49 protein-coding genes and 1 pseudogene (1 of these 50 running past the window's edge) are annotated in these 57,278 nt (G+C 71.4%); 20 read left to right on the top strand and 30 right to left on the bottom strand.

What is annotated here, in order from left to right; all coding sequences use genetic code 11:
* Positions 1-394, top strand: the 3' portion of a protein-coding gene (locus IG74_RS0112250; RefSeq protein ID WP_030674298.1) for a 3-keto-5-aminohexanoate cleavage protein. The gene continues 335 nt to the left of window position 1, outside the view; 394 of the gene's 729 nt are visible here — the last part of the coding sequence; its start codon lies beyond the left edge, outside the window; the stop codon is at positions 392-394.
* A 58-nt stretch (positions 395-452) separates the two neighbouring features.
* Positions 453-2,207: an ankyrin repeat domain-containing protein gene (locus IG74_RS0112245; protein ID WP_030674295.1), complete on the top strand. Its 1,755-nt coding sequence runs from the start codon at positions 453-455 to the stop codon at positions 2,205-2,207.
* A 9-nt stretch (positions 2,208-2,216) separates the two neighbouring features.
* Here IG74_RS0112245 and IG74_RS0112240 read toward each other — a convergent pair whose 3' ends face one another.
* Complete coding sequence (locus tag IG74_RS0112240) at positions 2,217-2,630, bottom strand: GNAT family N-acetyltransferase (RefSeq protein ID WP_078868750.1); 414 nt, start codon at positions 2,628-2,630, stop codon at positions 2,217-2,219.
* Positions 2,576-3,292 carry an NAD(P)-dependent oxidoreductase gene (locus IG74_RS0112235; RefSeq protein ID WP_030674292.1) on the bottom strand — a complete coding sequence of 239 codons (717 nt, stop codon included), beginning with the start codon at positions 3,290-3,292 and terminating at the stop codon, positions 2,576-2,578. The genes IG74_RS0112240 and IG74_RS0112235 overlap by 55 nt, the downstream gene beginning before the upstream one ends.
* Positions 3,293-3,396: 104 nt before the next feature.
* Here IG74_RS0112235 and IG74_RS0112230 point away from each other — a divergent pair, with 104 nt between their 5' ends.
* The gene (locus IG74_RS0112230) at positions 3,397-4,080 is read left to right on the top strand and encodes a TetR/AcrR family transcriptional regulator (protein WP_030674290.1); all 684 of its coding nucleotides are present in this window, start codon (positions 3,397-3,399) and stop codon (positions 4,078-4,080) included.
* Between the two features lie 65 nt (positions 4,081-4,145).
* Here the strand turns inward: IG74_RS0112230 and IG74_RS49340 are convergent.
* Positions 4,146-4,527 (bottom strand): annotated as a pseudogene (locus tag IG74_RS49340) (VOC family protein).
* Between the two features lie 401 nt (positions 4,528-4,928).
* Here IG74_RS49340 and IG74_RS0112220 point away from each other — a divergent pair.
* The 4 genes from IG74_RS0112220 (at position 4,929) to IG74_RS0112205 (ending at position 14,363) form a co-directional block, all read left to right on the top strand.
* A complete protein-coding gene (locus IG74_RS0112220) occupies positions 4,929-6,185 on the top strand; it encodes a serine hydrolase domain-containing protein (RefSeq protein WP_199818820.1) in 1,257 nt (418 codons plus the stop codon).
* A gap of 310 nt (positions 6,186-6,495) precedes the next feature.
* Positions 6,496-12,573: a non-ribosomal peptide synthetase gene (locus IG74_RS49335; protein ID WP_158857587.1), complete on the top strand. Its 6,078-nt coding sequence runs from the start codon at positions 6,496-6,498 to the stop codon at positions 12,571-12,573.
* Positions 12,574-12,723: 150 nt separating this feature from the next.
* Complete coding sequence (locus IG74_RS0112210; RefSeq protein WP_030674283.1) at positions 12,724-13,503, top strand: SDR family NAD(P)-dependent oxidoreductase; 780 nt, start codon at positions 12,724-12,726, stop codon at positions 13,501-13,503.
* Between the two features lie 287 nt (positions 13,504-13,790).
* Complete coding sequence (locus tag IG74_RS0112205) at positions 13,791-14,363, top strand: hypothetical protein (protein WP_051854819.1); 573 nt, start codon at positions 13,791-13,793, stop codon at positions 14,361-14,363.
* A 124-nt stretch (positions 14,364-14,487) separates the two neighbouring features.
* On the opposite strand, the gene IG74_RS0112200 is transcribed toward IG74_RS0112205, so the two are convergent.
* The gene (locus IG74_RS0112200) at positions 14,488-15,438 is read right to left on the bottom strand and encodes a MerR family transcriptional regulator (protein WP_030674279.1); all 951 of its coding nucleotides are present in this window, start codon (positions 15,436-15,438) and stop codon (positions 14,488-14,490) included.
* A gap of 220 nt (positions 15,439-15,658) precedes the next feature.
* Between IG74_RS0112200 and IG74_RS0112195 the strand changes: the two genes are divergently transcribed.
* From IG74_RS0112195 to IG74_RS47890, 4 genes are all read left to right on the top strand, one after another.
* Positions 15,659-16,165, top strand: a complete 507-nt coding sequence (locus IG74_RS0112195; protein ID WP_030674277.1) for a carboxymuconolactone decarboxylase family protein — start codon at positions 15,659-15,661, stop codon at positions 16,163-16,165.
* Between the two features lie 182 nt (positions 16,166-16,347).
* Positions 16,348-16,980, top strand: coding sequence for a TetR/AcrR family transcriptional regulator (locus IG74_RS0112190; RefSeq protein ID WP_030674275.1), 633 nt, complete (start codon positions 16,348-16,350; stop codon positions 16,978-16,980).
* Complete coding sequence (locus tag IG74_RS0112185) at positions 16,977-17,444, top strand: Dabb family protein (RefSeq protein WP_051854818.1); 468 nt, start codon at positions 16,977-16,979, stop codon at positions 17,442-17,444. Before IG74_RS0112190 ends, IG74_RS0112185 begins: the two co-directional genes overlap by 4 nt.
* A gap of 148 nt (positions 17,445-17,592) precedes the next feature.
* Entirely contained in the window at positions 17,593-18,306 is a 714-nt protein-coding gene (locus tag IG74_RS47890) for a hypothetical protein (protein WP_051854817.1), read from the top strand.
* Positions 18,307-18,332: 26 nt separating this feature from the next.
* Here IG74_RS47890 and IG74_RS0112175 read toward each other — a convergent pair whose 3' ends face one another.
* Positions 18,333-19,520: an MFS transporter gene (locus IG74_RS0112175; RefSeq protein ID WP_030674272.1), complete on the bottom strand. Its 1,188-nt coding sequence runs from the start codon at positions 19,518-19,520 to the stop codon at positions 18,333-18,335.
* 130 nt (positions 19,521-19,650) lie between these two features.
* Between IG74_RS0112175 and IG74_RS0112170 the strand changes: the two genes are divergently transcribed.
* Positions 19,651-19,983 carry an ArsR/SmtB family transcription factor gene (locus IG74_RS0112170; RefSeq protein ID WP_030674271.1) on the top strand — a complete coding sequence of 111 codons (333 nt, stop codon included), beginning with the start codon at positions 19,651-19,653 and terminating at the stop codon, positions 19,981-19,983.
* 88 nt (positions 19,984-20,071) lie between these two features.
* Here the strand turns inward: IG74_RS0112170 and IG74_RS0112165 are convergent, their stop codons facing one another.
* Both IG74_RS0112165 and IG74_RS0112160 read right to left on the bottom strand, forming a co-directional pair.
* Positions 20,072-21,379 carry a lanthionine synthetase C family protein gene (locus tag IG74_RS0112165; protein WP_051854816.1) on the bottom strand — a complete coding sequence of 436 codons (1,308 nt, stop codon included), beginning with the start codon at positions 21,377-21,379 and terminating at the stop codon, positions 20,072-20,074.
* On the bottom strand, positions 21,376-24,519 hold the full coding sequence (locus tag IG74_RS0112160; protein ID WP_078868733.1) for a lantibiotic dehydratase: 3,144 nt from the start codon (positions 24,517-24,519) through the stop codon (positions 21,376-21,378). The genes IG74_RS0112165 and IG74_RS0112160 overlap by 4 nt, the downstream gene beginning before the upstream one ends.
* A gap of 197 nt (positions 24,520-24,716) precedes the next feature.
* Between IG74_RS0112160 and IG74_RS52055 the strand changes: the two genes are divergently transcribed.
* Positions 24,717-24,860 (top strand): hypothetical protein, encoded by a 144-nt coding sequence (locus IG74_RS52055; RefSeq protein ID WP_158857585.1) that lies wholly within the window; start codon positions 24,717-24,719, stop codon positions 24,858-24,860.
* Between the two features lie 456 nt (positions 24,861-25,316).
* Here IG74_RS52055 and IG74_RS0112150 read toward each other — a convergent pair whose 3' ends face one another.
* Together IG74_RS0112150 and IG74_RS0112145 are read right to left on the bottom strand one after the other, a co-directional pair.
* Positions 25,317-25,979: an NAD(P)H-binding protein gene (locus IG74_RS0112150; RefSeq protein ID WP_037825147.1), complete on the bottom strand. Its 663-nt coding sequence runs from the start codon at positions 25,977-25,979 to the stop codon at positions 25,317-25,319.
* Positions 25,980-26,005: 26 nt separating this feature from the next.
* Entirely contained in the window at positions 26,006-26,383 is a 378-nt protein-coding gene (locus IG74_RS0112145) for a hypothetical protein (protein WP_051854815.1), read from the bottom strand.
* On the opposite strand from IG74_RS0112145, the gene IG74_RS0112140 reads away from it, so the two are divergent.
* Entirely contained in the window at positions 26,351-27,133 is a 783-nt protein-coding gene (locus tag IG74_RS0112140; RefSeq protein ID WP_051854814.1) for an SDR family oxidoreductase, read from the top strand. The genes IG74_RS0112145 and IG74_RS0112140 overlap by 33 nt on opposite strands.
* A gap of 52 nt (positions 27,134-27,185) precedes the next feature.
* Here the strand turns inward: IG74_RS0112140 and IG74_RS0112135 are convergent, their stop codons facing one another.
* Positions 27,186-27,746, bottom strand: coding sequence for a GNAT family N-acetyltransferase (locus IG74_RS0112135; protein ID WP_030674264.1), 561 nt, complete (start codon positions 27,744-27,746; stop codon positions 27,186-27,188).
* Positions 27,747-28,343: 597 nt separating this feature from the next.
* Here IG74_RS0112135 and IG74_RS0112130 point away from each other — a divergent pair.
* Positions 28,344-28,544 carry a hypothetical protein gene (locus tag IG74_RS0112130; protein ID WP_158857583.1) on the top strand — a complete coding sequence of 67 codons (201 nt, stop codon included), beginning with the start codon at positions 28,344-28,346 and terminating at the stop codon, positions 28,542-28,544.
* A 494-nt stretch (positions 28,545-29,038) separates the two neighbouring features.
* On the opposite strand, the gene IG74_RS0112125 is transcribed toward IG74_RS0112130, so the two are convergent.
* Positions 29,039-29,497 carry an Lrp/AsnC family transcriptional regulator gene (locus IG74_RS0112125; protein ID WP_030674261.1) on the bottom strand — a complete coding sequence of 153 codons (459 nt, stop codon included), beginning with the start codon at positions 29,495-29,497 and terminating at the stop codon, positions 29,039-29,041.
* Positions 29,498-29,609: 112 nt separating this feature from the next.
* Here IG74_RS0112125 and IG74_RS0112120 point away from each other — a divergent pair, with 112 nt between their 5' ends.
* From IG74_RS0112120 to IG74_RS0112110, 3 genes are all read left to right on the top strand, one after another.
* Positions 29,610-30,254: a LysE family translocator gene (locus IG74_RS0112120; protein ID WP_063761237.1), complete on the top strand. Its 645-nt coding sequence runs from the start codon at positions 29,610-29,612 to the stop codon at positions 30,252-30,254.
* Between the two features lie 168 nt (positions 30,255-30,422).
* The gene (locus tag IG74_RS0112115) at positions 30,423-31,307 is read left to right on the top strand and encodes an LLM class flavin-dependent oxidoreductase (RefSeq protein WP_030674256.1); all 885 of its coding nucleotides are present in this window, start codon (positions 30,423-30,425) and stop codon (positions 31,305-31,307) included.
* Entirely contained in the window at positions 31,304-32,470 is a 1,167-nt protein-coding gene (locus IG74_RS0112110; protein WP_234334318.1) for an acyl-CoA dehydrogenase family protein, read from the top strand. Before IG74_RS0112115 ends, IG74_RS0112110 begins: the two co-directional genes overlap by 4 nt.
* Before the next feature lie 58 nt (positions 32,471-32,528).
* Here IG74_RS0112110 and asnB read toward each other — a convergent pair whose 3' ends face one another.
* The 11 genes from asnB to IG74_RS52040 all read right to left on the bottom strand — a co-directional run bounded on the left by asnB (position 32,529) and on the right by IG74_RS52040 (position 46,502).
* The gene (gene asnB, locus IG74_RS0112105) at positions 32,529-34,388 is read right to left on the bottom strand and encodes an asparagine synthase (glutamine-hydrolyzing) (RefSeq protein ID WP_030674251.1); all 1,860 of its coding nucleotides are present in this window, start codon (positions 34,386-34,388) and stop codon (positions 32,529-32,531) included.
* Positions 34,389-35,570: a GNAT family N-acetyltransferase gene (locus IG74_RS47885; RefSeq protein ID WP_051854811.1), complete on the bottom strand. Its 1,182-nt coding sequence runs from the start codon at positions 35,568-35,570 to the stop codon at positions 34,389-34,391. It lies immediately after the preceding gene.
* Positions 35,567-36,865 carry an MFS transporter gene (locus tag IG74_RS52050; protein WP_158857581.1) on the bottom strand — a complete coding sequence of 433 codons (1,299 nt, stop codon included), beginning with the start codon at positions 36,863-36,865 and terminating at the stop codon, positions 35,567-35,569. Before IG74_RS52050 ends, IG74_RS47885 begins: the two co-directional genes overlap by 4 nt.
* Positions 36,862-38,232, bottom strand: coding sequence for a DUF6002 family protein (locus IG74_RS52045; protein ID WP_030674243.1), 1,371 nt, complete (start codon positions 38,230-38,232; stop codon positions 36,862-36,864). Before IG74_RS52045 ends, IG74_RS52050 begins: the two co-directional genes overlap by 4 nt.
* 53 nt (positions 38,233-38,285) lie before the next feature.
* Positions 38,286-38,702 (bottom strand): aspartate 1-decarboxylase, encoded by a 417-nt coding sequence (panD, locus tag IG74_RS0112085; protein ID WP_030674240.1) that lies wholly within the window; start codon positions 38,700-38,702, stop codon positions 38,286-38,288.
* An 83-nt stretch (positions 38,703-38,785) separates the two neighbouring features.
* The gene (locus IG74_RS0112080; RefSeq protein ID WP_063761241.1) at positions 38,786-39,670 is read right to left on the bottom strand and encodes a thioesterase family protein; all 885 of its coding nucleotides are present in this window, start codon (positions 39,668-39,670) and stop codon (positions 38,786-38,788) included.
* 271 nt (positions 39,671-39,941) lie between these two features.
* Positions 39,942-40,748 carry a hypothetical protein gene (locus IG74_RS0112075; protein ID WP_030674237.1) on the bottom strand — a complete coding sequence of 269 codons (807 nt, stop codon included), beginning with the start codon at positions 40,746-40,748 and terminating at the stop codon, positions 39,942-39,944.
* A 166-nt stretch (positions 40,749-40,914) separates the two neighbouring features.
* A complete protein-coding gene (locus tag IG74_RS0112070) occupies positions 40,915-41,499 on the bottom strand; it encodes a nitroreductase family protein (protein WP_051854808.1) in 585 nt (194 codons plus the stop codon).
* Positions 41,500-41,575: 76 nt separating this feature from the next.
* The gene (locus tag IG74_RS47880) at positions 41,576-42,535 is read right to left on the bottom strand and encodes a LysR family transcriptional regulator (RefSeq protein WP_078868729.1); all 960 of its coding nucleotides are present in this window, start codon (positions 42,533-42,535) and stop codon (positions 41,576-41,578) included.
* Positions 42,528-44,081: a phytoene desaturase family protein gene (locus tag IG74_RS0112060; RefSeq protein WP_158857579.1), complete on the bottom strand. Its 1,554-nt coding sequence runs from the start codon at positions 44,079-44,081 to the stop codon at positions 42,528-42,530. Before IG74_RS0112060 ends, IG74_RS47880 begins: the two co-directional genes overlap by 8 nt.
* Before the next feature lie 828 nt (positions 44,082-44,909).
* Complete coding sequence (locus tag IG74_RS52040) at positions 44,910-46,502, bottom strand: serine/threonine-protein kinase (protein WP_158857577.1); 1,593 nt, start codon at positions 46,500-46,502, stop codon at positions 44,910-44,912.
* Positions 46,503-46,873: 371 nt separating this feature from the next.
* Between IG74_RS52040 and IG74_RS0112050 the strand changes: the two genes are divergently transcribed.
* Positions 46,874-48,031: an agmatine deiminase family protein gene (locus IG74_RS0112050; protein WP_030674230.1), complete on the top strand. Its 1,158-nt coding sequence runs from the start codon at positions 46,874-46,876 to the stop codon at positions 48,029-48,031.
* A 34-nt stretch (positions 48,032-48,065) separates the two neighbouring features.
* Positions 48,066-48,938 (top strand): DUF4436 family protein, encoded by an 873-nt coding sequence (locus IG74_RS0112045; protein WP_051854832.1) that lies wholly within the window; start codon positions 48,066-48,068, stop codon positions 48,936-48,938.
* A gap of 21 nt (positions 48,939-48,959) precedes the next feature.
* On the opposite strand, the gene IG74_RS0112040 is transcribed toward IG74_RS0112045, so the two are convergent.
* The 8 genes from IG74_RS0112040 to IG74_RS0112005 form a co-directional block, all read right to left on the bottom strand.
* On the bottom strand, positions 48,960-50,105 hold the full coding sequence (locus IG74_RS0112040; RefSeq protein WP_030674223.1) for an agmatine deiminase family protein: 1,146 nt from the start codon (positions 50,103-50,105) through the stop codon (positions 48,960-48,962).
* Between the two features lie 127 nt (positions 50,106-50,232).
* Positions 50,233-51,030, bottom strand: coding sequence for an ABC transporter ATP-binding protein (locus tag IG74_RS0112035; RefSeq protein WP_030674221.1), 798 nt, complete (start codon positions 51,028-51,030; stop codon positions 50,233-50,235).
* The gene (locus tag IG74_RS0112030) at positions 51,023-52,027 is read right to left on the bottom strand and encodes an ABC transporter ATP-binding protein (RefSeq protein ID WP_030674218.1); all 1,005 of its coding nucleotides are present in this window, start codon (positions 52,025-52,027) and stop codon (positions 51,023-51,025) included. Before IG74_RS0112030 ends, IG74_RS0112035 begins: the two co-directional genes overlap by 8 nt.
* Positions 52,024-52,878 carry an ABC transporter permease gene (locus tag IG74_RS0112025; protein ID WP_030674216.1) on the bottom strand — a complete coding sequence of 285 codons (855 nt, stop codon included), beginning with the start codon at positions 52,876-52,878 and terminating at the stop codon, positions 52,024-52,026. Before IG74_RS0112025 ends, IG74_RS0112030 begins: the two co-directional genes overlap by 4 nt.
* Positions 52,875-53,834 (bottom strand): ABC transporter permease, encoded by a 960-nt coding sequence (locus IG74_RS0112020; RefSeq protein ID WP_078868728.1) that lies wholly within the window; start codon positions 53,832-53,834, stop codon positions 52,875-52,877. The genes IG74_RS0112025 and IG74_RS0112020 overlap by 4 nt, the downstream gene beginning before the upstream one ends.
* On the bottom strand, positions 53,831-55,429 hold the full coding sequence (locus IG74_RS0112015) for an ABC transporter substrate-binding protein (protein WP_063761236.1): 1,599 nt from the start codon (positions 55,427-55,429) through the stop codon (positions 53,831-53,833). Before IG74_RS0112015 ends, IG74_RS0112020 begins: the two co-directional genes overlap by 4 nt.
* A 129-nt stretch (positions 55,430-55,558) precedes the next feature.
* Positions 55,559-56,572 carry an agmatine deiminase family protein gene (locus IG74_RS0112010; RefSeq protein WP_030674210.1) on the bottom strand — a complete coding sequence of 338 codons (1,014 nt, stop codon included), beginning with the start codon at positions 56,570-56,572 and terminating at the stop codon, positions 55,559-55,561.
* A gap of 204 nt (positions 56,573-56,776) precedes the next feature.
* On the bottom strand, positions 56,777-57,278 hold a 502-nt coding region (locus tag IG74_RS0112005; protein ID WP_030674209.1), incomplete at its 5' end, for an amidohydrolase family protein.

Here is a 57,278-nt window from a genome sequence, read left to right as displayed (position 1 = left end):
AGCCGAGCAGGTGGCCGAGGCACTGCTCGACCGCGGCGTCGGCGTGGAGGCAGGCATCTACTCGGGCACGGACGCCGCGCGCCGGTTCTCCGCATCGCCGTTTCCGGACCGGGTCCTGCGCGTGCTCGCCGAAGTCACCGATGTCAACGCGGCCACGGCCGGGGAAACCGCGCTGACTCTGGTGGAGGAACTGGGTCCTGCCCTGCCGGCCCCGGTGCTGCTGCACGGGGAAGACGGCGGGGCCTGGCCGGTGCTGCGCGTGGCAGCCCGGCTGGGACTGGACGCGAGATTCGGCCTTGAGGACGTCCTGGTCCTCCCGGACGGCTCCGCCGCACCTGACAACGCCGCCCTCGTCCGGGCGGCCCTGACACTTTTGGCTGCCGAGGGGAGGTAGCTGTTGCGCGACGCCTCGGCCCACCGGCGATGTCAGACCCCTCTGCCACGATCGGCGTATGGGATTCTTCGACGATCTGGTGTTACCGGAAGAACCACCCGCCGAGCGAGCCGCGTTGGTCCGGCTGGGGCCACCGGGAGAGGACGTCGCGCGGTACGCGCCGCCGGTCGACTGGTTCGCGCCGGTGTCGCAGTCGCAGTTGGAGATGGTCGGCATCGGTCCGCAGGTCCGGGTGGTCCTGACGGGATGGACCGTGTGGCCGCGCTCCGCCACCCTGCACCTGTCGGTGTTCCGCAGGACCCGCTGGCGCAGCAGCGACACCACCCGGCAGTCCGGGCTCAGGGTCGGCCTGCTGTTCCAGGACGGCCGTCGCGTGACGTCACTGGACCCCACGGTGGATCGATTCATGTCGTGGACAGCGTCGGACGGAAAGGCCCGCTCCACCGTCACACCCCAGCACGTCGGGCTGATTCCGCTGGATCCCGGACTGCACCACTCCCGCCGTACGACGTTCAAGACCGACGTCGAGCTGTATCTGGCCGAACTCCCTCCGCCCGACGAGGCTCAGCTGATCATCGAGTGGCCGGACGAGGGCATTGGCGAGACGCGCACCACCCTCGGCACCGCGGCACTGCATGCCGCGTCGGCACAGGTCATCGAGGTATGGCCGGGCATCGACGCACCGGACCCCGCGGAGCAGCCGAGCTCCTTCGCAAGGCTGGAAGTCAGCGGACCGCCCAGCTTCCTCGCCCCGCCCCTGACGGGACGTCAATTGGAGACGCTGCGCCGACAGGAAGAAGAGCGGCAGCGGTACGTCCCCCGGGCCGACTGGGAGCGGATGGGCCACCGGGACTGGCAGGACGCGGCACTGGTCCGGGTCCGGCTCGGCGCGGGCGCGCCGCCCGACGCGCGCGTCGGCTGGCCGGGCACCGTCCCGCTGCATCTGGCGGCGGAGTTCGGGGCGGCGGAAGCGGTCGGCGCGCTCCTGGAGCACGGCGCGGAGGCAGACGTGGCCGACGAGGACGGCCTCACGCCCCTGTGGTACGCCGCCTGCAGCGTGGACGAGGGTTGTGTCCGCGCGCTGATCACCGCCGGAGCCGATGTGTGGACTCCGCAGACAGGGCCCTGGTCGCCGGGGCGGCTACTGCTGACCACGCCCCTCGCACCGCTCGTCGCCGACCTGCCTGGGGCCGTGGAACTGCCGATCGGGGAAGCCGCCGCCTTCCGCGCGGCGGACGCCCTCATCGCGGCGTTCGGTGAGCAGGAGCTCTGGACGGAGGGGCTCGGCATCTGCTTCGTACGGGACCTGACCGAGGACGAAGTGATCCGGCGTTTGGGTGCCGACCCCGCGCAGTGCCCCACGGCGGACCTGGACCACGCGCCCTTCAGCCTGACGGACAGCGACGCCTCCCTCCGCCATGTGGGCGTGAGGAACGTGCCCGGCGCTCCGGGCGGCTGCGTGCTCACGCAGGAGGGGTACATGCCGAGCGACGCCGCCGTACTGCGGGCCATATCGGCGGGCACCGCCGCGTACGGGATCTACTTCAACGCCAAGGGCGGCACCTTCGGCACCCTGGCCCGCGACGGTGAGATCGTCGCCGACGAGGAGATCGGCCTTCCCCCGGACGAGTCGGACCCGCCGGCCTATTGGCACTTCCGGTTCTGGCAGCGGCAGCACGCGTTCCCTCACGACGCGGACACCTTCGCCTACGCCTGCGCCGCGGTCGGCCTGCGCGTCAGCGACGGCCGACCGGCGGTCGATCGTCGTGCCGCGCGCCGCTGGGTGGAGCTGCCCGCGTCGCTCAGGCGCTGAGCACCCTCTTCAAGGTGCCGCCGCGTAACACCGGACGGCTACCGTCTGGCCCGGGCCGCACTGCTGCTCGACCTTGGCAAGGAGCTGCCAGCCGAGCCTCTCGCACCAGGGCGCCGCCGCAGTGTCGGAAGCGACCACGTCGAGAACCGGATGCAGGCCGCGATCCCGCGCTTCCGCGACGGCCCGCGCCACCAGCAGCGCACCGATCCCCTTGCCGCGGGCCGACGGGGCGACGAACAGGCGGCTGACCACGGCGGTCGCATCGAGGCCCACACCCGCGCGAGCGCTCCACAGACCGGGCGCCACGCCTCCCGCTCCACTTCGGGACAAGCCGGCAAGCCTCACGACTCGGCGGTCCGCGTCCGGCTCTAGGCCTGGCCGTGCAGGCCCTGCGTATGGGTGAGAGCGCTGGCCGTGAGGCAGCCGACGATCGCCGGGGCCTCCTGGACGAGCGTGTCGTCGGTGAGTGCCGCCACCATGAACAGCGCGAAGTCCACCCGGCGCGTGAGGTTGCTGGCCAGTATCGGGTCGCCCACGTGCCGGCTCCACACGGGCAGGCCCTGGCTTTCGCCCTCCTCCAGGGAGCTGCCGCGCACCACGGTCCACCGCGTGTCGCTGGCGAACACCCGTCGGCACGCCTCCACTTGGTCATCGATCTCGACGGCCCGCAGGAGCTTGCCCACCACGGCAGCGGTCCGGACGCCCAGCCTGAACATCCGAGAGTAGGTGTCCTTGCCGTCGCGGGTGATGTGCCAGCCGCAGGAGAAGACCAGGCGCGCGTCCGGCCGCGCGTGGTCGAGCACCGCCTGTGCCGTGCCCGACGCGTACTGCCGTACGCCCCAGGGCACGAGCACCGTCAGCACGCCGTCGCATCCGGCGACCGCCCGCCGGATCACCTCGGGGTCGTCCGTGGGGCCGGGCACGACGGTCATCCGGCCGTCGAAGGCGGCGAGCTTCGGCACGCTGCGCTCCCGGCACACACCGACCACTTCGTAGCCGCGGTCCAGGGCGTGCCGGACCATGTACTGCCCGAGCTTCCCCGAAGCCCCGACGACACAGACCTTCTTCACCCGCTCCGTGCCCATGGCGCAGCCCCTTCGCCAGGATGACTACCTTATGGCGTAAGGCAAGCTAGCCTTATGCCGTAAGGCGGTCAAGAGAGGTGCAGGAACAGCGAGTTGGAGGGCAGATGCGCGAGACGGGCAAGGGCCGGCGCGGGCCGTCGGCACGTACCCCGCTCAGTCGCGAGCGCGTGATCCGTACGGCGGTGGCGGTGGCGGACGAGAAGGGTTCGGCCGCGCTCACGATGCGGGCCATCGCCGCGCCGCTGGGAGTCGAGGCGATGTCGCTCTACCACCACGTCTCGGGCCGGGAGGACATCCTCGACGGCATGGTGGACGCGGTGTTCGGCGAGATCGACCTGCCGCCGCGCGACACGGACTGGAAGACGGCCATGCGTCACCGCGCGGTCTCCGCCCGCGCCGCCCTCCGGCGCCACCCATGGGCCATCGGCCTCATGGACTCCCGCTCCCGGCCCGGCCCGGCGACGCTGCGCCACCACGACGCCGTCATCGGGGCGCTGCGCGCCGGCGGATTCTCCGTCCCGATGGCCGCGCACGCCATCTCACTGATCGACAGCTATCTGTACGGCTTCGCGCTCCAGGAGCTGAGCCTGCCCTTCACCGGCGCGGAGCAGCTCGACGAGGTCGCGGACGCCATCCTGCGCGAGATGCCCGCCGACACCTACCCGCACCTCACGGAGCTGGCCGTCGAGCACGTCCTCAAGCCCGGCTACGACTACACCGACGAGTTCGCCTTCGGCCTCGGCCTCATCCTCGACGCCCTCCACCCGGACGAGCCCGCGAGCGGCTAGGGGCAAACCGCTGGACCGAGCCGCCTCGTCACCGTCAGGAGGGTGCCGAGACGGCTCGATGAGCGTTACAGCGGGCTGAGGAGGGCCTTGAGCAGGCAGAACTCATTGCCCTCGGGGTCCATCAGGACGTGCCACTGCTCCTGCCCCGTCTGGCCGTTGTCCGCCGGGCGCGCGCCGAGCTCCAGCAGGCGTTCGAGCTCGGCCTCCTGGTCGCGGTCGGTGGCGTTTGACGTCGATGTGCAGCCGGGACTTGCCCCGCTCCGGCTCGTCCCTGCGGCTGAGGAAGATGGTCGGCTGCGGACCGCCGAACCCCTCGCGCGGCCCGATCTCCACCGAGCTGTCGTCCTCGCGGTCGAGCACGACGAAGTCCAGGACCTCGCACCAGCACCGCGCGAGCACCTCGGGTTCGCGGCAACCGAGCACGAGCTCATCGATACGACACGCCATGACGAAACCTGGCTCAGCCTCGGGAACGCCAGGGAGACCGCAGACCGACCGCACGGGCTCCCAGCAGCGCAAACAATCCCGCGACCGTACCGGACGAGGCGAGCACGCGCGAAGCGAATGCGGAGGCTGCCCGTCCACACGGCCGGGCCGTCCACACGGCCGGGCAGGGCGGTTCGGCCCGACAGCGAGGGGGGCTGGCGTCGCTGCACACCCCAGCTCCGCACGGGGGCAATCCCCACCCTCACATAGGTGGCGTACTCCAGTGACCAGCACGACGTCCGTGCGCGAAGGTGAGCGGCATGACGACCAGGTCGCACCCTCTCCATGCGCGCACGCACGCCCGAACCCACTCTGCTCACCGCATCGTTCACCGTCGAAGCCGTCTGCGTCTGGTGGCGGCGGTGTCCGCCCTGACCGTCGTCTGCTTAGGCGTCGGGTTCGGGCAGCCCGGGCAGGCGGTCGCGCAGTCACCCGCCGGAGCGGTCACGGCGCCGGTTCACGACGGCAGCGGCACCAGGGCACAGCAGCGCGACCAACTGGTGCAATTGGCGCGGAAGCTGGTGGCCGCCGGAGCGCCCGGGGTGATGGTGCGCGTGGACGACGGCCGCGGCAAGCCGGTCGAAGTCGCCGAGCAGGCACCGTGGGCCCGCTCGGAGCACCCGCTGCGGCTGAGCGATGAGTTCCGGATGGGCTCCAACACCAAGACCATGATGGCCACCCTCGTCCTGCAACTGACCGCCGAGGGCAAGCTCGCGCTGAACGACCCGGTGGACAAGTGGCTGCCGGGCCAGGTGCCGGACGGCCACGCGATCACACTGCGCATGCTCCTCAACCACACCAGCGGCCTGCACGACTACACCGAGGACCCCGTGCTCCTGCCCTCCATCCTGGGCACGGACCAGCGGCGGTGGACCTCGGAGGAACTCCTCGCCGTGGGCGTGCGGCACGATCCGCTCTTCGCCCCGGGCACCAAGTGGTCGTACAGCAACACGAACTACGCCGCGGTCGGTGCCGTCCTGGAGAAGGTCACCGGCAAGACCCTGGCCGAGCTGGTCCGCGACCGGATCGCCCGGCCGCTCGGCCTGAAGCACACGTACTACGCCGAGGACTCCGCCTGGCGCGGACCGCATGCCCGCGGCTACGAACCCGATGCGGTACACATGCCCCCAGGCGTGCCGGCCGAGTTCCGGCACTACGCCGGGGCGCCCCGCGCGGGGCATGTGGACGTCTCCGCCAACAGTCCCTCGTGGGGCGGGGCGGCCGGGGCGGTGGTGTCCACCGCCCGCGACTGGGACCGCTTCTACACCGCGCTGATGACCGGCAAGCTGCTGCCCGCCGCGCAGCTGGCACAACTGCGCACCACCGTGCCGGTCTCCCCCGACGAGCCGAAGGGGCCCGGCTACGGCCTCGGCATCCAGACCGTCACCACCGGGTGCGGCACGGTGTGGTTCCACGACGGCGGCATCCCCGGCTACCTCAGCACCCACTTCACCGACCCCACAGGCAAGCGCACCGCGAGCGTCCTCATCTCCACAGAGGCGTTCGCCGAGTTCCCGGACGCCTTCCCCGACCTCACCCAGGCGGCCAAGCCGCTGCAGTCCGCGACGCTGTGCGCCATGTTCGGCAAGCCCGCGCCGGAAGCGGCTCGTACGGACTGATCACCACGTGTTCACCCCGTGTCTCGGCGCCAGGACACCCCCTGGCGCCTCCCCCAGGAGCGGGTTAAGTGGCCATGACAGACGCGCTCGCGGCGCCTCTGCCTGACGTGGTGCCCCGCCCGCGTGCCGTTCCCGGCCCGCCCGGCTGTGAGCGGTCCGTTCCGCCTGGACACCGTTCGGTCGCCTTCCCTTAACTGCTCGGCGGGCGCGCTCGGAGACGGCTGTGGGCCGGAGCGGCCCTCCGTCGGCCCCGTACTCACGTGGGCCTCCACAGGTGACCAGGGGGATGGTCTCGTTGGGTTCATTAGGTGTGTCAGCTGCTCAAGAAGGAATCTGGCGGGCGCAGAAGCTGGCCCCGGACATACCGAGCAACAGCGGGTCGCGCTGGCTCCTCGACGGCGTGATCGACGACAAGGCGCTGATCGTGGCGATGCGCCAGACGTACCGGGCGTACACGGCCGCCCAGGTCGGCTTCCGCACTGTCGACGGCGAGCTGCGGCAGGTGCCCCGAGAGGAGGGCGCGGACACCTGGCAGCCGGTCGTGCTCGACGTGAGCGACGCGGACGACCCGCAGACGGCGGCCGACGTCCTCGCCGCCGAGCACGAGCGGCGGCCCTTCGACCCGGAGCACGGGGAGCTCTTCCGAGCAGGCGTCATCAAGCTGTCGGACGTTCGGCGGGTGCTGTTCCTGAGCGCCCACCGTCTGGTGGCCGACGACCACACCCTTCTGCGGCTGCTGCCCGAGCGCGTCGCCGCGTGCTACCGAGCACTGGTGGACGGGGCTCCGCCGCCGGACACACCCGTGGGCGGCCCGGAGCTGATCGTCCGTGAGGACGTGCGGCACCGTCGGTCGGCGCGGTTCGCCGAAGGTTCGGCCTTCTGGCGCGACCACCTCGCCGGGGCGCCCGACCCGCTGCGCCTGCCGGGCAAGCGCGGTACGGCCGGGCCGTCCCTCATCCACCACGTGGCATCGGTGCCGCACACGGAGGTCGACGCCTGGCGGGAGACCACGGGCACCATCGGGGTGTCCCTGGCAACGCTCTTGACGGCGGCGACGGGAGTCTGCCTCCGACACCTCGGCGGGCGCCGGGAGTTCACCGTCTCCCTGGCGGCCTCCGGCCGCACGGACGCCACGAAGGACTTATGCAGCTCCCAGGCGAGCATCGTGCCGCTGCGCTTCGACATACCGCTCTCCGCCACGTTCGCCGACCTCGCACGCTCGGTGTCCGAGGAAACGAGGAGCGTGTTACGGCACAGCGCTCACCAGGTGACCGACATCCTCCGTGCCGCGCAGGACGCACGGGAGGCCGACGGCGGGACACCGGAGGCCGACGGCGGAGCACCGGACGCCGACGGCGGAGCACTGGGCGCGGCGGGTCCGGGCTCGCTGTTCAGCCCTTTCGGCACCACCCTCAACATCCTCACTTTCGTCCGCGAACTGGACTTCGCGGGCACCAGGGCACATATGCTGCCCGGTTCGCCGATGGGTGCCGTCGACGAGCTGCGGTGCACCCTGCACTTCGACGGGCGGACCACCAGTGACCTGTACGTGCGCGTCGACGCCAATGCCGCGCTGTACACCGCGGGCGACATCCGGAGCGTGTCCGACCTGCTGATCGCCTCCCTGCGTGCTTTGGCCGCCTGTCCTGACGAGCCGCTCGGGCGGATCGACGTCGTACCGATCGCCGCGCGAGCCGCGCGCGAGGCACGCGGCCCGCGCGTCCAGGTCGGGGCGGGCACCGCGCCGCGCCCCCCACAGGACCCGGCCTGGACGATCGCGGCGGACATGGAGTGGCTGACCCCCGAGCTGGACGCGGACATGCCGGCCATGGCCCCGATCGAGATCAACTCCTACGTCCTGGACGGCGCGCGGGGCCCGCAGCTCATCGCCAAGCTCGACTACCCGGCGGGCCTTTTCCCCCGCGAGCAGGCCCAGGACCTTACGGACCTGTGGGCGACCGCCCTGAAGGGCCTGGCCCGCCACTCCGTCCGGCCCGGCGCGGGTGGCCTCACCCCCTCGGACGTGCCCCTCGTGACAGTCAGCCAGCGCGATCTGGAGGCCTGGGAGGAGAGCTACCCCGGCCTGGTCGACGTATGGCCGCTCACCCCGACGCAGTCCGGCATCCTCTTCCACAGCGCCATGGCCGAGTCGTCCTACGACGCCTACCAGGTCCAGTTCGTCCTGCACCTGTCCGGCGCCGCGGTCCCCGAGCGCATGCGCGTCGCGGGCCAGGCCCTCCTCGGCCGCTACCCGAACCTGACGACCGCCTTCGTCACCGACAGCGCGGGCGAGCAGGTGCAGCTCGTCCTGGACCGGGTGGAACTGCCCTGGCAGGTCGTCGACCTGCGCGGCCTCGGCGAACAACAGCGCACCGATCGCCTGGAGGCGCTGCTGGCGGCCGACCACGCCGCGCACTTCGACCCCACCCGTCCGCCGATGCTGCGCATGACGCTCGTCCGGCTGGACACCGACCACAGCGAGCTGGTCCTGACCGTCAACCACGTCCTGTTCGACGGCTGGTCGCTGTCGCACCTGATGCGTGATCTGATCCTGCTGTACCAGGCCGAGGGCGACACCTCGGGGCTGCCGCGCGTCCGCCCTTACCGCGACTTCCTGGCGTGGCTCGCCCAGCAGGATCACGAGGCGGCCGCGGTGGCCTGGGCCCGTGAGCTGGCGGGCGTCACGGAGCCGACGAGGCTCGCCGCCACCGAGGCGAAGGAACAGAGCGGCCGATTGGGCGGGTTGGAGGTCCCTCTCGCCGCGGCGACCTCCCACGCTCTCCACCGCCGCGCCACCGAGCTGGGCATCACGCTCAACACCCTGCTCCAGGGCGTCTGGGGTGTGGTGCTCGGCCATCTGACCGGACGCGAGGACGTGGTCTTCGGCACCACGGTGGTCGGTCGGCCGCCTCAGCTCTTCGGCTCGGAGAGCATGGTCGGGCTCTTCATCAACGGCCTGCCGGTACGCGTGCGTTACTCCGCGAAGGAGACCCTCGCGCAGGTGCTGAGGCGGCTGCAGGAGCACCAGACCGTCCTGATGGACCACCACCATCACGGCCTCGGCGAGATCCACGAGGCCGTCGGCCTGGGCACCCTGTACGACTCGATGGTGATGCTGGAGTCCTTCCCCGTCGACCGCGAGGGCCTCGCCGAAGCCCACACCTCGGCGGGCGTCGCCGTCACCGGCATGCGTGTGGTCAGCGGCACCCACTACCCCCTGGCGCTCGCCGGTTCCATCGACGCGAAGACGCGCGTCGGCCTGGGGTTGCAGTACCAGGACGACGTGTTCACCGCCGAGGAGATCGAGCGGATCGGGGCCCGGCTCGGGCGCGTCCTCCGGCAGTTCGCCGAGGACCCGCACACGCCGGTCGCGGCGCTGGAGATCCTGGACGCGGACGAGCGCGACCTCGTCCTCAACCGGTTCAACGACACCGCGACCGAGGTGCGCGGACAGACCGTGACCGCTCTCTTCCAGGAACAGGTGGCTCGTACGCCGGACGCCGTCGCGGTGCTCCACGACGGCGAGCGGCTGACCTACGCGCAGGTCAACGAGCGCGCCAACCAGCTCGCCCGTGCCCTCGTGGGCCGGGGCGTCGGCCCTGACGACACCGTGGCGGTGGTCCTGCCGCGCACGCCGGAGCTCGTGGTCGCGCTGCTCGCCGTCCTCAAGTCCGGCGCCGCCTACGTGCCGGTCGACCCGAGCCACCCGAGCGCGCGCCTCGCGCACATCCTGGACTCCGCCGGGCCGCGGCTGACCGTGACCGACACCGTGACGGCCGGTGTGCTCCCCGGGCGGGACGCGCCGCTGCTGCACATCGACCGCGCCGACGTCTCCGCACACCCCGGCACCGACCTCGGCGACGGCGACCGCATCCGCCCCCTCCGCCCGGAGCATCTCGCCTACCAGGTGTACACCTCCGGCTCGACGGGGCTGCCGAAGGGCGTGGGCATCACCCACGCCAACCTCGTCAACGCCCTGGACGACCTGGTCCGGCACATGGGTGTGGCGCCGGGCTGGCGGATGCTCACCAGCACCTCGATCGGTTTCGACGTCGCCGCGTTCGAGCTGTTCTCCACCCTCACCACCGGCGGCAGGGTGGAGATCGTCCGGGACGTGCTCGCGCTGACCGAGCGCGAAGCGTGGGATGTGGACGTGATCAGCTCGGTGCCGTCCGCGTTCACGGAGTTGGTGGACCGTCTCGGTGACCGGATGCAGCCGAAGGTGTTGATGCTCGCCGGTGAGGTGTTGACGTCGACCCTGGTGGAACGGATCCGCGCGCACTGGCCCCGGGCTCGCGTCGTCAACTGCTACGGCCCCAGTGAGACCTTCTACGCGACGGCTCACTCCCTGGACTCCGGGCGTGACTACGCCGGGGGTGTGCCGATCGGCCGTCCGCTGGGGAACCTGCGGGCGTACGTCCTCGGCCCGGGGCTCTCCCCCATGGCCCTGGGCGCGGTGGGTGAGCTGTACATCGGCGGTGCGGGCGTGGGACGCGGCTACCACGACCGTCCCACCTTGACCGCGGAGCGGTTCGTGGCCGACCCCTACGGCCCGGCAGGCGCGCGCATGTACCGCACAGGGGACCTGGCCCGCTGGGACGAGGCCGGAGACCTGGAGTACGCGGGCCGCGCCGACGCGCAGGTCAAGATCCGCGGCTTCCGGATCGAGCCGGGCGAAGTCGAGGCGGCGGTGACCGCTCACCCGGGCGTGGCCCGGGCCGCGGTGATCGCCCGTACCAGCGCACGCGGCGAGCAGTTGATCGCCTACGCCGTGCCCGCCTCGGCCACTGGTGACCTCACCACTGCGGACCTAAGGGAGTTCGTGGTGCGGAGGCTGCCGGAGTACATGGTTCCGGCGGCGTTCGTCCTGCTGCCGCGGCTGCCCCTGTCACCCAACGGCAAGCTCGACGTCGCGGCACTGCCCGAGGTCGACTTCACCTCCGCGACGCCCTACCGGGCTCCGGACACACCTCGCGAAGAGAGGCTGTGCGCGCTGTTCGCGCAGGTCCTGGAAGCCGCTCGGATCGGGCTCGACGACAACTTCTTCGACCTCGGCGGCCATTCGCTCCTGACGGTACGGCTGCTGGCCCGGGTGGAGAACGAGTCGGGAGTGCGGGTGCCGGTGCGGGACTTCCTGGCCGCGCCCACGCCAGGCGGGCTCGCCGCTCTCCTGGCGACGCTGGAGACGGGCGGCGCGGCGCCGGCCGACGCCCCGGTGCCCGAGAGCGAGGCACGGCTGACGCCTGCCCTCCGCTTCCCGGCCGGGGTACGGTTCGGGGCCCGGCCCCGCCACGTCCTGCTCACCGGCGCCACCGGATTCGTGGGCGCCTTCCTGCTCCGGGAACTGCTGGAGCGGACCGACGCCGACATCCACTGCCTGGTGCGCGCGCCGTCACGGGAGGCCGGACGGGCCCGCCTGGACGACGTGCTGCGGTCGTACGGCATCTCCGCCGGCACCGGCGGGCGGCGCCTGCACGTGGTGCCCGGTGACCTGGCCGAGGACGGACTCGGACTCGGCACAGCGGCGTGGCGGCTGCTGCGGGACGGCATCGACACGATCATCCACTCGGGCGCGTACGTCCACCACCTCTCGCCGTACGAACGCCTCAAGCCCGCGAACGTCGGGGGCACCGAGTGCCTCCTGCGGCTCATGGCCGAGGGGGCGCCCAAGCGTCTCCACCACGTCTCGACGCTCGGGGTCTTCGGGCGTGCCGAGGCAGCGCGGCGGCTCACCGAGGACTCCCCCACCACGGGTCTGCGGCACGCGTCGGCCGACGGCTACACGGCGAGCAAGTGGGTGGCCGACCGGATGGTGCAGCACGCCGCCGACCGCGGGGCCGCGGCCCGCGTCTACCGGCTCGGCCGGGTGTGGGCGGACGCCGATCGGGGTGCCGTGAACCAGGACGACATGTTCTGCCGCCTCCTCGTCACCTGCGCCGCGCTGGGGTGCTACCCGCAGGACGCGGTGGTCGGCGCCGACCTGCTGCCCGTGGACGTCACGGCCCGCGCTCTGGTCGCGCTCGCCTTCGACGACTCCGCCGGTGCCGTGCACCACCTGCACCACGCCCGGACGACACATCCGGGCGCGTTCATGGAGGTGCACGACGACCTGTACGGCACGCGGTCCGAACCGGTGTCCCTCGACGCGTTCCTGCACCGGCTGCGCGAGGCGGGCGAGGCCGGGCGGGAACTGCCGTTCCTCCCCTATCTGAGCGTGTTCCGGCAGTTCCTCGACCAGGACGCCGCCGTCGTACGTTCAGGCCGTACGGTTCCGGCCGACACGAGCGACAACGGCCGGACCCTGCGCGACCTGGAGCGGCTCGGCGTGCGACTCCCCACGGTGAACCGGCCCATGATGGCGGCGTTCTGGCGCGGCCTCGCCCACTGAGCGAGTTTGTCGACGGTGAGTGCTGGTCCTTTCAGCCGCCAAGGCACTGACCTGGGCGGGTGCGCAAGGATCAGCACCACACCGAACGGGCGCCGCTTAGGCTGAGTCGTTCCCGGATCAGGCCGGGGCGGCACGCGGAGAGAGGCGTTCATGGAGCAACTGAACGGCAGGACCGCACTGGTGACGGGCGGCTCGCGCGGGATCGGGCGCGCGGTCGCCCTGCGGCTCGCCGCCGAGGGGGCACTGGTCGCGGTCCACTACGGCGGCAACGACGCGGCCGCGGCCCGGACCGTGGCGGAGATAGCCGAGTCCGGCGGCCGGGCGTTCGCGGTGCGGGCCCGGTTCGGCGAAACCGGTGCGGTGGACCGGCTGTTCGAAGGGCTCACCACCGGCCTTGCCGACCACGGCGCGGACGGCCTGGACATCCTGGTCAACAACGCGGGCATCCACTCGGCGACTCCGATCGGGCAGCTCACCGAGGAGGAGTTCGAGCGGCTGCTGGCGATCAACGTGAGCACGCCCGTCTTCGTGATCCAGCGAGCGCTGCCCCTGCTGCGGGACGGCGGACGGATCGTCAACATGGGCTCGGCGGCCACCCGGATCGCGAACCCCCTCCAGATCGGCTACACCGTCACCAAGGCGGCCCTCGCCGCCCTCAGCCCCTCGCTCGCCAACGAGCTCGGCCGACGCGGGATCACCGTGAACACGGTCGAACCCGGGGTGGTGCTGACCGACATGATCGCCCACTACGCCACGGTTCCCGAGGCGGTGGCCGGACTCGAATCGATCACCGCGCTCGGACGCATCGGCGAGCCGGAGGACGTCGCAGACGTGGTGGGCTTCCTCGCGGGCCCGCAGGGGCGCTGGGTCACCGGCCAGACCATCGACGTCTCCGGCGGCACGTACCTCGGACCGATCGCGGCCGGGTGAGCTGCCGGGGCACGTACCAGGGGTGTTGACGTCGGCCTCGGTGGCCTCAGTGGTCACGCTCTTTTGTCCCGTAGCGCGAAAACGGGCTGCCGGACAATCCGGTGGCCGCTGGAATCCGTGGTGCACGGCCTCAGTCTCCGTGTCCCGGCAAGGGGGGCGGCAGTGCCCCTTACGCGGATCATCGCGAGCCTCCTCCTTGCTTCCGTACGCCCTGCCGCAGCGCAGCGGCAGGGCGTGCCTGGGGCGCGGCATCACAAGACCGAAGCATCCACACAGGAAGCCAGCAGATGAATCTTCGCAAGAGCCTTACGCTCGTGACCGTCTCGATCGCCCTCGGCGGCGGCGTGGCCCTGGCCGCCCCGGCGGCCCAGGCCGATCAGCCCGCCTTCCAGAGCCAGGCCGTGGACTCCGGCCTCAGCGCCTCCGAAGCCGACAAGCTGCAGCGCACGATCGACACCCTCCTGGCGAAGGACGGCGGGAAGCAGACGGCCGCCAACGAGATCAGCTACGCGGACGGCAGGCTGCTCGTGCCGCTGCCCGGCGAGAAGTACGTACGGGAGCTGAACGGCAGCCGAGCCGAAGGCACCGTTGACACCGCCCGCCACACCTGCACCTCCAAGCGTCTCTGCGGCTACTCGGGCAGGAACTACACCGGCCAGGAACGCGAGTGGTACCGGTGCAACGTGCTCTACAAGAAGCCGAGCCACTGGCGCAGCGGCGGGTCCTGGTACAACAACCAGACCCCGGGCCGACAGGGCAGCTGGTACGACTACAACAAGCGGTTCCTCTCCCACACCAGGCCCGCGCCCTACGGAGCCAACGGCAACTGGGCCCCCGTGGGCTACGCCAAGGCCTGCTAGCAACTAGTACCTGTACGCGACCACAAGCCCCCCAGGCATCCCCAGCGGGCCGCCTCCACACCTGGAGGCGGCCCGCGTCGGCGCCGGCGCGTGCGTCATCGGCGATCCCGGAGTGGCACCCGGCTCAGGACGTCGCCGCCACGGCGGACGCCTCCGGCAGGGCGGTGATGAACCAGGTGTAGACGGGGGCCAGCGTCGGTGAGGCGGGCCATCCGTTGACCGTCGCCAGGAGTTGCCAGTACCGCTCGACGTGCGGGTCGGTGGTCAGGTGCAGGCGGGCGAGGAGCCAGCGTCGCAGGTCGCCGCCGCCCGCGCTCTCGAACGCGTACGCGTAGAGGTCGCTCAGCGAGTCGGCGAGCGGTGCGGCCGAGACGGATGCCGGGAGGACGCCGCTGGTCGCGGCCTCCTCGATGCGTTCGCGTATGGCCTGGTTGAGCCTGCCGTGCAGGGCGCTCACCGTGTCCCGGGAAGGCTCTCGGGCCTGGTCCTCCGCGACGCGTCGTACCGCGGAACGGAATTCCGTGCTCTGACACAGCTCGGCGAGTTCCACCCATGCTCCGACCTGGTCGGGAGTGGGGTCGTCGGGCAGCTCGGGCATGACGGACCGCATCAGGGTCGCGAATTCGGGGTTGGGCTCGCCGTCCGCGAAGACGGCGTCGACGAAGTCGGCCACCAGGCGGTGCTGTTCGGCCCGGGAAAGCGTGGCGATTCGGTGCATGAGTTCCATCTCCATGGGGGTGTGGCCGCGGCGGGCGATGGCCCGCAGGACTGCCCTGCGCAGGTGCAGGGACCGGATCTGTACGTCCAGGGCGTCGGCGTACGCCTCGGCGACTTCGGGCAGGGACTCCTCCCGTTCCAGCACCTTGCGTACGGTCGCCAGGTCGAGCCCGAGCTCGCGCAGCGTCCGTACCAGGAGCAGACGGGCGAGCGCGGCGGGGCCGTACTGGCGGTAGCCCAAAGAGCTGCGGCAGGTGGGCGGGACGATGCCCTTGTCGGAGTAGAACCGGATCGTCTTCACCGTCAGGCCGGTGCGGCGCGCCAGCTCTCCGATGGAGTAGAAGGTGTCGCTGTGCATGTCCCCAGCTTGGGGCCTCCCCTGAGGGGAGACTCAAGCGACGCGTCCCCGTAGGAGCGGCGGGCCGGCTGCGGAACCGCACACGAAAAGAGTCGTCTCCCCCGGTCACATTCCTCCGTCGCCATCCGTCATGGCAGTGACCGCACGATGCGGGGTCCCAAGAGGGCCACTGTCACTCACCAGGGCCGACCAAGGCCTGCGCAGACCTCAGGAGATGGCGATGGAAGCACGATCGATCACGGCGGAGATCCCGATGACGCCGCGGATGGCCGATGACCCCGCGGAACTCGTTCCGGAGCTGGCGGCGGTGTCGGCCGCGCTGTTCAAGGTGACCGGCAACGGTTCGGTGCCGCGTTCCACGATCAGCCTCGTGCAGCTGCGCGCGGGTCAGATCGTGGGCAGCACCTACCTGACCGTGCTGCACACCGGATTCCTGCGCAAGGCCGGGGAGTCGGATGAGCGGATCACATCGGTGACCTCCTGGCAGGACTCGCCGTACTTCACCGCTGCCGAGCGGGCGGCGCTGGCCCTCACGGAGGCGGTGCTCCAGCCGTCCGCGCACGGTGAGCGGGTCTCCGACGAGCTGTACGCCGAGGCGGCCGAGCACTACGCGCCCAAGGCGCTCGCCACCTTGATGTTCGCGATCGGCCAGGTCAACTTCTTCATCCCGGTGGCACTCATCGCGAAGCCCGTGCCCGGCCGCTCGTTCAGCGACCCGTGGAAGTAACCGGAAGCATCGGCCTTTAGCTCCGCTGGTTCCGCACCCGCCGGTGCCGGATCAAGCAACGTTCGCCCTGTCGACGACGGCGCCTAGACGCTGGTCGTCGACAGGGCGCGACGCCTTGACAGGTTCGGCAACAGGCAAGAAGCTAACGCCGTTAGATTTTCTAACGGCGTTAGGACTTCGTGGTGGGGAAGCGGGAAGAAGTACGTCAGCGGACGTTCGCCGAGATCCTGGAGACCGCGGGCCGGATGGCCGAGGCCGAAGGCTGGCAGGCGGTGACCATCCGGCGGATCGCCGCCGAGATCGGCTACAGCGCGCCGGTGATCTACCAGCACTTCCCGAGCAAGGACGCCGTACTGCACACACTCCTGGAGCGGGGCAACGGCGAGTTGACACAGCGGATGCGGGCCGCGGTGACCGGTGAACCGGCGTCACGGGGCCCGCACCTGGCGGCAGCCGCCTACCTGGAGTTCGCCCGGTCGCGGCCCGGCCTGTACCAGCTCATGTCGGGCGCGCCCGGCACGGACGTCGACGCCTCCACCCGCCGCACCGCCGCCGCCGACGTGATCGCCTTCACCCGGCAGCTGATCAGAGCCTGGGCGGCCGAGACCGCAGCCGACCTTCCCGGCGTCGAGGACGCCTGCGACCTGCTGTGGAGCACGCTGCACGGCCTCGCGAGCATCGGGTTGATCGAGGACATCGGCTTCGACCGCGCCCGGCGCCTGGCCGACCAGGCGGTGACCGCGCTGCTCGGCTACTGGCTAGCCCCGCCCGCGAACCCCCAAGACCGCCCACAGAGCACCGAGGGAGAGAAATGATCTATCACCACAACCGCTTCACCTTCAAGGCGACCGCCACCGCCGAGCAGCGCGAGGAGGCCCTCGCCAGCCTGCGCAACCAGGGCGAGTCGATCGACGCGGTCGCACGGTACGTCGTCGGCAGGGACATCGGCGGCGAGTTCGAGTACGGCGCCGTCTTCCTCCTCGAAGACCTCGACGGCTACTGGGAGTACCTGATGGCACCCTCCCACGCCCACACCGACCGGATCGGCCTGCCGCTGCTGGAGTCCTTCGTCTCCTACGACACCACCGACAGCGACGACCCCGACATCGCCCACAAGATCGCCGACCTGCACGCGCGACGCTACGCCGGTGACCCGGCCCTCACCAAGCTGGTGGCCGACCTCCCCTCCTACACCGGCAGCAGCGCGCCGACCCCCACCGGCACCGCCGGCGCGGACCGGCCCGCCGCCGGACCGAATCCCGTCCACGGCTCCGACTGACACAGCGGGCTGCGGAAACTCCGCCCGCCCGGCTACGAAAGGCGCGGCTACGTCCATCTCGGCACCACCGTCGCGGACGGAGGGGTGTCTTCCGTGCGCGTGGCGGAACAGAATGGGCAGCCGATGTGCCGAGGTGCGGGGGTCCGGTATGGAGGCAGCGGCGCTTGCGGCCACGGCGGTGGGCGTCTTGGCCGGGGCCCTGACCGGGGTGGCAACCGGTGTCGGGGAAGGGGCGGGCACCGCCGCCGTGGAGCTGGTCCGTGCTCGTCTCGCCGTCTCGGCGCGAGGACGCGCGGCTCTTGAGGGGCTCGACGCGGACGCCACAGACCCTGCCGCCCGCGCCGAGACGCAGAACGTGCTCGCCGAGGAGATCGAAGCCGACCCTGAGCTGCGGCGCCAGCTGACAGCGAGCCTGTCCAGTGCCACGAGCACGACACACCTCACCGGCAGCGTAGTGATCAAGGGCAGTCGGGTGTCCCGCAGCCACATCGCGATCGGGCCACTGACCGTCAACAACACACCCGGTGGCCGGGCCGCACTCACCATCGGGCTCGTGGTGCTGCTGGCGGTGCTCTCGCTCGGGGCGTACGGCGGGGTTCAACTCCTCGCCCCGGACGGCACCGGGTACACCAGCGTGCCGATGGATGCGGAGAACCTGGGCGACGAACGCACAGCGTACGAACGGCGCCCCGGTGGAACCCTCCTGCGCGAGAAGAGAGCCATCGTGTTCGTCCGAGTGGGCAAGGTCGTCCTGACGATCCTGTACAGCGGCGTCCCCAAGGACTCGGCGTTCCCGCCCGACCTGCAGGAGCTGACCCGCCTGGCCGTCCGGAACGCACAGCGGCAAGCAGGCGGCCACTGACCAGCTCGCGGCCGAGGCCGTGGAGTTCACCCGGCAGGCAGGCCGGTCGGGGTCGGTTCCGGTGCGGCGGGGACGGGTGCGGGGCGGCGCCCGGTTCCCAGGTGCCACAGGAGGGTCAGGCCGGTGACACCTGCGGCTGCCGGTCCCAGTTCGGCCGGGGTGAGCCCGGGCCACTGCTGTGCCAGCCCGCCGAACGCGCCGCCGAGGGCGATCCCCAGGTAGAGCGCTGAGGAGTTGAGGGCGAGCAGGACCGGTGCGGCGGCGGGGCTGAGGGAGATGAGCCGGTGCTGCTGAGGGACGACGATCACACCGACGGTCACACCCCAGACCACGGCCCAGACCAGGGTGGAGGCCAGGGTTCGGGTCACCAGCGGGGTCAGTGCCAGGGCGATGGTCGCGAGGGTGAGGGCCCCGGTGAGGACGCGCGCGGGGTCGTGGCGGTCGACCAGACGCCCGGCGGTGATGTTCCCGGCCAGGATGCCGACGCCCCAGGCCAGCAGGGTCAGGGTCAGCAGCGGTTCACTGCCGCCGGTGGCGTCCCGCAGGGCCGGGCTGATGTAGGTGTAGAGGGTGTAGGCGCCGAGGAAGGCGAGTGAGGTGACCGCCAACAGCGCCAGGACACGGCCCTGCTTGAGGGGGCGCAGCCGGTCGGGCAGCGAGGCCGCGGGGAGAGTCACCTTGGGGAGGGCGGCAGCGATCCCGACGGCCGCGAGCAGGCCGGTCCCGGCGACGGCCCACAGGGTGATGTGCCAGTCGGTGCGACCGATCAGCGTGCCCAAGGGCAGACCCAGTGCGGTCGCCAGCGTGAGGCCGCCCAGGACGAAGGCCAGGGCACGGCCACGGCGTTCTGGTGGCGCGATGGCCGCCGCGGTGCTGGAGGCGGCGGCGTTGATCGAGCCTGCGCCCACGGCGGCGACTATGCGGGAGGCCATCACCACTTCGTAGCTGGTCGCCAGCGCGGTGACGACGTTGCCTGCCACGAACACGCTCAAGGCGATCAGCAGTGCCGTACGCCGGTCCAGGGCACTGGTGAGTGCTCCCATGACCGGTGCGGACAAGGCCATCGTCAAGGCGAAGACCGTCACCAGCTGGCCGGCTGCCGGGGTGGAGACCCCCAGGTCGGCGGCGATGGCGGGGAGCAGGCCCGCGATGACATAGCTGTCGGTGCCGACGGCGAACGTCGCCGCGGCCAGGGGAAGGAGTCGTTTGAGCATGGAGCGTGCCGCCCTTTCCGGAGCATGGCGGAGATGGGTGATCGGCACTGTAAGCAATACATGGATGCTTGTCCATGTATCAATGAATAGGTAGGCTGGGCCCCCGTCACAGATGGAGAGAAGAGAAACGATGCGCGAGGTGTCCCAGCCGGCAGCCGAGGCGATCCGGATGGTGGAAGTGCTGCGCGCGCTGGGCGATCCGGTGCGCCTGGAGATCATCCAACGGCTCGCCGTGACCGGCGAGGAGAGCTGCAACGCCATCGGCGAGGACCTGGACGTCCACCAGACGACGCTGTCCCACCACTACCGGGTGCTGCGCGAGGCGGGCATCACCTGGACCACAGTCCAAGGCAGGACCCGGCTGGTGCGGCTGCGCCACGACGACCTGAACGCGCTGTTCCCCGGCCTGCTCGACTCCGTGCTGAACGGCGCCCGCCACCCGCGCCCCGCCACCGGAGACTGACGCGCCGGACGGCCTCACCCGATCCCGGGTGCCGGGTGCCGGGTGCTGGGTGCGGCAGGGCGGCCCCCCTCTCACCGGCCGGGGAGGCTCAGCACAGCAGCAGCGCCGCCTGCCAAGGCAGTTCGCCGAGGGGCGCGTCCGGAACGGTCGCGAAGTGGAGGGCGAGCGCGGCGCCCGCCGCCCCGTCGAGGAAGCCGGGGCGGTGCACCACGGTGGAGCTCCCGGGCGCGGCGGCGGGCCAGACGAAGGGGTGTGCCGGGTCGGCCGCGCGGGCCAGCGCCGCCGTCAACTCCGGCACCTTGGGCGCCAGTTCCGCTCCGCCGGGCTCACGGGCCATCAGGCTCACGATCGTGGTGAGCCCTGCCAGACCGTGGCAGAGCGTGGGGTCGTCGAAGGCACGGGCTCCGCCCGGTCGGTCGCAGACCGCGGCGACCGCGGCCACCGCCTGGCGGTTCCAGTCCGGTTCCTTCAGGGCCAGCGCGGCCAGTTGGAGGGCGCGGGCGACGCCGGGCGTGCCGTAGCACCAGCCGGTGCGGGCCTCGGCCAGTTCGGGGCCGGTGCCGGAGGCGGCCGCGAGCTCGGCGGCCAGCGGGACGATGTTGGGCCAGCCCGTGCCGCCGGGGCTGCGGCGGGCGAGCAGCCACGCGGCGATGGTACGGATGGCCTGCTCCTGGCCCGGTACGCGCACACCCGCGCGGTGGGCGAGGGACAGCAGCGCGAGCGGGCCGGGGATGCCGTGGGCGAGGCCCGCGTTGAAGTGCCCGCCGGGTATCCCGTCCGGCTCGCTGAACAGGATCGGGTCCCCGGTCCACCAACCCGGCACGGCCCTGCCGCCCGGTTCGGTGACCGGCCGGGTGAGCGCGACGAGGTGGGCGAGGACCAGTTCGGTGGTGGCCCGGTGCTCGGGCCCGGCCGCGAGGAGCAGACGGCCGATGCCGGAGAGCCCGGCGACCACGTCGTACCCGGCCATCCTGGCCCCGGCCGTCCCCGCCGCCACGCGGGGCGCGTCCTCCTCGACCAGTCGGCGCGCCAGCGAGGCGACCTGGCCGTCCAGCTTGGCGAGGAGTCCGCCGTACTCGCCGGGGCGGGTGACGGCGGTCCTGGCGGCGAAGGCGACCGCGGGCAGCCCCGCGTACAGCCCCTCCCGGGCGGGCCTGCTCACTCCGGTGACCGCCGTCGACAGATGGGCGTGCGCGACCCGGGCGTACCCGGGCTCGCCGTGGGCCAGTGCCGCGAAGAGCAGTGCCACTCCGGCGTGGCCGTCCGCGAGGGACTGGGCGTGCCACAGGGAGCGGGTCTCGGCCAGCTCGGGGGTCTCGGCGGCGGTCACCCGGGCGGCCAGTGCGGCCGGGTCGGCCAGACGTTCCGCGAGCCCGGCGACGAGGTCCTCGGTCATGCTCCGGCCCTTTCCCGGTCGAGGTGCGCCTGGACCGCGCCGCGGGCCACCGCCAGGGTCTGCGCCTCGGCCGTACGGTCCGTTCCCAGGCGCCGGTTGCAGTGCATGTGGACGAGGGAGGCGAGCACCGCGTCCGGGGAGACGCTCAGCGCGCCCTGTTCCTCCTGCGCGCGGACCAGCCGTCCGAAGCGTTCCGGTGCCGCGTGGTGCGGCTGCGCCACCGGGTCCGGCAGGCCGTCCGGCGTGATCCTGGCGAGCGCCGCCCGTCTGCGGGCCGCGAACGCCTTGTGGTGCTGCTCCCGCTTGGGGTACGTCCCGGTGAGCCAGCGCCGCCAGTCGCCGCCGTAGCCCCGGTGGAAGGCCCGTACCAGCTCGGTCACGTCGTACGCGGTGGACAGGATCCGGTCGTCGGCGGGGGCCGCGAGCCGCTCCAGGACCAGGTGGCTGTCCGCGTGGAACACCTCTTCGGCCGCGGCGAGCAGCGCCGGTCCGCCGTAGCGCTCGGTCTCGGGGGCGTAGCTGTCCAGGCGAAGGCCTCGGGCGAGCCCGTCGGCGGCCAACTGCCCGGCCAGGTCGTGGAGTCGGGGCAGGACGACGCCGTTGAGCAGCGCCGGGTCGCCGTGCAGGCGCAGCCGCAGGTGCGGGTCCGGGTCCGCGTACCGGATGAAGAACCAGCGGTCGACGCCGCCGGGCCCGGCGGGCGGGGAGTCCAGCTCGGTGAGGAAGCGGCGCACCGGGCCGGTGAGGAGCTCGTCCTGGCGCTCGGCCGAGGTGTAGAGCGTCGCGTACAGCCAGGGGCCGCCGGGCGGGATCTCGCCGGTGCCGTGCCGCGCCACCAGGTGTGTGCCGCGCGCGGGCGCCTCGGCCTTCCGCGGTCCGCGGGGTGTCAGCGTCACCACGGCCTCCGCCTCGTGGGCGCCGCCGGGCCCGTGCAGCCAGCCGCCGTCGGTGTCCTGGCCCAGGGGCAGTTCGTGGACCACGGCCACACCCGCGCGCTCGCGTTCGCGGCGCAGGATCTCCTGGTGCGCCGGGACGGCGAGGTTGAGGGGGATGCGGTGGTCGCCGAGGGTGAGCTGGACGTGGTCGGGCACCCGCCACAGGGCGCGCCACTCGTCGAGGGACGGACCGGTCGCGTCGAGCCGCCAGCGGGCCGGGCTCAGCACGGTGCGTCCGGTGCGTACGGCGGGCAGGAACGGCAGGTCATCCGCTGCGCCCCAGTCCCACAGCCGCCACTGTCTGCGGGCGAACGCCGCGGCCTCGATGAGGAAGCGCACCGCGTTGGGCGCGGTCAGTTCGCGGTTGAGCACGTGGAGCGCCGACGGGGTCAGCTCGCGCCCGAGTTCCGTGGACACGATCCGGAAGCCCTCGGAGTCGGCGCAGACGGCGATGGAGTCAAGGGTGAGGTCGGTGACGTCCGGCGCGGCGGGCCCGGGGTGCACGCCGATGACCAGGCGTCCGTCCAGCCAGGTCGGCACCTGGGCGACGTTGGCGTGCCGGTGGTGCGACGCCTGGTGGTGGATCTGGACGGGCAGCCGTCCGGTGGTGTCGCGCGCGGCCCGCACCGTGTGCCGGATCGCCTCGGTCTGCGCGAGCGGGAAGAGGTGTGCGAAGCGGCCCATGTGGCCACCGGACGCGGTGGCCGCGCCCACCAGGACGAGGGTGAAGTCGCCCCGGTCCACGGCGGCGGCCGACTCCGCCGCGATCTGCACGACGAGTTCGAGCGACGGCGGGCGCACGGCGTCGGCGGCCTCGTCCCGGTCGGCCTCCTCGAACCTGCGCAGCCAGTCCTCGTCCAGGACGACCTCGCGCTCCCCGCGCGCCTGCGCTTCGGCCGCGAGTCCCAGGAGCAGGCGCTGGCGTACGGCTCCGAGGGGCACGGGCCCCGGTTCGGGGCGGTGGCTCGGGGGCAGCCGGTATCCGGCCGGGGCGCCGAGGCCGATGTCGGGGTCGAGGACCTCCGTGACGGGCACGTAGCGCCCGAGGCCGTACCGCTCCACGAAATCCTGGTGGTACGCGGTCAGTCGGCCGGGGCCCGGGGGCGAGAGGCGCCACAGCGCGGCTGCGGCGCGCTCCAGTTCCCCGGCCACCGAGCGCGAGAGCACGGCGGTCCCCTCCAGGCGCAGGTCGACCTGGACGGCGTGCGCGGCGGGGCTCCCCGGGGTGGAGGCAGGGCCCGTGGCGGCGCGCTCAAGTGCCGTGCGCCAGGCCTCCCTTCCCTCTCCGAGCGGCGTACGGCGGTAGTCGGCGAGGGACTCGCGCAGTGCGGCGACCCACCGGGCGGCGGGCGTGGCGGCCGGGAGCAGCGCCTCGACGTGTGCCAGCGGATCGGGAGCGTCCAGGGGCGGGCGCAACTCGGTCAGCAGTACCTCCGCCCCGATCAGCTGGGCGACGAGTCCGGCCACGGCGCCTTCGGGCGCTCCGGGGAAGCGCGTTTCGACCTCCCGGATCAGTTCGCCGCAGTGAATGGGCCGGGCGGCGGCCTCGACCACGGCGCGCACGACCGGGGTGTGGCGGAGCGTCCGTGACCTGGGGCGGTTCTCGCTGGACCGGCCGTCGGAGCCGGGCCCCGCGGGGTCCGGACCGGCCGGGGCGAACGGCAGGACCAGGCGGCCCCCGCGCACGAAGCACAGTCCGTTCACCACCACGCTCAGGCCCAGGTGCACGGCCGGGTCGCGCTCCCAACCGGCGACCAGCCGGGCCAGCCATCCAGCGTCGGGCCGTGCCCCTCTGTGCCCCGCGCCGGTGAGCTCCCCCTTGGTGGCCTCGCCGAAGGAGCCCCACAGGACGCCCGCGAGCAGCCCGAAGGGGGTGGGGCGCGAAGCGGCCCTGAGCAGGTAGCGGGTCACGGCCCGGTGGGCCTTGCGCACATCGGAGGCGGCCACGGACCCGCCCTCCAGCACGGCGTCGACGGTACGGGCTAGCGAAGGACTGGAGACCTCAAGGGCCTCACGGAACAGCCCATCAGCGAGCAACTCCACCAGCTGGGACCGGAGTTCATCCGCATCGCCCCGCCGGTCCCCGTCACCGTCCTCGCCGTCCCGCCAGGTCGCGCGGACCCTCGGCCGGGCCAGGAGCGGCGCCCTCAGCAGCACTCCGTCCGCGCAGCGAAACACCGGTTCCGCGCTGTGGCCACGCCGCATCCCCGCCCCGCCCCCTTACTCGATGCATCATGAAACGGACTGAGGAATTCCCGATTCCTCCCCCCGCCGGAATGCCGCCACACTAACCCCGACACGCCCCGCCCGGAACCCCTTGACTCCGCCTGCCGCCCCTCCCTAGATTCCGATTCTGCCGCCGAAGGGCGGCGATTCGACAGGTTCCACAGGAAGGAATTCCCATGTCTGAGAACATGACGCAGGACCTCTTCGACATCGACCTCACCGAGACCGCCATCCAGGACGTGGCGTCCGACAGTGCCGCGGGCGCCATCTCCGGTGAGGAGTCCTGTTTCCGCACCTGCACGACCTGCTCGATCTGCTGATGCAGGCCATATGAACGGCCGGTCCCGGTGGCCCCCCGTACCGCCGGGACCGGCTCCCGCCGAGGCGGCGGAGCACCGAGGGCAAAGACCATTGCCCTTTCGGGCAAAGAACCGGCACGCCCCCTCCATGCCCACGCCAGCACCATTGACGCGGCAGGACTTTATAGGCGACGCTTTTCCGTACGCGACGCAGACCGCCCGACTCCAATAGCCGCGCGATTACCAATTCCCCCACCGAATCCGCATGCGCATCTACACGCGCATCCGCACACCGGATATCTCCGCCTGCCCGCGTTTCAGGATTTCCCCTGTTCGCCTTTGGGTGTGGCCCGTGACAGGACATCCATGAGGCCCGCGAAACCACCAGCGTGGGATCGATGGCGGCACTAGCCCTCCGACTGCGCACGGCGTGACTGAGGGGCGGCGCACTTCGCGCCGCCCCTCCCGTCATGAGCGCTAGCGGTTCGCCAACTCGGTGATGGCGTCGTAGGCGTAGACGTCGCTGCCGGGTTCGGCGGTGGTCAGCGAGGTGAGCATGGCGGCGGCGAGGCGGTCGGCGGTGATCGGTCGGTAGGGGCGCAGGGGGCCGACGAGGACGGGGGCGAGCACGGGGGCCAGGGTGGTCATGGCGCGTTCGCCGGGGCGGCGTTCGGCGCGGTCGCCCAGCAGGAGCGAGGGGCGGAAGATCTGCGTTCTCCGGTACCCGAGGGCGATGACCTCGCGCTCGGTGTCACCTTTGACACGGAGGTAGAACGTACGGGCGTCGGGGTCGGCGCCGATGGAGGAGCACAGGGCGATGCCGCTCGCGCCCGCCGCAAGTGCGTGGCGTGCGACGGCGAGGGTGTGGTGCTGGTCGACGGCGCGGAAGGATTCCTGCGATCCGGCCTTCTTGATGGTGGTGCCCAGGGTGCAGTACACGTCGTCGACGGTGGGCACGTCGTGCTGGGCGAGTGCCGTGAAGTCCACGACGCGGACGTCGAGTTTGTCGTGGGCGCGGGCGAGCGGGCGCCGGGTGAGGGCGGTGACACGGGTGTAGCGGGGGTCGGCGAGCAGTCGGTCGAGCAGGTGACCCCCGACGAGGCCGGTGGCTCCGGCCAGCAGAGCGGTGCGGGTGTTCATGGCGTACATCTTCCCGGTAGAGCCGGTCAGGGGCTGGTGAGGCTGCGGACGGCCGCGGTCAGGGCCGTGCGGTGACGTTCGGGGCGTGCGGGCGTGAAGGCCTCGTCGGGTGCGAGGGCGCGGAGCGCGGGCGGGGTGGCGAACCAGGCGGTGACCTGGCTCAGGACCAGGGCCAGCAGGTCGACCGGTTCCATGTCCGCGCGCAGGGCGCCACGGCGCTGGGCGTCGGCGACGGCTTCGACCTTGGGGCGGTAGGCGTCGGCCTCCGCGGGGCTGGTGTCGGGGCGTTCGAGCTGTCGCCAGGTGGCCAGGCGCAGGATCTCGGGCTGACCTGGTTCATCACCGGCGTGTCCTCCGGGTTCGGCCGCCGGATGACCGAGCTGCTGCTGGCGCGCGGCGACCACGTGGCCGCCACAGCCCGCCGCCCCGAAACTCTTGCCGACCTGGCCGAACGCCACGGTGACCGGCTGTGGACCGCGCCCCGGGACGTCACCGACGCCCCCGCGGTCCGCCGCACCGTGGACGCCGCGTTCGCCGCTCTCGGCCGGATCGACGTGATCGTCTCCAACGCCGGCTACGGCCTGTTCGGCGCGGCCGAGGAGGTCACCGACGAGCAGATCGCCCACCAGATCGACACCAACCTGATCGGCTCCATCCAGCTCGCCCGCGCCGTCATCCCGCATCTGCGGGCCCGGGGCGGCGGCCGGATCATCCAGCTGTCCGGCATGGGCGGTCAGATCGCCTTCCCCGCGCTGAGCCTCTACCACGCCACCAAGTGGGGCATCGAGGGCTTCTACGAGGCCCTCTCCCCCGAGGTCGCCCCCTTCGGCATCCAGACCACTCTGGTCCAGCCCGGCGCCGCCACCACCGACTTCGGCGGTCGCAGCGCCACCGCCGCGCAGGCCATGGCCGTGTACGACGCCGCCCCCGTCGGCGCCCTCCGCCGCGCGGCCGCCGCGGGCGCCATCCCCGTCCCCGGCGACACGGTCAAGATGGCCCGCGCCATCATCGACAGCGCCGACACCGAGCGGGCACCGCGCCGCCTGCTCCTGGGCAGCGACGCCTACCAGGCCGTCACCACGGCGCTGGCCGCCCGCCTGACCGGCGTCGAAGAGCAGAAGGAGCTCGCCCACTCCACGGACACCACGGCCTAGCCTCCCAGCTGGGGCGCAGCCCGGAGACCGTGCACCAGCGTCTCGCGCGCCATCACCGTTCGCTCGTCGAGTGCAGTCGGGCGAACTCGTCGGCGAGCATGCCCATCATGACCACGTCGTGGTGCTGCCCGGCGAAGAACACGTGCTCGCGCAGGCGGCCCTCCTCCACGAAGCCGAGCCGGCGGTGAAGCACCAGCGACGCCTCGTTGTGCGCGAATATCTGCGCCTGGCATTTGTGGTAGCGCCGCTCGGCGAACATGAAGCGCAGCAGCATGACCACCGCTTCTGCCGCGTACCCCTTGCGGCGGTGACCGGCGCCCATCGTGATGCCGTACTCGAACCAGCCCGCACAGGGATCAGCGCTGTGCGAGCCGATGGCACCGACCGTCTCCCCCGTCTCGACTGCTTCGATCGCAAGGCCGAAGCAGTCGCCGTCGGGCTTGGCGGCGGCCTGCTCCTTCGTCCAGGCGCGGAAGGCCTCGGCGGAGCGCGGCGGTTGCAGCACGTCGCCCAGCCGCTCCTCGTCCACGGCGAATCGCATGAACGCCGCCCAGTCCTCGGGCTCGATACCGCGCAGACGTACCCGTGCGCCGGTCCAGAACGATGTCGTCATCCCGTATTCGATCACGCGGCATCGCGCGGGGTCCACACAGCACCGGTCGTGGGCGCGAACGCTCAACGGGGCAGTCACCGTCCGCCCACAGCGGCGCGTGCCAGGTCAGTAAGGCCGGTTCTGCCGCTGGCGGTCATGTGGCGCCGGGCGTAGAGAAGGAGGCTCACCTTCTGGCACCCCGGAGAACGGCGTCCTGCGAGTGACCAACGGGCGCAAGGGGGCGGAGAGTGCGAAGAGCGAGTACGACAGCCGACTGCGGCCCCGGGACTCGGCGTGGCTTGACTTCCCGCTGACGGACGCCAACAAGGGCATGGAAGGCCTGGAGTGGGTGGAGCGGAACGGCGTCGGGCACCTGCTCGGCCTGTGCGAGGGCAACCGCTGCACGGGCGGCAAGGAGGGCCGGCGGCCCGGCGACGGCCGCGTCCAGGTCTTCCGCCGCGGCGCCGACCAGTGGGACCACACCGACACGATACGGCTGCCCGCGTCCCTGCCCTTCGAGGACTACAGCAGCCTGTCCGTGCGCGACGGCCGGATTGTTGTTTTGTTTCGGGCGTCGTCCGCCCTCTGGGTGGGCCGCCTCGCCACGAAGAAGTGGTGGTGGACGAGGGCACGGTCTACCGCCTCCCCACGGACGCCGACGGGCGCACCGTCTACGGCACCCCCGAAGGCGTCTCCTGGGTCTCGTCCGACCACTTGGTGGTGGTCTCGGACCGGGCGAAGAAGGGCGCGGCGAGCGCCCCGTACCGCGCGAAGGACCAGTCGATCCACCTCTTCCTGATCCCCTCGGCGGCGCGATAGGACTCCGGGCCGTGGCGGCGGAGCACGGCTCCCCCGCCACGGCGGCCGACGGGCACCTCCTTCCGCGTGCGCCGGACAGGGTCATTCGTGACCGGCGGTAGTCAGCCGCGCGAGCACGGAGCGACCCAGGACCTGAGGTGCGCTCGTGCCGATGACCGGTCACGAAGTCCGAGGGGGCACTGGCCGCGGCGCGACGCCGGGCCGCGTGGGCACGGGTCCGCGCCGGAGCACAGCACCGGTCCGCACCGAACCCGGTGCGAACGAATTCCGGCCCCGAACCGATGTGTACCGCACTCAAGGCCCGTACGGCCAGGGGCGAGTAAGCCGGAGGACTGGAATTCGGACAGCGCGTGACCCACTGGAAGAATCTCAATCAGCGGACATCGCGTGCGCCAGGAGGCCGGAAACTCCGCCGCCGTTCCGGTTATTCGAACATGGAACTCACACGTCCGGTCAGACCGGCCGTCCACCCCCCTCAAGCCCCCCTCAAGAAGTCAGGCGCTATTGAGGCCGGCACGTCGGGGAACGACGACCTTCATCAGCGGATGCGAGACCAACTGGGCGACTCCGGGAAGCATCGCCAGCTTATTCGTGTAACAGCGCTCGTACGCCTCCGCATCGGCGACCGCGACCCTGAGGCGGTAGTCCACCTCGCCGAACAGGCGGTGTGCTTCGACGACTTCCGGCAGGTCACATACCGCTTCCTCGAAGGATGTGATGGTCGCCCTGTCCCGCACCGACAGCGCCACGGAGACGAACACCTCGAATCCGCGGCCGATCTTCACCGAGTCCAGACAGGCGGCGTAGTGCGTGATCACTCCGTCGGCCTCAAGACGCCGGACCCGGCGCAGACAGGGAGACGGAGTGAGCCCCACTCGCTCAGCCAGCTCCGAGTTGGGCAGTCGTCCTTCTTGCTGAAGCACGCGCAATATCATGCGGTCGATTCGGTCCACTCGTCGATTCTATGGCGGCGGCCACGGTTCAGTGATCGGAATTCGCAATCGGCTGCGCCGCGTCGGCATCTATGTTGAGGGAGGCAATCGGCACCAACACGGGGGATGCACCATGCCAATTGAAGCTTTCCTGTCGTTCGTCGCCATCGACTTGGCGCTCGTCTTCGTACCCGGACCGGACTGGCTGTACGTGATCGCCCGCGGGCTCGGGCAGGGCCGCGCCATGGCGCTGACGGCCGTGGCGGGCCTCTGCCTGGGGTATCTGGCGCACACGGTCCTCGCGGTGCTAGGGCTCGCCGCGGTGCTGGCGGCGAACCCCGCGACCCTGGAGGTGCTGCGTTACTGCGGTGCCGCCTACCTCGTCTACCTGGGAGCCCGGCTCCTGCTGGCCCGGCCGTCGGGCACCGAGGGGGCGCCGGACCCCACGCAGGCACCGTCGGCCGCCGTCACCCTCCGGCAGAGCGCCATCACCAGCATCCTCAACCCCAAGGGCCTGCTGGTGTATCTGTCGCTGCTGCCGCAGTTCATCCGGTCGGACCAGGCCCTTCCGGAGAGCGCGCAGATGGCCGTCATGGGCATCACGCACATAGTGCTCTGTGCGGTGGTGTACGGCGTGGTGGGCGTCACCGCGAGCAGCGCGGGATCGCGGCTCGCCGCAAAGCCGCGCGTGGCGGGGCGCCTGAACAGTGTCGCGGGCGTCCTGCTGCTGGGGGTCGCCTGCCTCACGGGGCTCTCCGGAGCGCTCAGCATGGGGTGAGCCGCCCGGGCACGCCCGGGGCGGGCCGACGGCTCCTCCGCCGCGTCCATTGGCTTTCCCTATCAGTAAGTTCCGCGTACGCCTGTGCTGTGCACGACACGCTGCTGTAGAAGGGAAGTGAGGAGTTGGGTGCCGTCCGGTGGGAGGACGACGAGGAGGAGCCGCTCCATGACCGTGGATCTTGGTGTTCTCGTGCTGCCCGAGCACCAGGGGCCGCGGGGGGCCGATGTGTGGCGCGGCGTGGAGGAGTTGGGGGTCGCCCACGCCTGGACCTTCGACCATCTGTCGTGGCGCCTGCTGCGGACGGAACCGTGGTTCGACGCCTTCGTCACCCTGACCGCCGCCGCCTGCGTCACCGAGCGCGTCGAACTCGGCACCCTCGTCACCACGCCGAACTTCCGTCACCCGGTACTGACAGCGAAACAGGCCATGTCCCTCGACCACGTCAGCGGAGGCCGCTTCGTCCTGGGCGTGGGCGCCGGCGTGCCGGGCCCGGACACCGCGGCGCTGGGCGGCGGCGAACTGCCAACCGCCCGGCGCATGGAGCGCTTCGAGGAGTTCGTCGACCTGGTCGACCGGCTGTTGCGGCAGCCCGCCACCACTTTCCGGGGCACGTACTTCGACGCCGTCGACATCCCCATGAGGCCCGGCTGCCTGCGCCACCCGAGGCCGCCGCTCGCCCTCGCCGCCTCCGGCCCGCGAGGGATGCGCACCGTGGCGCGCCACGCCGACATCTGGGTCAGCAACGGCCCGCCTCCGGACGTCGGACCACTTGAGGAGCACGCCGTGCTGCGGTGGGCGGGCCGCCAGGCCGAGCAGGTCGATGAGGTGTGCGCGGCCGAGGGCCGAGCGCCGGGTTCGCTGCGCAAGCTGCTGTACGTGAGCCGGGCGATACCCGATGCCTGCGCCTCGCCGCAGCGCCTGTGCGACCTCGTGTCGCGGTGCGCGGAACTGGGCTTCACCGACGTCGTCCTGGCCCATCCGCGCCCACGTGGCGTCTTCGCCCAGGACATGGCGGTCTTCAAGAAGGCTGTCACCGCGTGGACGAGATGACGCAGCAGCAGCCCGCCACCGCCCTCGGGAAAGGACGTGCCATGGACTCCGCCGTGGCGAAGCTCCTCGACTCCGACACCCTCGTCACGTTCCGGGACGGGGCACGCGAGGCCTTCCTGCCGGGGATCCCGAGCCCGGACAACGTCCGCGCCCTGCGCGAGTCCGGTCTGCTGGGACTGGTCGTGCCGCAGGAGTTCGGCGGCACGGGGGCCGACGCGGGGCAGGCCAACTCCGTCGTGGAGGAGGTCGCGGCGGCCGACCCCTCAGTGGCGATCATGCTGTATCTGCACTGCTGCGTCGTGGAGAGGATCAAGGAGTACGGTTCCGCCGCTCAGCGCGCGCACTGGCTGCCCCGCGTGGTGGACCACAGGTGGCTGGCGGCATCCGCATGGAGCGAGCCGGGAAGCACCGCCGACAAGAAGAAGCTGGCGACGACAGCGGAGCCGCGCGGAGACGCCTCCTGGCGGATCAACGGCGGAAAGTCCTTCGCCACCAGCGTCACGGTCGCCGACTTCCTGCTCGTCCTGGTCCAGTTGCCGCCCAGTGACGCCGGGGTCGGGGAGTCGGGGTACGGCGGCAAGGACCAGGCCCTCGTCCTGGTCCCCGCGGGTACGCCCGGAGTGGACGTGGCGCCCGAGGCACACGACTTGGCGGGCATGCGCGGCTCGGGCACCGGCACGCTGCGTCTGGACGACGTCGTGGTCGGCCAGGACGCGGTGCTGTGCGCGGGTGAGCACACCCCACGTGCGATCGGGCTGCCACACCGCCTGGGACTCACACTCGCCGCGGTGAGCGTCGGGGCGGCCCGGTCGGCGTACGAACTGGCCGTCGCCGCCGCGGAGCACCGCGGCCTGCTCGCCGCCGCGGACACCCGCCGCCGGTTGGCGGAGATGTCCGTCACGGTGGAGGCCGCACGGTCCATGGTCACCGTGCTGCCGACGTACGGTCCGCAGGAGACCGCGCACCTCGCCTACGCCGCGAAGGTGTTCGCCTCCCGGGCGAGCCAGCGCGTGTGCCGGCAGGTGCGCGGGCTGCTCGGCAGCAGCGGCTACATGCGCGGGCACGACATCCACAGGATCTCGCTGGACGCCGAGGCCGTCGCGCACATGGGGCCGCCCAACCACCTGTGCGTCGACTTGTTGGCCGCCCGGCTTGAGCACTGAGCAGGGCGGCGGGGCCCGGCCGGTACACCGCCGGGCCGCCGCCGGACGGGCGGTCGGTTCAGCCGACCGTCAGGCCGTACGCGCGCATCCAGCGGTCGGTCTCGGCCAAGGGCGACAGCAGATGGGCCCTGCTCGCGTACGTCATCGTCGTGGCGCCCTCCGCTCCGTACGCGATCTCGCGGACGCGCCGGGCGTCGAGCAGGCCGTACAACGGGGATGCCGGGTCCTCGGGCAGGGCGGTGACCCGGCGCAGCGTGCTCGCCTCGCGGTCGGGGTCGTGCGTGGCCGGGTAGGCGCTCTTGGCACGGTGGAGCACCTGGGGCGGCAGGAGGTCCGCGGCCGCGGCCCGCAGCAGGCTCTTCTCCCTGCCGTCGGCGGCCTTCCACTCCCACGGCACGTTCCACACGTACTGGAGCAGTTCGTGGTCGCAGTAGGGGACGCGTACCTCCAGGCCGAGGGCCATGCTCATACGGTCCTTGCGGTCCAGGATCACGCTGAGCGGGCCCTGCAGGCTGAAGAAGAGGACCTCCCGCATGCGGGCTCGCAGTCCCCTCTCCCCGCTGAGCCGGGGCACCTGGGCGCGCAGGGTCGCGTACCGGTCGTGCTCCTCGTCGTCGGGGCGCAGCCTCTCGCGCAGATCGGGGGCGAGGCAGTCGGTCAGCCGCGGGGCGTTGCCCAGCCAGGGGAAGGTGTCCGCCCATATGGTCGCCGGGTCGTGGAACCAGGGGTACCCGCCGAACACCTCGTCCGCCGCCTCCCCGGACAGCGCGACCGTGCACTCCTCGCGCATGCGGCGGAACAGCTGGTACATCGACTCGTCGAACTGGCCGAAGGAGGGCAGGTCGCGGGCGTGCAGCGCGGCCGGGGAGGCCTCCTCGAGCCGGAGCGGGTCGAGCACCACCGAGGTGTGGTGGGTGCCGAGGTGCTTGGCGGTGAGCAGCGCGTAGGGGGCGTCGCGCTCCGGGCGCAGGGGCGTGGCGCGGAAGTCCTCGTCGTCCCGCTCGAACTCCACGGTGAAACTGCGCAGCGGCCCGTCGCCCCGGCGTTGTGCGGTGCGGTGCGCGAGAGCGGCGACGACGCCCGAGTCGAGTCCGCCGGAGAGCAGGACGGAGCGCGGCACGTCCGCGACCAGCTGCCGTTCGACGATCCCGGTGAGCCGGGCGCGGACGGTGTCGACGGTGGTGCGTTCGTCGTCGTCGTGCTCGTGGCTGACCAGGCGCCAGTACGGGTACTCGTGGCAGCCGCGCCGGTCCACCCGCAGGACGTGCCCCGGCTTCACCTCCCGGAGTCCGCGCAGCGGCGTCTCCCCCGGCAGGGCCATCCGCGGCGAGAACAGCAGCGGCAGCGCCTCGACGGGGACGGAGGTGGAGAAGCCGGGGTCGGCGAGGATGCCCTTCGGTTCGGAGGCGAACAGGACGCCGTGGGGACGCGGGGCGTAGTAGAGCGGTTTGACGCCGAGGCGGTCGCGGACCAGAGTGAGCTGCTCGGCACCGGCGTCCCAGACGGCGAAGGCGAACATTCCGTTGAGGTGTTCAGCGCAGCCGGGCCCCCACTCCAGGTAGCTGCGCAGGACGACCTCGGTGTCGGAGCGGGTGGTGAACTCGTGGCCGCGCTGCGCCAATTGCCCGCGCAGGGCGCTGTAGTTGTAGACCTCACCGCTGTAGACGAGTACGACGCCGTGCCGCTGCCGGTGCGCAGCCGGGTCCCGTGTCCTGCCGCGCGTCGCGACCATGGGCTGCCGGCCGCCCGCCAGGTCGATCACCGCCAGGCGCCGGTGTCCGAGCTGGACGTGCGCCGCGCTCCAGGTGCCGGCGTCGTCGGGGCCGCGGTCGCGCATGGTCTCCGTCATGGCGCGGATGACGGCGTGGTCGTCCCGCAGGTCCCTGGCGAAGTCCACCTTGCCCACGATGCCGCACATTCAGATCCCCCCAGCGGTGTCCTCGGGCGTGCCGCCCTGTGGTGTGCCCTGCAGAAAGCCGTCGAGGTGCACGGTGCGCGAGCGTGAGACGTTGGCGCACCGGTAGGGCAGGCCGGTCAGTGGCGGGCGCGCCTCGTCGTGGAAGTAGACCGCCCGGAGCGCTCCTGGTTCGTCCGGGTCGAATTCGAGCAGGGGGTGGCCGGTCAGGAAGTCGCGCACCGCGGGCGTGTCCCGCCGGGCGTGCCACCACAGCCTCATCTCCGAGCTGTAGTTGGGCGGCAGGGTGACCCGCGGCCGGAACTTCCGTTTCCACTGGAAGCTGCCCTTGCTGATCCACGCTTCGGTCCCGGCGAAGTCCACGTGCCGTACGCCGTGCGTGTCGGCCCATTCCAGCAGCAGGTGGACGCAGGCGCGCTGGGCGCCCAGTGCGTGCAGTCGGGGCGCGCCGTCGCGGACCCCGATGAGGCGCATGGTGAGGGTGGCGCGGCGTTCGTCGCGGTGGCACAGGAGTCCGGCGAGGCGTTCGCCGTGCGCGTCGGTCAGGAAGGCGAGCAGCCCGTCGCGGAAGAGGCATTCGTAGGCCCGGTCGCGTGGTTCGGTCCGGGCGCGTTCGCGGTGCCGGGCCCGCAGGGTGGGCTGGTGCATGTGGTCGTAGAAGTCGTGGAAGGACGCGTCGTCGGTGGCGATGTCGATGCGCCAGGCGTGGGTGCGCCGCCGCGCGGAGAACCACTGGCGCTCCTTCTTCGCCGTGCGGTAGCGCCAGCTGCCGTCGCCTTCCCCGACGTCCACCACCAGGTGCAGCCGGTAGGGGAGCACGAGCGCGGCCCGGCGCGGCAGGCGTGCGGCCTGCGCGCGGGAGCAGACGACGGCGACGAGATCGCCCGGCGGGGTCCAACGGCCGTTCAGGAGTCGCGTTCGCGGGACGCGGTGGTGCTCCCGCAGCGGCTCCGGGGCGGGGAACAGCTCCTCGCGCTGGTGTTCCAGCTGCTGCTGGATGAGCACGGTGCCGCGGCGCAGCCCGGCGTAGGCGAGGCTGGGTGCCTTGGGTCCGGCCGTGGACCGCACGCCGTGGAAGGGCCGTACCCGGGTCTCCACGGCGGCGTGGGCGGCCCTGACCGCGGGCAGCGGTGAGTAGTCCCACGCGAAGCCGGCGCGCAGGCGCAGCCTGTGCAGGGTGTTCAATCGAGGTCCCCTCCTTGGCGCGTCGAGTCGGTCGGGTGCGGCCGCGGTGCGGTCCGCGCGGTGGGTCGGCGGTGCCCGGCCCGTCGCCCGATGACCGTCATGGGCAGGCCGCCGCCGAGGAAGAGCGCGCACAGGACGAACCATCCGCCGACGCCCCACTCGACGACGAGGACGGCCATCAGGGCGGGCGCGGCCATCTGGGCCGTGGCGAGCCCGGCGCCGAAGGTTCCCTGGTACTCCCCTTGGGCGTCGTCGGGTGCGAGGGCCACGGACAGGCCCCAGGTGCCGGCGACGAAGAGCATCTCGCCCAGGACGTGTGCGGCCGCGGCCGCCAGGAGCAGGGCGACGACCCAGGGGCCGCTGCCGTGGTAGGTGGCGGCGAAGAGCAGACAGGAGGCGGTCAGCGCGACGGCGCACCACACGGACAGCCGGGCGGCTCCCCGGGCGTCGCCTCCCCGGCGGCTGACGCGGTTCTGGAAGAGCGCGATGGTGACCGCGTTGAGCACGATGAGGACGCCCATGATCCAGGCGGGTGCCGAGGTGTGTTCGGTGAGCCACAGCGGAAGGCCGCTGCCGACCATGCCCCAGTTCAGGGCCAGGATCCCGCTGAGCGCGGTGAGCGCGAGAAAGGTCCGGTCGCGCAGGACGAGGGGCTCTCGGCGGGAGCGCCGTTCGCCGGGCGGCGCGGCACGTGGCACGCGGCTGACGATCAGCGCGAAGCCGAGCAGCGTCGATCCGTACAGCAGGATGAGCGCCGCGTAGGCCGTGCGGCTGTCCAGGTAGAGGACGAGGGCGCCCGCCGCGGCTCCGGCGGCCGCGCCGACGTGGCCCGCCACGACGGTGGCGGAGATCCCGCGCAGCCGTTCGTCGCTGGGCTGCAGCGCCGCGACGAGCGCGGCACGTACTCCGGGGACCGCGCGTTCGGCCGCGACAGCCACGCAGGTGACGAGCAGGAACCCGGTGAAGCCGGTCACGAACAGGTAGCAGAGCGCGGCGGTGCCCTGCACCACGGTCAGGCCGACAAGTGTTTCCCGGACGCCGATCCGGTCGGCGGCGTAGCCGATCGGTCCGCCCAGGAGCATGCCGAGCACGCCTGCGACGGTCAGGCCGAGCCCGAACCCCGTCGGTGTCAGCCCGAGCGACCGGGTCGCGTAGATGGCCCAGCAGACGTACCAGGCCCCGGCGCCGACGTAGGCCAGCAGCGTGGCCGCGCAGAGCCGGCCGAGCGGGCCTTCGGGCAGGAGGGGCTTGCCGCGGCGCAGCGGCACGGGCCACTGCGGCGGGTACGTCCTCAAGGCCAGCCGTCTTTGCCGAGGGCGGCGCGGCCGGCCAGTTCGGCGAGGGCTCCGAGGTCGCCGACCGGTGCGAGGTGCGGTGCCGGAATGGGGCTGAAGTCGGCTTCGGTGTAGCTGCCCGAACCGTGCACCAGGATGTCGTCCTCGGGGACGAGTCCGCGGTCGACGGCGTTGAGGATGCCGGTGAGCGCCATCACCAGGGACCACTCCCGCAGCGCGCGCGGGTCGTGCGGCAGGGTGATCCCCGCGTCGGCCAGCAGCGCCCGCAGGAGCGGGTAGCGCTCGAAGCACTCCGGCAGGGATACGACGATTCCGCCGCCGCCCTGCGTGCGGATGAGCGCGTCCATGGCCGGTGAGGTCGTCGGGCGCCGCGTGTAGAACGTCGGGTCGAGGTTCTCTTCGGGATGGTAGGCGCGTGCGGGGAAGCGGGGGTCGGACTCCTGGTGGTAGAGGCCCGATGCCGCGTCGTACCGGTAGCGCGGGAGGTTGTCCCGGGAGGGGGAGCCGAAGTGCAGGCTGAGCACCATGTCCGGGGTGTCGAGGTGCTGGACGAGGAAGTAGTGCGGCGGGCTCGCCGCCGCGGCGGCGATCCGCTGGGTGCCCAGGTGGTGTCCGAGCAGTCCGAAGGCGCTGGACACGGCGTGGACGTGGAGCCGACTGCGGGTGGGCGGCAGGAACTCGTACTCCGCGCAGGCGCGCACAATGTCGGCGGCTTTGTAGTTGTCGATGTCGAGGGTGAACCAAAGGTTGACTCCGTAGCGCTCCCGTAAGGAGGCGCCGTACTGGTCCACGAGAGCGCGGGCGAGCGGCTTCACGGCCGAGCGGTCTGCCGCGTCCATGACGACCATGGGGTTGCGCAGTCGCAGCCACTCGTTCTCGGACAGCGCTGATGCCCAGAGTTTCCCGGCGGCGGCGGTCGGTACCACGGTGAGGATGTTGAGCTGCTCCGGGCTTGCGAGTCCGTGTTCGTGGGCGCGCAGCACGGCGTCGCGCAGCGCGGTGGCCTTGTTGCCCGACGACGGCGACACGATCATGACGCGCTCGTGTGTGCGCCGGATGTACTCCACCGCCCGGGCGACGATGAGCAGGGACGCGAAGGTCTTGGTGGTGCGCGTCCGCGGGTTGCCCATCAGGTCGAGCAGCCGCAATTCCTTCCCGCGGTACTCCCCCAGCGGGCGGAACGAGAGCGACGACGCGGCAAAATAGGCGGTCAGCTCTTCGCTGACGGGCGGGAGGTCCACTCCGGGGTTGAATTCCGCGCCGTTCTTCGCTGTCTGGCCGCATTCGGCCAGCACGTCGGCTATCTCTTCGCGATAGCGGTGCAGGACGTTGTCGACGCGAACATCGCCATGGGTCTGCGTGGGCATCACGGGTGGAGCCGCCTCTCTCGACTGGTCCGGCCCGACGGCGGTGCGATTGCTCAGTGCCTGAACTCGCCGGTGTCGCCGCGTGCGGTCCCGGGCAGCGCCGCCGCCGGGTCCGCGCCCTGCTCGACGATGCGGTTGTCCGTGTCGACGAAGACGATCCGCGGGACGAGGCCCTTCGCCTCGGAGTCGGAGACGGTGGCGTAGGCGATGACGATGACCAGGTCGCCGGGGCTGATGAGCCGCGCGGCCGCGCCGTTGACACCGATGATCCCCTCGCCCCGGGGGCCCGCGATGGCGTACGTGGTCAGGCGCGCTCCGTTGTCGATGTCGACCACCTGGACCTGTTCCCCCGGAAGCAGGTCGGCGGCCTCCAGGAGGTCTTCGCTCACCGTGAGCGAACCGACGTAATGCAGATTCGCGTGGGTCACCGTGGCCCGGTGTATCTTCGACTTCAGCATGCTGCGAAACAATTCGCCCCCCCTCGGCACGGCATGGAGCAACTGCCTTTTCCGTCACCAGTATTGTCCTGCCGGGCCCTTCAGCCGTCCAATAGCTAAATTGAATGAGACGATCGAGCCACTGCTTCCGTTTCTCTTTCCAGCACCAAGAGCGATTGATGGGAGCGGCCCACCAAACCGCCGAGGTCCCACAGCTCGGCAGTGGCAAGTCCCGCTTCTCCGGGCCTGATGTGCGAGGCCGCGCTCAGGCACAGCCAGGCACTCCGGGGCGGCCGCGTGACATGGAGGGTCAGTTCCGGCGAGATCGACAGCCAGGAGTCGATGGGCAGTTCGGCGCTCACGCCGTTCGCGGAATCCGCCGTGAGGACGAGCCGCTGCGTCGGGGAAAGGCATTCCCCGGGCACCAGGTCAAGCCTCGGCCGCGCCCATACGGCGGCCGGCCCCGGCCGGGAGAAGCAGCCTTGGGCGAAACGCCACTCGACCGAAGCCATGAAACCGCAGTCCCACTCGGGGAATTGGGCGGGATCGGTGACCGGGAGCACGGCGGGCGGGCCGTGGGGCGCGGCACCGGAGGACGGGGTGGGTCGGTGGTCCGGTAGCTCCGCCGGGGCGGGCCGCACGGCCCAGGCCGCGGCGGTCACCAGCGGCGCGCCCCGCTGGCGCAGCTCCGCACGGACCAGGCGGACGCGGCGCCCCGGCCGCTCGACCCAGGCGTGCGCCTCCAGCGGTTCGATCCGCAGCGGGCTGAGGATTTCGCAGGTCAGGCGCCCCAGGGGCAGGACGTCGTGGCCGGTGTCGACCAGGCACCGCTCCACCGCGCGCACGAGTAACGCGAGGGCGGGGCCCGCGTGTTGATGGTGCGGGTTCCACGGTCCTTGGGTGTGGCCGGTGGGGCGGAAACGGCGGGGCCCGTCCGGCACGAAGTACGTGGGCCGGTCGCCGTTGCGCGTGGTCGCGTGGCCGTTCGCGTCGCTCTCCACGTGCACCCGTCACCCCCCCGTCGCCGTCGGATCGACTCGCCGTCCCCCGGCAGCCAGCCCGGCAGGCCCCGGACGCAGTTCCGCGTCCGGGGCCGTACCCGCACCCGGCCGAAGCGTCCGCTTACCCGCGGAGCGGCCCCTTCGGCCGGGGCAGTCCAGAGCCCGGTGGCGCGGTCCGCCACGGGCCTCGATCGCGTACGACGGCCTGCCCGGGACGTCCGGACGGCGTCGGCGGGAGGGGGCGCCGACGGCCCCGGCCGAGCCGGGCCGTTCAGGCCGCGGCCGGCTCCGTCACCCGGTGTCCCGCCGCGAGCAGGGCCGCGTCGAGCACGTCCCACAGGCCGGCGAGGTTGTCGAGGAAGGCGTCGAGCCCCTCGACGATGAGGGATTCGGTGGACTCGTTGAGCACGGAGCCGACCGCGGCGATCGCGTTCTGCTCGTGCATCTGCTCGGCGCCGATCTCACCCCAGTGTTCGAGCAGGTAGTGCATCTCGGCGTCGTCCAGCGTCGCCCCGTACAGACCGCTGTCCACCAAGCAGTGCTTCTCACCGGGGATCAGCTGCCGGTTGGAGATCATCTCCAGGGCCAGCGCGGTGCCGAGGTTGCGCAGCGTGGAGTCCCGGTCGGAGGCCTGCCGCCCGTCGAAGACCGCCATCGCCCTGCGGGTCTGCATCAGCAGCCCCGTCTCCGGGTCGTAGCCGGGCAGGGCGCCGAGGATCCGGTCGGAGAACTCCTTGAGGCCTGCCTCGACCGCCTTCTGGCTCTCGAGGTCGGGGAGCACCGGGCGCCCGGCGGCCTTGTTGAGGATGTAGCCCGCCATCGTGGCCAGTTCGGGGCCGTGGTCCTCCTCGCTCTCCACGATCTCCGTGAGCAGCTTGCTCTCCTGCGAGAACTCCAGGCTCGCGAGTGCGTCCGGGAACGCGCCGCCGGGGCGGGTCACGGCGCAGAAGTTCTGGATCTGGTGGAAGAGCGCGCCGATGACGTCGGCAGACGGATTGGCGGACGCCCAGTGCTCGAAGACCGGATGAGTGAAGCAGCGGTGGTTGTGTACGCGCTCCACGAGCGTGTCGATGTTCATCGTCCTTGTTCCTCCCATGTGTTCGGCGCCTCGCCGCGTTGCCGTACTGCTCTGTATGACTGTGTGCATTCGCTTCGCGTGGCCGTGCGCATTCGCGTCACATGACCATGCGCATTCGCGTCACATGACGGTGTGCGGATGCTTCGCGTGGCCGTACGTTCAGAAATCAGGCCGTGCACGCTCTGGGGGAATCTCCGTTTCCCCATTCGCTGACGCGACCGGCCGTCGACCTCTCACGTCCTGACCGGCCGCCCTTCGGCCGCCCTATGTAGATCCAGCCGATGATCCGCTCGTGTTCCGCGATGTCCAGTGCTTTGCGGGCGAACCCGTGGTCGCACAGCGGGCCCGTGCGCCAGACGGCTCCGTAGCCCAGGGCGTGGGCCGCCAGCGAAATCCCGTAGGTGGCGCATACCGCCGAGGCGAGCTGCTCCCATTCCGGGATCTTCGGGTGTTCTTTGCGGGACCATACCGATCCGATGATGAGTGGTGCCCGCATCGGCTTTTCCCGAAGCCGCTCCACCTTCTCGGATTCGAGTTCCGGATCCTCCAGGAGGGAACTCTGCGCGAAGACGTCCCCGAGGGCCCGGCGCGCTTCTCCGCGGATCACCAGAAGTCGCCAGGGCTCCAGTCTGCCGTGGTCGGGGGCGGTCGTCGCCGCCCGGAGGATCGCGCGCAGCTCGTCTTCCGACGGGCCGGGGCCCGTTACGTCAAGAATACTGCGCCGTGTCGTCAGGCATGTGAGAGCTTCCATAACCACCCTGCGTTGAAGACGGTTCGGGAACTCTTTTACTCTGGCAGCCGGTTGATACGGCGTCCAATAGAGAGATTCAATCAGCTGCCGCGGACACCGGGGCCGCCCCGTAAAGTCCGCGCAGCATCGCATGGAGTGCGGAAATCGAGCGTTCTGGAACAGCCCCGGTGTGCCAGCACAGATAAGCCGTCGCATGCTGCGCGTGGATGAGTTCCGCGAAGCACACGTCGAGCGCGTTGGCGATCGTGCGCGTGCCCCGCGCGGCAGCTGCCGGCAGCACGGTGATTCCCCGGCCCCTGCCCACGGCGAGAAGCGCGTTCCAGGCGTCCACGGCGACGTGGTCCGCGCGTGCGCCCTCGGGCTGGCGTCCCCCGTGCGCGGGGGCGCGCCACGGCCGGCCCCACGGCCTGTCGGTGGCGCTCCCCATCACGACGAAGGGGTCGTCGGCCAGCTGCACCGGGCTGACCCGGTCCTGGCCCGCCAGCGGGTGCGACAGCGGGAGCGCGACGAGCAGACGCTCCCTCGCTATCAGCTCCCGGCTGACCGCGGCGTCCTGCTCGACAGCGGCCGGGCAGTAGGTGAGCACGGCGTCGGCCTCGCCCAGGGCCAGACAGGCCAGGTGCTGTTCGTAGGTGAAGCGGATCGGACTGATGCTCGGGCCCGTGCCCGCCGTCTCGGCGTGCCGGATCTCGAACACGAGGGCGACCTCGTCGGCGAAGGTGTACCCGAGCCGCAGGTCCTGCGCGCTCGACGCGCTGGGCTGCCGTACGGCACGGACGGTGCGGTCCAGGGACGCGAGCACCGCGCGGGACCCGGCCAGAAAGCGGTGTCCGGCCTCGGTGAGCCGCACCGAACGGCGCGTGCGGTGCAGCAGCTCGGCGCCCACCTCCTTCTCCAGGCACTTGATCTGCTGGCTGAGGGTCGGCTGAGCGACGTACTCGCGGGCCGCCGCACGCCCGAAGTGCAGTTCCTCGGCGACGGCGACGAAGTAGCGCAACCGGCTGCTCGACACATTGATGCGCGTTCGTTCAGGCATGCCGTCCCCCACCCGCCGGGTGTACGCCCGCGCCCGCCCCGCCGCGCGCTTCGAGGTCGTCGAGCACCAGGCGAGCCACCGTTCTGCCGGTCGCGCCGAAGGGTGTCGCCGTGCCGGTTCCTGACGCCCCGTACACGTAGAGGTTCTGCAGCGGTGTCCTGTGCCCGCCGAAGAGCGCCGGCGCGCGCAGCAGCGGGTCGACGGACGGGAGCGTCCCACCGCGGCCCACCGCCTCACCACGCAACAGCGCTTCGCGCTCCAGGGCTTCGGGCGAGAGGGCCCAGCTCTCCTCCACCAGCGAGGACAGCCCCTCCCAGTGCGGTTCGAGCGCCGCCAGCGCGCGTTGCGTCACACAGGGCCCGACCGTCCGCCACGACGCCGCGCCCTGCCCGCGGGTGGCGCACTGGACGCGGGCGTGGAGCACCGCGCCTTCCTCTCCCGCCGCTCCCCCACCGCCCGCCGGTCCCGCTGTGACGTCGGCGGCTGTGATGCGGCACTCGATGTAGGGGTGCAGCGGCAGCGAGCCGCGGCAGGCCTGACTGTGCGCGGAGTCCAGGTAGTCCAGGGTCGGCCCGACGCTGAACTGCGCGTCGGTGGACCGCGCGGAGACCGCTCCGGCGCGGCTCCTGAGCCGCGGCAGGCGCCGGAGACGGAAGCGGGCTTCCGCGAACGGCATGGCGAAGTCGCCGTCCATCAGGACGCTGCGGTAGCCGTCCGGCAGCACGCCGTCGTCGAGGAGGTGCAGCAGCGACCGCGGATCGAGTGTGTGGACCACTGCCGCGGCCTCGATGGTCCCCCCGTCCGAGAGCGCCACCGTGCACCGCCCGCCCTTGCCGCGCGTGATCTGCTGGGCCTGCGCGGTGCGGTGGACGGTCACGCCGCACGCCAGCGCCGCCGCCTCCACCGCCTTGTGGGCCCCGGCCCAGCCGTCCACGGCCCTCAGCCAGGGCGCCGCCTCGCCGACGGGCGCATGCAGCGCGTGGTCGAGGAGCAGACCGGCCGACCCTTGGGTGGAGGGGCCGACCCCGGCACCGGAGAGCGCCTCTCCCGCCAGGAACGCCTTGAGGCGGTCGGAGGCGAACCACGAGTCGAGGAGCGACCGCGCGCCCGTGCACAGGACCGCGGCCGCAGTGATCAACTCGCGGTCGGGCAGCCGGGCGGCCTGCCTCAGCACCGCGCGCAGTTCCGCGGCCCTGTCGGCGACCCCGGCCTCGCTGGCGCCCTGCGGGGAGCGGCGCACGAGCCACCCCAGCCTGCGCATGGCCCGGAAGTACCGGGTGTAGGCGTCGGCGTCCGCGGGCGAGAACCGGTGCAGCTCGCGGCGTACCTCGTCCGCGTTCCCGGTGACGACGACGTGGTCACCGTCCGGGTGCAGGGAGACGCGCACCGCGGGCCGCGCCCGGTAGGCAAAGCCGTGCCCCCGCAGATTCAGCTCCCGGATCGCCGGACCGTAGCGGAACAAGGAACCGGCGCCGAAGGGCGCGGGCCCACCGGAATCCGCTGCCGCCGCGGCCCGGTCCTCCTCGACGCGCTGTGTCACCAGCACCGTCTTGCAGCCACCACGGGAGAGATAGGCGGCACACACCAGAGCGTCTATTCCGTCCCCGACAATGACACAGTCGCAGAACTCACTGACCGTCATTGACTACGCCCCCGTTGCCCTGAGAAATAGACGACGTGCCCTGGAAACGAGCCACGCGTCAAAGAGATAGGCGATATGTCTCAGAAATATCCCACGCGGGGACAGGCCGAGCGCCCCGTGGCCCACCCGGCACACCACGCCCCCATGCGTGATCACCAAGACGTCATGGGTCCAAGGCTGCCTTAGGGCGATGGTCGACGCAACAATGCCGAATGCGACAGATGGCCCGGAGTTCCCCGCCGGAACAGCACATTCAGTGCTGGTACGCGGTCCGTCCAGCGATTTGCCCAGCAGGGCGCGTCCGGTCCTGGACTCTTGGACCAGCGGCTGTTTTTGGACATGTTGAGGCCTGCACCACACGCAACAGCAGCGAAAGCATCCAGCCACCACCCGTCGTGTCACCCCACGACACGATCGGTCCTGTACGCCTCTGAACAGTTACGACACACCACGCGGACGACCGCCTCGCCGCACACTTACAGCCAGTCTCCTGATAGCAAAACCCAATAGGGCAACGGCCAACGGGGGACTTCACTCACGGAAGAAGGAAATCCAGTCGTCCGACTGTGAACTCATGACGCAAGTGCGAGATCGAAACTCCGCTTGGACCGCACTGTTCCACCATCGCGCCGGCCCCATTCCCGTATCGCAGCGAATTCCCGATGGTGTCAACCACGGGCCGCTTCCCGCTCCCCCGGAGCAGACATGTACCGGTCGCCGAGCGAGCCCGAGTCAACCCCGCTTGTGGTGACGGCTGATGACCACAGTGACGGGTCCCTCGTCCGGAACGGCCTCGACCAGCCGCACGATGGCGATGCTCTTCTCGTCCGGGCTCCGGACGCAGAAGGGACGCTCGTCAGCCAGGTCGTCGAACGGGAGCGCGGTCACCGGCTCCGTCTCGATGCCCCGTACGCAGTCAGCGGGGCTCAGCACGTACCCGGCGGCGACGAAGGCATCACTGTCTTCCGGGAGGACGAACTCGCCGTCGGCCACCTCTAGATACCAGGTGGCGGTTTCGGCCGGGACGACCTTCCCCGCCGTGAGATCCAGTTCGTAGTCGGGGTCGGGGGCGGTGAGTTCGGCATCGGAGTAGTCCGGTACGTACATGGGCTCGGGCGGGGACGAAGGCGTGGGCGGCCGGGACGAGGGGACGGGGACGCGCGGTCGGCCGGAGGCATCGGAGGAGTCCCCTTCCGCGCCCTTGCGGTGGGCCAAGGTGTAGTACGTCATGCCTCCGACAGCCAGGAGCAACGCGGCCGCCAGCACGGTCACGGCCCGCCGCCGTCGACCCCGGGAAGTGCGACGCGCAGGGGGATCGGTCCGGTCGCCGCTGTCGGGGCCAGGTTGAGCGTCTGCGCGGGCCGTGGGGGTGGGTGCGGCGAGCGTCGGCTGGGCGTGGACCTGTTGCGGCAGCTCCTCATGGGCCGCGAGCTCGCGGCTGATGCCACGGGGAAGCCAGCCGTCGGTGAATTCCAGCTGTCCGCCCAGGGCGGGATGGGCGCGCACGGCGTCGATCAGCTCGCTCGGGGCGGGCCGACTCCCTGGGTGTTTGGCCAGGCAGCACCTCAGCAGGTGCAGCAGTTCCGGGGGCACCCCGGACAGGTCGGGCTCCTCGTGGACCACCCGGTACAGCGCGGCGGACTCGGGCCCGCTTCCGAAAGGAAGCAGTCCGCCGGCCACGTACGCGGTGAGCGCGCCGAGGGCGAAGACGTCGGTCGCCGGGGTCACCAGCTGCCCGGTCGCCTGCTCCGGCGCCATGTAGGCGGCGGTGCCGATGCGCAGTCCGGTACCGGTCAGACCGGTGGCGTCGGCCGCGCGGGCGATGCCGAAGTCGATGACGCGAGGGCCGTCCCCGGCGATCAGTACGTTGGCGGGCTTGAGGTCTCGGTGCACGACTCCCGCGCCGTGAATGGCCTGCAGCGCCTCCGCGACGCCCGCCACGAGCAGCAGCACAGTGCGCACCGGCAGCGGGCCGTGACGCTCGACCACCTGCTGCAGCGAGAGTCCGGGAACGTAGGCGGTGGCCAGCCACGGTGTGGGGGCGTCCACACCCGAGTCCACCACCTGCGCGGTGAACAGGCCGTGGATGCTCCGGGCGCTGGCGACTTCGGCCGCGAAGCGCCTGCGGAACTCCGGGTCGGCGGCGAATTCGTCCCGCACCACCTTGAGGGCGATGGGCCGTCCGCCCGGTGTGTGCGCCAGGTACACGACCCCCATGCCGCCGGCTCCGAGCCTGGCGTGAAGGCGGTAGCCACCGATCTCACGGGGGTCACCGGCCGACAACGGAGTGTGGGCGGACTGCACCCCGGGAGGCTGTGTGGACATGCTGCGACTCTTTCGGCGAGAGGGGTCACGGCGCCGGACGGCCGATTGCCGTACCGGTACCCCGCGGTCGTACGGCGGCCGCGGGCCGCCTCGGAGTACGATCGTGCCGCCAACTGAAGTTTCAGTCAATGTGGTCAGCTGTCGCAGGTCGCGCGCACCCGCGCCCTTCCGACCACCTCATGCGGCACACCCCCTCTCACTCTTTGACTGAATTTTCAGTCTGTGTCAGAGTCGAGGAAACGGTCCGTTCCATCCGCGCCCCACCCGTCGCGCCAGACGACCGCGCGCCGTATCACCCGCGCGCGGTGCTCGCCGCGCAGCACGACCTGCGGACGGATAACTTGACCCCACCACGATCAACGGAGCTCACCGTGTCCTTCAGCCTCCCGACCCGTCGCACAGCTCTGCGCACACTCACCGGCATCGGCGCCGTCCTCCTCGGCGCCTCGGCCTGCGGCCCCGGCGACGAAGCGGCGGGAGCCGCGACCACCGCCGGTCGCAAGGACACGGCGGCCGAGGGACTGCGCATGGGCGCCGAGTGGGAGAGCCACGCGCGCACCTTCATGTCGTGGCCCGCTCTGGAGTCGGTGTGGGCGGAGGACCTCCCCTACGTGCGCGAGGACATCGCCCGCATCGCCCGCGCCATCGCGGAGTACGAGTACGTCGTGATGATGGCCCGGCCCGACCAGCAGAAGGCCGCCCAGAAGGCGTGCGGGCGCGACGTCGAGGTCATCCCGCTGGCCGTCGACGACCTGTGGGCCCGCGACACCGTCCCGGTCTTCGTGGAACAGGACGGAGACGTCATCGGCGTCGACTTCAACTTCAACGGCTGGGGCAACAAGCAGGAACACACCAACGACGGCCAGGTGGGCCGCGCCCTGCTGGCGAAGTACGACATCCCCCGCAGGAAGGCGCCCCTGGTCGCCGAGGGCGGCTCCTTCGAGACCGACGGCGAGGGCACCTTGCTCATCACCGAGAGCTCGATCGTCAACGACAACCGCAACCGGGGAAAGAGCCGCGACCAGATCGAGGCCGAGCTCAAGCAGACCCTGGGCATCAAGAAGGTCATCTGGCTCGCGGGGGTGCGCGGGCAGGACATCACCGACGCCCACGTGGACAGCCTCGTGCGCTTCACCGAGCCGGGCGTGGTGCTCCTGGACCGGGCCCACCCCGACACCCCGGCCGACTCCTGGTCACGCGCGGCCGACCAGGCCAAGTCGGTGCTCAGTAAGGCCACGGACGCCAAGGGCCGCCCCTTCGAGGTCATCGACCTGCCGCAGCCCGACCTGTACGAGATCACCGGCGAGGGCGACGACTTCGTGTCGACGTACGCCAACTTCTACGTCGCCAACGACTCCGTCTTCATGCCCAGGTTCGGAGACCGCAAGGCGGACAAGCGCGCCCGCAGCATCCTGCAGGAGCACTTCCCCAAGCGCGACATCGTGCAGGTCCAGATCGACACCATCGCCTCCGGTGGCGGTGGCATCCACTGCTCCACGCACGACGAGCCCGGCAAGCCGCTCGACTGACCCCGACCCACCCCACGGAACGGCTGTGGTCACGATGCGCCGACTCCCCCTGTCCCGCGGCCGGCTCCTGACCGCGGGGCTGGTGCTGCTCGCCGTCGCGGCCGCCGCAGCCATCGGCGTCTGGCTCCAGGTCGGTGAGCGGCAGGACCTGGACACCCGCTACCGCGCGGGCGCTTCGGTTCCCGACCGGGTGGACATCGCGGCATCGGTCCAGCGGGTCGACGCGGCGGCCCGTGAGCTGGTCCTGCGCGTCCTGGTCACCCCGCGCGGAAGCCTGGCGGAGGCGGGCGGCATCTCCCCCGCCGAGACCCTCACGCTGCAGACCTCGCCCTCGGTCCGCGGCGATCTCACCTTCCCCGCCCACAGCCGGATCGCGAGCGTGGACGTCCCCGTCACCCTGACGGCGGGGTCGATCACGGACTACCCGCTCGACGCCTACTACGCGACGCTCGAGTTCGGTGCCGTGCAGGGCGGCGAGGCGGTGCCCGTCCGCATGACGCTCTCCAACAGCGACGCGCTGTTCGCGGCCACGGTCGACGCGTTCGAGACGGACGGCATCGCGGTGTTCGACGTCGACCTCGCGCGCTCCACCAGCGTCCTCATCTTTGCCGTGTTCATGATGGCCGCCATGTGGGCGCTCGCCCTCGCCGTACTCATCGGCGCGTGGTTCCTGCTCAGCCGCCGCAAGGGGCTGACCTGGCCCGCCCTCGGCTGGATGGCTGCCACGCTCTTCGCCCTCGCGGCCTTTCGCAACACCGCACCGGGCGCACCGCCGATCGGCTCGCTCCTCGACTACGTGGCCTTCCTCTGGGCGGAGACGCTCATCGCGTTCTGCATCATCACCGTGGCCGTCATGGGGATGCGGGCGGAGACCCACCCGTCCGGAGCGCCCCCGGAATCACCATGACAGCCCCGGGGACTGCCGCGGTCAGGCGGCGGGCTGCTGCTGGGTGACGCAGTGGATTCCGCCGCCTCCGGTGCCGAGGCTGTCGATGTTGAGCTGTTCGACGACGCGATCCGGGTGGAGGCGGGCCAGGGTCGCCTTCGCGGCCCGGTCCGCCGCCGTGTCGCCGAAGTGGGCGCAGATGACGGCGCCGTTGCACAGGTAGTAGTTGGCGTAGGAGGCGAGGAAGTTCCGGTTGGTGGAGCGGATCTTGTCGTAGTCGGGGCCCTGGAGCTTCGCCACCGTCATCGCCGTGCCGGTGGCCGTCTTGGACGTGGACAGGATCTGGTACTGCTGGCGCGCGTCCTTCGCGAACGCGTCGTTGTCCGAAGCGAGGGGCATCTGGACGAGCGCCTCGCCGGGGCGCAGGAAGCGGGACGTGGCGTCGACGTGGTCGTCGGTGATGTCCTGGCCCTTGACGCCGTCGAACCAGATGACCTTGGTGGCGCCGTACGCGTCGCACATCGCCGTCTCCAGCGCGCTCTGCGACATCCCGGGGTTGCGGTTGCTGTTCAGCAGACTGCTGCGGGTGGCCATCAGGGTCCCGGCGCCGTCCTGTTCGATGGCGCCGCCCTCGCCGACCAGATCGGCGGAGGTGAACTTCACGCCCGCGTAGGCGGCGATCCGCTCGGCGACGAGGGCGTCCCTGGCGTGCGCCTGCTTGTCGCCCCAGCCGTTGAAGTTGAGGCCCACGGCGTCCAGGCCGCCGGAGCCGTCGGTACGGAACACGGGTCCTGTGTCACGCATCCAGCAGTCGTCGACGAGGATGGAGCTGATGACGGTGACCGTGGAGCCGCACATCGAGCGGGCCTTGGCGGCGCCGGCGGAGTTGGCGCACATGACGACCGGTTCGTACTTCGCGATCGTGCGGGCGATCAGGGCGATGTCGGCCTGGACTCCGCTCAGGTCCCGACCCCAGATCGCGGTGCGGTCCGGCCAGGCCATCCACGTACGGGTGTGCCGGACCTCCTCGGCCGGGGCCCTGAAGGCGCTCGCGGCCCCGGCGGACCCGGCCGAGGCCTGGACGGTCGTCGCGACGGCGGTGCCGACGGCGGTCAGCCCGGCCGCCGCGAGGAAACCTCGCCGGTTCAGGCCCCGGCGTGCGTGGCGGCCTGTGGTGTGATCGTTCATGGTGGACCTCCTGTGTCAACTGGGTTTCGCAGTGGGTTCGTTGGCGGCCGGGGGCACGGAGACGCCCGCTCACCGCAGGGCATGCGCATCCACACCACCGCGGGGCCGTGGAGTCGCCCCGGGTCCGTCAGAGTGACCGGCGGGCGGCGGCGATCGCCTCGGGGTCCCAGCCGGGCCGGGGCACGGACTCCAGCAGGAGCCGTGTGTAGGGGTGCTGCGGTGCGCCGAGCACCTCGGCCGTGGGCCCCGCCTCGACGACGCGGCCCCGGCGCATGACGAGGACCTCGTCGGTGACGCACCGGACCACGCCGAGGTCGTGGGTGATGAACAGGTAGCCGATCCCGGTGTCCTGACGGATGTCGGCGAGCAGGTTGAGGATCTGCGCCTGGACGGAGACGTCGAGCGCGGCGACCGCCTCGTCGAGGACGAGGACGGCTGGTTCCACGGCGAGGGCCCGGGCGATGGCGACCCGCTGCCGCTGGCCGCCGGAGAGCTGCCGCGGGCGTGCCTCGGCCGCGCGGGTGCCCAGGCCGACCTGGTCCAGGAGTTCGCGGACGCGCCGGTCGTGGTCGGTGCCGGGGAAGTGCAGGCGCAGGGTCTCGCGCAGTACGTCCGCGACGCCGGTCCGGGGGTCGAGGGAGAGGTACGGGTCCTGGAAGACCATCTGGACCTCGCGGGCCCTGGCCAGGCGCCGGGCCCGGCCGCGGCCTGGCGCGCCGCGGACCCGGCCGCGTACGAGCACGTCTCCCGCGTCGGCCTGTTCCAGGCCGACGACGATCCGGGCGGTGGTGGTCTTGCCGGACCCGGATTCACCGACGATGCCCAGAGAGCCGCCTTCGGGGAGGGCGAAGGAGACGTCTTCGACGGCGTGGACGTCACCGAAGGCGCGGTGGAGACCGGTGGCTTCCAGTACGTGCTCAGGCATCGACGGGCCTTCCTTCGAGACGGCCGGTGTGATGGCAGGCGGCCTGGTGGCTCGGCAGGGCCGGTGCTTGCAGCGGCTCGGGGGCCTGCACGTCGCACACCTCCGTGGCCAGGGGGCAGCGGGCGGCGAACGGACAGCCGTTCAACTCCTGCCGCAGGTCGGGGGGCTGGCCCTCGATGGCGGCAAGCCTCCCCACCGGGGCTTCCAGACGTGGAGTGGAGGCGAGCAACGCCGTGGTGTAGGGGTGTCGCGGCTGCGCGAAGAGGGCTTGCCCGGGGCCGCTCTCCACGATCCGCCCGGCGTACATGACGTAGACGCGGTCGCTGATGGCGGCGGCGAGGCCAAGGTCGTGCGTGACGAAGAGCAGACCGGTGCCGAAGCGTTCGCGGAGTTCGGCCAGCAGGGCGATGACCTCGGCCTGGGTGGTGACGTCGAGCGCGGTGGTCGGTTCGTCGGCGAGCAGGAGGGCCGGGTCTCCCATGAGGGCGGCCGCGATCATGACGCGCTGCAGCATTCCCCCGGAGACCTGACCGGGGTACTTGTGCAGCGCGGAGGCACCCAGGCCGACGGCCTTGAGGAGTTCGACAGCCCTAGCGGTGGCGTCCGAGCGGCTCGTGCTCCCGCTCAGGGTCACGCTCTCGACGAGGAAGTCACCGATGCGACGCAGTGGGTTGAGGGCGGCGCGGGGGTCCTGGAAGATCATGGCCACCGTGCTGGTGCGCAGGGCGCGCAACTGGTCGGCGTCCATGGTGAGCACGTCCTGGCCTCCCACGCGGACGGCGCCCTCGACGGTGGCGCCGGGCGGCAGCAGGTTCAGGGCGCTGCGCGAGGTGAGGGTCTTGCCGGACCCGGACTCCCCCACGAGGGCGACGGTCTCGCCTGCGGCGACATGGAGGTCGACGCCGTCGAGGACCGGCCGGGCGGTGCCGGGCAGGGTGATCCGCAGTCCTTGGATGTCGAGTGTGCGCGTGGATGTGATGGGGTCCACCGAACTCATGGGGTCCTCCTGGCGACGCGGTCGGCCCAGCGCTCTCCCACCACGTTGAAGGCGACGACGGTCAGCACGATGAACACGCAGGGCAGGATCGCCGACAGCGGGTAGCCGTGCTGGACGGCGGTCTGGCCGTCGAAGACCATGCGGCCCCAGTCCGGGGTGAGCGCGGGGATCCCGAGGCCGAGGAAGGACAGGCCGGCGAGGTCCATGAGGGCGTATCCGAAGTTGATGGTGGACTGGGCGAGGACGACGGGGGCGATGTTGGGCAGGATGTGGCGCAGGCAGATCTGGAGCCCCGAATGGCCTTGGACCTGGTAGGCGCTGACGTAGGGGCGTTCGCGTTCGGCCAGGACGAGGGAGCGGGTGAGCCTGCTGACGTACGGCAGGTAGGCGATGGAGAGGGCGACGACGGGGGCGAGCAGCCCTTCTCCGTAGACCGAGATGATCAGGATCGCCAGGAGCATCCCGGGGAACGCGAAGACCAGCTCGGTGCCGCGTGACAGGACCGAGTCGAGCCAGCCCCCTCTCCAGCCCGCCGCCATCCCGACCGCGACTCCGGCGACCGTGGCGAAGACCACGACCCCGAGCGGCCCCAACAGCGAGGTGCGGGCGCCGAGAAGGAGCCGGGAGAGGGTGTCGCGCCCGGCGGTGTCGGCTCCGAGCCAGTGCTCCGCGGAAGGACCGGCCATCGCGTTGCCGAGGTCGATCGCGTTGGGGTCGTAGGGCGCCACCCACGACGCGAGGAGCGCGGCAGTGGTGACCAGGGCGACGAAGACGACACAGATCAGATGCAGCGGAGACCGGGCGGTGCGGATCCTGGACAGTCCGGGGCGGCGGGTCAGGACGGCGGTCATACCGAGGTACTCCTCGTTCCGAGCGCGATCCGCGGGTCGACCAGGGGCAGCAGCAGGTCGACGATCAGGTTCACGGTCATGAAGAGAGCGACGATGATCAGGGAGACGGCCTGGACGGTCGGGAAGTCCTTGGTCGTGGTGGAGAGTTCCAGGAGCTGGCCGACGCCGCCGATGCTGAAGGCGGTCTCCACGAGGATCGTGCAGATCAGGAGGGTGGAGACGATCAGCCCGCCGGTGGTGAGGACCGTCCCCAGGGAGTTGCGGAAGACGTGGCGGCGGATGACGTGTCGTTCGGGGACGCCGCGGCTGCGGGCGACGGTGACGTGCTCGCTGTCGAGGGCTTCGAGCATGGTGGAGCGGGTCACCCGGGCGAGCATGCCGATCAGATAGAGCGCGAGGGCGATCGCGGGAAGCGTCAGGTGCCAGAGTCTGTCGCCGAAGCCGTCGCCTGCGCCGCTGCTGGGGAACCACCCCAGCTCCACGGCGAACAGGCCCTGGAGCAGTACGGCGGCGACGAAGGACGGAGTCCCGACGGCGAGCGTGGTGCCGACCAGGATGGTGGCATCGGTGCCACCGCCGCGCACGGCGGCGATCCATCCCAGCGCCAGGCCGACCACCGCGACCACGACCAGTGCCATCCCGACGAGCAGCAGCGTGGTGGGGAGGCGGTCGGCCAACAACCGTGAGACGTCGGTGCGGTAGGTGATGGAGCGCCCGAAGTCTCCCTGCACGATGTCACCGAGCCAGCGCGCGTACCGGACGAGGAACGGGTCGTCCAGGTGGTACTGGGCCTTGACCGCGGCGAGGGACTCCGGCGAGGCCGAACGTCCCGAGAGCAGGAAGCTGGCCGGGTTGCCCGGCGCCAGGTACACGGCGGCGAACACCGCGAACGACGCGCCGAGCAGAGTGGCCGCCATCTCCACCAGCCGCCGTACGGCGAATCTCATGAAGTTCACTTCGCGGCCCCCACATCGGCGGCCCACGGGTAGTACATGTAAGAGATGGTCGTGGGGGCGCCGGTGATCCTGTTGTTGAGGAAGACCGAGGTGGGCCACTCGGCGACCGGTATCCACAGCACGTTCTCGGAAGCCTGCTTCTGCAGCTTCGCCTCGATCTCCATCCGCTGTTCCCGCTGGTAGACGGCGGTGGCCCGGTCGACGAGCCGGTCGTAGCCCCGGTCGCTGTATCCGGCGAAGTTCAGGTAGGCGCCCGTCCTGAAGTTCGCCAGCAGGTCCAGCGGGTCACTGATGTTGTGGTACGAGGTGTACGGGAACAGGTCGATGCCCTCACGTGCCTCGGGGTCGGTGAACAGAGCGGTGAAGGCGTTCGGAGCGATGGTCTTGAGGCGGACGTTCAGGCCGATCTGGGTACCGGCCGCCTGAACCACGGTGGCCAGGAGGGAGACGTCCTGACCGATGGGACTGGTGGCCACGGTGAGGGTCTTGCCGGTGGCACCGGCCTCCTCGATCAGCGCCTTGGCCTTCGCGATGTCCCGCTTCGCGGGCGGCAGCGCGCCAAGGGCAGTCTTCCGGGTCGGTTCCGAGGCTCCGGCCCAGACGGCCCGAGGGGTGATGGAGCTGGTGCTGGTGCCCGCGCCGCCGAGACCGGCCTTGACGAACCCGGAGCGGTCCATGGCCAGGGACAGCGCACGGCGTACCCGGACGTCGCCGAGCGGACCCCGCATGTTGGTGACGTTGACGTTGACCGTGGTCAGGCCCTCGCCGAAGCGCAGTGAGCCCACGCCGCTCCCGCGCAGCCGGCCGTAGCTCTCGGTGGGGATCAGATAGCCGCCGTCGGCCTCCCCGCTGAGCATGGCGTTGGTACGTGCGGACGGGTCGGTCAGGATCCGGAACACGGCCTTCTTGGACTTGGCCTTCCTCCCCCAGTAGCCGTCGAAGCGGTCGAGCTGGATCGACTGACCCTTGTTCCAGGCACCGAGCTCGAACGGCCCGGTGCAGGCCAGGCCACCGGTGGTGCCGTAGTCCTCGCCTGCCGCTCCGACACCGGACCTGGAAGCCACCACACCGGCGGCGGTCGCCATGTACTGCGGAAACTGGGAGTCGGGCTTCTTCAGTCTGACGGTGACCTGCAGGGGTCCGGTCTTCCGTACGGCGGCGACGTTCTGGAAGACCTGGGCCCAGGCCGCGGCGTTCTTCGGGTCCTGCTGGCGGCCGAGGCTGTAGACCACGTCGTCGGCCGTCATCTCCTTGCCGTCGTGGAACCGCACCCCCGGGCGCAGGTCGTAGACCCAGGTCTTGGGGTTCGGGTTCGACGCCTTCTTCGCCAGACCCGGCTCCATGGTGAGCCCCGGTGTCCAGCGCATCAGGCTCTCGCACACGTTGGAAAGGATCGTGTTCTGCGGGTAGTCGAACGCCGCCGTGTAGTCGAGGGTCGCCGGTTCCGCGTAGACGGCCCAGGTGAACGAGTCGACCTCGCCACGGGCTCTGGGCGTGGTGGCTGAGAGCTTGAACTCGGTGCCGGTGCCGGAGTCCTTGGGCGGGCCGGAGCAGGCCGCGAGGGCGGTGAGGCAGGTCAGGGCAGCCGTCGTCATGGCCGTCCGACCGCGCCTGCCGGGAGGGCGTCCCCTGCGGGGGAGCTGGGATGTGGTCATCGTCGCGCTCTCATTCCGGGGCGGGGCCGGCGGGCCGCTGGGGCCTGCCGGGAGCAATCCGTACTCGATTCAGGCAGTGGCGGGCGCCGCCGGGATCTGCTGCGTGATGCAGTGGACTCCGCCACCGCCGAACGCGATCGCGGGGGCCCGCACGCCGACGACCTTGCGGCCGGGGTACGCCGCGGCGATGACCGTGAGGGCCTCGTCGTCCTGAGGCACCCCGGCCAGCGGGACGACGACGCCGCCGTTGGCCACGTAGTAGTTCAGGTAGGACACCTCGACCTCGCCCTCGGGCATGTCGACGAAGGCGGTCTGCGGGATGTCGATGATCTCGAACGCCCGGCCGTGGGCGTCCGTGGTGGCCGCGAGGACCGCGCGGTTGGCGCGCATCCGGGCGTAGTCGGGGTGGTCGGGGTCGTCGGGCAGGGAGACGACGACCCGGCCGGGAGCGGCGAAGGCGCAGACGCCGTCGACGTGGCCGTCGGTCTCCGTGTCCAGCAGACCGCCGTACGGAAGCCAGACGACCTTGTCGACGCCGAGCTGGGACTTCAGCTCGCTTTCGATCTCGTCCCGGTTCAGCCCCGGGTTCCGGTTGGGGTGGAGCAGGCACTGTTCCGTGGTGATCAGCGTGCCCTCGCCGTCGACGGTGATCGCCCCACCTTCGAGGATCATGTCGGAGGCGATGCGCTCGACGCCGAGGTGCTCCAGCAGCAGGGCGCTCACGCGGTCGTCGGAGTCGTACGGGTGGTGTTTGCGGCCCCAGGCGTTGAAGCGGAAGTCCACCCCGGCGCGGTTGCCGTCGCCGTCGAGCACGAAGAGCGGGGCGGAGTCACGGAACCACGAGTCGTCCTGCGCCAGTTCCACGACGGTGACCTCGTCGCCGCACCGCGTCCGGGCCTCCTCGCCGTGGCCGGGCGGCGCGACCATGGTCACCGGCTCGAACCCGGCGATCGCGCGGGCGACGTTCGCGTACTCCTCCTTGGCGTCGTCCAGCACACCGCCCCACAGGTCCTCACGGACGGGCCAGGCCATCAGGCACCCCTCGTGCTCGGACCATTCGGCGGGCATACGGAATGCAGTCATCACGGATCTCTCTTCGTTTCGCCAGAAGTACCGGTCGGTGGAGGCTGCCTCAGCCGGGCTGAGGCGCGGGACGGGTACACGGTGTGAGCAGCATCCTGCTCCCGACTGAAAATTCAGTCAAGAGACAGGGCAGGTCTTTCACAAATCGAGCCAGCGGGGCGGCGTCAGGGGCAATGAGGCAGTGTCAGGGGCAGCGGGGCGGCGTCAGAGGAAGTACAGACGGTTCAGCGAGACCTCGTGGGCCGGCTCGGAGCGCATCGGCTCGCCGTCGAGCGTCACGAGGCCGCTGCGCGGATCGACGTCCACCTGCCCGAGGCGGGCGTTGTGGAGCATGTCGGCCGGACCGATACCGCGGGTCCCCCGGACGGCCACGCGCCTGCGCCGGGTACGCAGGGTGCCGAGTGGCGAGCCGAACGACCCGGCTTCGACGGCGGCACGGCTGACGAAAGCTACGGAGAGCTCGGCGGGCGCGGCTCCGTGGGCGCCGAACAGCGGGCCCAGGACCAACGGCTCGCAGGTGTCGGTGGCGGCGTTCGGATCGCCTGTGACCCCGTAGGCGGGGAAGCCGTTCTTGATGACCAGCTGCGGTTTGGCGCCGAAGAACTCAGGCCGCCACAGCACGATGTCGGCGAGCTTGCCGGTCTCGATCGAGCCGACCTCGTGCGCGAGGCCGTGCGCGATGGCGGGGTTGAGGGTGAGCTTGGCG

Origin of the sequence: Streptomyces sp. NRRL B-1347 (assembly GCF_000720325.1) — a bacterium.
Taxonomy (GTDB): domain Bacteria; phylum Actinomycetota; class Actinomycetes; order Streptomycetales; family Streptomycetaceae; genus Streptomyces.
The sequence above is the reverse complement of the archived record's forward strand: the minus strand, read 5'-3'. Positions and strand labels throughout refer to the sequence as shown.

Excerpts from the sequence above, each read along its gene's own strand:
- IG74_RS0112245 (WP_030674295.1), top strand. The coding sequence starts at position 453 with ATGGGATTCTTCGACGATCTGGTGTTACCGGAAGAACCACCCGCCGAG.
- IG74_RS0112235 (WP_030674292.1), bottom strand. The coding sequence starts at position 3,292 with ATGGGCACGGAGCGGGTGAAGAAGGTCTGTGTCGTCGGGGCTTCGGGG.
- IG74_RS0112230 (WP_030674290.1), top strand. The coding sequence starts at position 3,397 with ATGCGCGAGACGGGCAAGGGCCGGCGCGGGCCGTCGGCACGTACCCCG.
- IG74_RS0112210 (WP_030674283.1), top strand. The coding sequence starts at position 12,724 with ATGGAGCAACTGAACGGCAGGACCGCACTGGTGACGGGCGGCTCGCGC.
- IG74_RS0112205 (WP_051854819.1), top strand. The coding sequence starts at position 13,791 with ATGAATCTTCGCAAGAGCCTTACGCTCGTGACCGTCTCGATCGCCCTC.
- IG74_RS0112200 (WP_030674279.1), bottom strand. The coding sequence starts at position 15,438 with ATGCACAGCGACACCTTCTACTCCATCGGAGAGCTGGCGCGCCGCACC.
- IG74_RS0112195 (WP_030674277.1), top strand. The coding sequence starts at position 15,659 with ATGGAAGCACGATCGATCACGGCGGAGATCCCGATGACGCCGCGGATG.
- IG74_RS0112185 (WP_051854818.1), top strand. The coding sequence starts at position 16,977 with ATGATCTATCACCACAACCGCTTCACCTTCAAGGCGACCGCCACCGCC.
- IG74_RS47890 (WP_051854817.1), top strand. The coding sequence starts at position 17,593 with ATGGAGGCAGCGGCGCTTGCGGCCACGGCGGTGGGCGTCTTGGCCGGG.
- IG74_RS0112175 (WP_030674272.1), bottom strand. The coding sequence starts at position 19,520 with ATGCTCAAACGACTCCTTCCCCTGGCCGCGGCGACGTTCGCCGTCGGC.
- IG74_RS0112170 (WP_030674271.1), top strand. The coding sequence starts at position 19,651 with ATGCGCGAGGTGTCCCAGCCGGCAGCCGAGGCGATCCGGATGGTGGAA.
- IG74_RS0112165 (WP_051854816.1), bottom strand. The coding sequence starts at position 21,379 with ATGACCGAGGACCTCGTCGCCGGGCTCGCGGAACGTCTGGCCGACCCG.
- IG74_RS0112160 (WP_078868733.1), bottom strand. The coding sequence starts at position 24,519 with ATGCGGCGTGGCCACAGCGCGGAACCGGTGTTTCGCTGCGCGGACGGA.
- IG74_RS52055 (WP_158857585.1), top strand. The coding sequence starts at position 24,717 with ATGTCTGAGAACATGACGCAGGACCTCTTCGACATCGACCTCACCGAG.
- IG74_RS0112150 (WP_037825147.1), bottom strand. The coding sequence starts at position 25,979 with ATGAACACCCGCACCGCTCTGCTGGCCGGAGCCACCGGCCTCGTCGGG.
- IG74_RS0112140 (WP_051854814.1), top strand. The coding sequence starts at position 26,351 with ATGACCGAGCTGCTGCTGGCGCGCGGCGACCACGTGGCCGCCACAGCC.
- IG74_RS0112135 (WP_030674264.1), bottom strand. The coding sequence starts at position 27,746 with ATGACGACATCGTTCTGGACCGGCGCACGGGTACGTCTGCGCGGTATC.
- IG74_RS0112120 (WP_063761237.1), top strand. The coding sequence starts at position 29,610 with ATGCCAATTGAAGCTTTCCTGTCGTTCGTCGCCATCGACTTGGCGCTC.
- IG74_RS0112115 (WP_030674256.1), top strand. The coding sequence starts at position 30,423 with ATGACCGTGGATCTTGGTGTTCTCGTGCTGCCCGAGCACCAGGGGCCG.
- IG74_RS0112110 (WP_234334318.1), top strand. The coding sequence starts at position 31,304 with ATGACGCAGCAGCAGCCCGCCACCGCCCTCGGGAAAGGACGTGCCATG.
- asnB (WP_030674251.1), bottom strand. The coding sequence starts at position 34,388 with ATGTGCGGCATCGTGGGCAAGGTGGACTTCGCCAGGGACCTGCGGGAC.
- IG74_RS52045 (WP_030674243.1), bottom strand. The coding sequence starts at position 38,232 with ATGCCCACGCAGACCCATGGCGATGTTCGCGTCGACAACGTCCTGCAC.
- IG74_RS0112075 (WP_030674237.1), bottom strand. The coding sequence starts at position 40,748 with ATGAACATCGACACGCTCGTGGAGCGCGTACACAACCACCGCTGCTTC.
- IG74_RS0112070 (WP_051854808.1), bottom strand. The coding sequence starts at position 41,499 with ATGGAAGCTCTCACATGCCTGACGACACGGCGCAGTATTCTTGACGTA.
- IG74_RS47880 (WP_078868729.1), bottom strand. The coding sequence starts at position 42,535 with ATGCCTGAACGAACGCGCATCAATGTGTCGAGCAGCCGGTTGCGCTAC.
- IG74_RS52040 (WP_158857577.1), bottom strand. The coding sequence starts at position 46,502 with ATGTCCACACAGCCTCCCGGGGTGCAGTCCGCCCACACTCCGTTGTCG.
- IG74_RS0112045 (WP_051854832.1), top strand. The coding sequence starts at position 48,066 with ATGCGCCGACTCCCCCTGTCCCGCGGCCGGCTCCTGACCGCGGGGCTG.
- IG74_RS0112040 (WP_030674223.1), bottom strand. The coding sequence starts at position 50,105 with ATGAACGATCACACCACAGGCCGCCACGCACGCCGGGGCCTGAACCGG.
- IG74_RS0112035 (WP_030674221.1), bottom strand. The coding sequence starts at position 51,030 with ATGCCTGAGCACGTACTGGAAGCCACCGGTCTCCACCGCGCCTTCGGT.
- IG74_RS0112030 (WP_030674218.1), bottom strand. The coding sequence starts at position 52,027 with ATGAGTTCGGTGGACCCCATCACATCCACGCGCACACTCGACATCCAA.
- IG74_RS0112025 (WP_030674216.1), bottom strand. The coding sequence starts at position 52,878 with ATGACCGCCGTCCTGACCCGCCGCCCCGGACTGTCCAGGATCCGCACC.
- IG74_RS0112015 (WP_063761236.1), bottom strand. The coding sequence starts at position 55,429 with ATGACGACGGCTGCCCTGACCTGCCTCACCGCCCTCGCGGCCTGCTCC.
- IG74_RS0112010 (WP_030674210.1), bottom strand. The coding sequence starts at position 56,572 with ATGACTGCATTCCGTATGCCCGCCGAATGGTCCGAGCACGAGGGGTGC.